At 55.0% G+C, this 54661-nt stretch carries 57 protein-coding genes, 1 tRNA gene, 1 other RNA gene, 2 pseudogenes and 1 other annotated feature (1 of these 62 cut by a window edge); of the genes and pseudogenes, 29 read left to right on the top strand and 32 right to left on the bottom strand.

Going from position 1 to position 54661, the window contains the following annotated elements; translation table 11 throughout:
- A protein-coding gene (amtB, locus tag GS12_RS09585) for an ammonium transporter AmtB (protein ID WP_407637856.1) crosses the window boundary here: on the top strand, positions 1-896 show its 3' portion. Its footprint begins 409 nt before the window's first position; the window shows 896 of its 1305 coding nt (coding positions 410-1305); its start codon lies beyond the left edge, outside the window; it ends in the stop codon at positions 894-896.
- Between the two features lie 48 nt (positions 897-944).
- On the opposite strand, the gene tesB is transcribed toward amtB, so the two are convergent.
- Positions 945-1805, bottom strand: coding sequence for an acyl-CoA thioesterase II (tesB, locus tag GS12_RS09580; protein WP_034946303.1), 861 nt, complete (start codon positions 1803-1805; stop codon positions 945-947).
- 209 nt (positions 1806-2014) lie between these two features.
- On the opposite strand from tesB, the gene GS12_RS09575 reads away from it, so the two are divergent.
- Positions 2015-2572: a YbaY family lipoprotein gene (locus GS12_RS09575; protein ID WP_034912803.1), complete on the top strand. Its 558-nt coding sequence runs from the start codon at positions 2015-2017 to the stop codon at positions 2570-2572.
- 26 nt (positions 2573-2598) lie between these two features.
- On the opposite strand, the gene GS12_RS09570 is transcribed toward GS12_RS09575, so the two are convergent.
- Positions 2599-2910: an MGMT family protein gene (locus GS12_RS09570; RefSeq protein ID WP_034946301.1), complete on the bottom strand. Its 312-nt coding sequence runs from the start codon at positions 2908-2910 to the stop codon at positions 2599-2601.
- 159 nt (positions 2911-3069) lie between these two features.
- On the opposite strand from GS12_RS09570, the gene ffs reads away from it, so the two are divergent.
- Positions 3070-3166, top strand: an RNA gene (ffs, locus tag GS12_RS23305) — signal recognition particle sRNA small type.
- A gap of 968 nt (positions 3167-4134) precedes the next feature.
- On the opposite strand, the gene GS12_RS09565 is transcribed toward ffs, so the two are convergent.
- The 3 genes from GS12_RS09565 to GS12_RS09555 all read right to left on the bottom strand — a co-directional run bounded on the left by GS12_RS09565 (position 4135) and on the right by GS12_RS09555 (position 5244).
- On the bottom strand, positions 4135-4353 hold the full coding sequence (locus tag GS12_RS09565) for an HHA domain-containing protein (protein WP_034912809.1): 219 nt from the start codon (positions 4351-4353) through the stop codon (positions 4135-4137).
- A gap of 26 nt (positions 4354-4379) precedes the next feature.
- Complete coding sequence (gene tomB / locus GS12_RS09560) at positions 4380-4757, bottom strand: Hha toxicity modulator TomB (RefSeq protein WP_034912812.1); 378 nt, start codon at positions 4755-4757, stop codon at positions 4380-4382.
- Between the two features lie 133 nt (positions 4758-4890).
- Complete coding sequence (locus tag GS12_RS09555; protein ID WP_034946299.1) at positions 4891-5244, bottom strand: hypothetical protein; 354 nt, start codon at positions 5242-5244, stop codon at positions 4891-4893.
- Between the two features lie 284 nt (positions 5245-5528).
- Between GS12_RS09555 and GS12_RS25125 the strand changes: the two genes are divergently transcribed.
- From GS12_RS25125 to GS12_RS09540, 4 genes are read left to right on the top strand one after another with little or no spacing between them, the layout of a single operon-like run.
- Positions 5529-5657, top strand: a complete 129-nt coding sequence (locus GS12_RS25125; protein WP_268747354.1) for a hypothetical protein — start codon at positions 5529-5531, stop codon at positions 5655-5657.
- Complete coding sequence (locus GS12_RS09550; protein ID WP_052118413.1) at positions 5657-6322, top strand: metal ABC transporter ATP-binding protein; 666 nt, start codon at positions 5657-5659, stop codon at positions 6320-6322. Before GS12_RS25125 ends, GS12_RS09550 begins: the two co-directional genes overlap by 1 nt.
- 2 nt (positions 6323-6324) lie before the next feature.
- Positions 6325-7188 (top strand): metal ABC transporter permease, encoded by an 864-nt coding sequence (locus GS12_RS09545; RefSeq protein ID WP_034946320.1) that lies wholly within the window; start codon positions 6325-6327, stop codon positions 7186-7188.
- A 2-nt stretch (positions 7189-7190) separates the two neighbouring features.
- On the top strand, positions 7191-8069 hold the full coding sequence (locus GS12_RS09540; protein WP_034946297.1) for a metal ABC transporter substrate-binding protein: 879 nt from the start codon (positions 7191-7193) through the stop codon (positions 8067-8069).
- Between the two features lie 35 nt (positions 8070-8104).
- On the opposite strand, the gene ykgO is transcribed toward GS12_RS09540, so the two are convergent.
- From ykgO to GS12_RS09520, 4 genes are all read right to left on the bottom strand, one after another.
- A complete protein-coding gene (gene ykgO, locus GS12_RS09535; RefSeq protein WP_034912820.1) occupies positions 8105-8245 on the bottom strand; it encodes a type B 50S ribosomal protein L36 in 141 nt (46 codons plus the stop codon).
- Positions 8245-8511, bottom strand: a complete 267-nt coding sequence (locus GS12_RS09530; protein WP_034912822.1) for a type B 50S ribosomal protein L31 — start codon at positions 8509-8511, stop codon at positions 8245-8247. The genes ykgO and GS12_RS09530 overlap by 1 nt, the downstream gene beginning before the upstream one ends.
- A gap of 137 nt (positions 8512-8648) precedes the next feature.
- Positions 8649-11798: a multidrug efflux RND transporter permease subunit AcrB gene (locus GS12_RS09525; RefSeq protein WP_034912825.1), complete on the bottom strand. Its 3150-nt coding sequence runs from the start codon at positions 11796-11798 to the stop codon at positions 8649-8651.
- 17 nt (positions 11799-11815) lie between these two features.
- On the bottom strand, positions 11816-13000 hold the full coding sequence (locus GS12_RS09520; protein ID WP_034912827.1) for an efflux RND transporter periplasmic adaptor subunit: 1185 nt from the start codon (positions 12998-13000) through the stop codon (positions 11816-11818).
- 140 nt (positions 13001-13140) lie between these two features.
- Here GS12_RS09520 and acrR point away from each other — a divergent pair, with 140 nt between their 5' ends.
- A complete protein-coding gene (acrR, locus tag GS12_RS09515) occupies positions 13141-13782 on the top strand; it encodes a multidrug efflux transporter transcriptional repressor AcrR (protein WP_034912830.1) in 642 nt (213 codons plus the stop codon).
- On the opposite strand, the gene rsmS is transcribed toward acrR, so the two are convergent.
- Positions 13773-13937, bottom strand: coding sequence for a pleiotropic regulatory protein RsmS (gene rsmS / locus GS12_RS23300; protein ID WP_072016870.1), 165 nt, complete (start codon positions 13935-13937; stop codon positions 13773-13775). The two genes, acrR and rsmS, sit on opposite strands and share 10 nt — an antisense overlap.
- Positions 13938-14000: 63 nt before the next feature.
- Positions 14001-14531 carry a primosomal replication protein PriC gene (priC, locus tag GS12_RS09510; protein ID WP_034912831.1) on the bottom strand — a complete coding sequence of 177 codons (531 nt, stop codon included), beginning with the start codon at positions 14529-14531 and terminating at the stop codon, positions 14001-14003.
- A 57-nt stretch (positions 14532-14588) separates the two neighbouring features.
- Here priC and GS12_RS09505 point away from each other — a divergent pair, with 57 nt between their 5' ends.
- The 6 genes from GS12_RS09505 to htpG all read left to right on the top strand — a co-directional run bounded on the left by GS12_RS09505 (position 14589) and on the right by htpG (position 20637).
- Positions 14589-14966: a DUF454 family protein gene (locus GS12_RS09505; RefSeq protein ID WP_034912834.1), complete on the top strand. Its 378-nt coding sequence runs from the start codon at positions 14589-14591 to the stop codon at positions 14964-14966.
- 156 nt (positions 14967-15122) lie between these two features.
- Complete coding sequence (gene apt / locus GS12_RS09500) at positions 15123-15674, top strand: adenine phosphoribosyltransferase (RefSeq protein ID WP_034946296.1); 552 nt, start codon at positions 15123-15125, stop codon at positions 15672-15674.
- A gap of 81 nt (positions 15675-15755) precedes the next feature.
- Positions 15756-17681, top strand: a complete 1926-nt coding sequence (gene dnaX / locus GS12_RS09495) for a DNA polymerase III subunit gamma/tau (protein ID WP_034946294.1) — start codon at positions 15756-15758, stop codon at positions 17679-17681.
- Positions 17023-17084: a sequence feature (DnaX frameshifting element), on the top strand. It overlaps the preceding gene by 62 nt.
- Before the next feature lie 51 nt (positions 17682-17732).
- The gene (locus GS12_RS09490; RefSeq protein ID WP_034912843.1) at positions 17733-18062 is read left to right on the top strand and encodes a YbaB/EbfC family nucleoid-associated protein; all 330 of its coding nucleotides are present in this window, start codon (positions 17733-17735) and stop codon (positions 18060-18062) included.
- A complete protein-coding gene (gene recR, locus GS12_RS09485) occupies positions 18062-18667 on the top strand; it encodes a recombination mediator RecR (RefSeq protein WP_034946293.1) in 606 nt (201 codons plus the stop codon). Before GS12_RS09490 ends, recR begins: the two co-directional genes overlap by 1 nt.
- Before the next feature lie 95 nt (positions 18668-18762).
- Positions 18763-20637 (top strand): molecular chaperone HtpG, encoded by a 1875-nt coding sequence (htpG, locus tag GS12_RS09480; protein WP_034946292.1) that lies wholly within the window; start codon positions 18763-18765, stop codon positions 20635-20637.
- A 44-nt stretch (positions 20638-20681) separates the two neighbouring features.
- Here the strand turns inward: htpG and GS12_RS09475 are convergent, their stop codons facing one another.
- A complete protein-coding gene (locus GS12_RS09475; protein WP_034946291.1) occupies positions 20682-21557 on the bottom strand; it encodes a LysR substrate-binding domain-containing protein in 876 nt (291 codons plus the stop codon).
- A 193-nt stretch (positions 21558-21750) separates the two neighbouring features.
- Between GS12_RS09475 and GS12_RS09470 the strand changes: the two genes are divergently transcribed.
- The 7 genes from GS12_RS09470 (at position 21751) to GS12_RS09440 (ending at position 27805) form a co-directional block, all read left to right on the top strand.
- Complete coding sequence (locus GS12_RS09470) at positions 21751-22458, top strand: hypothetical protein (protein ID WP_034946289.1); 708 nt, start codon at positions 21751-21753, stop codon at positions 22456-22458.
- 54 nt (positions 22459-22512) lie between these two features.
- A complete protein-coding gene (locus GS12_RS09465) occupies positions 22513-22911 on the top strand; it encodes an NUDIX hydrolase (protein ID WP_034946287.1) in 399 nt (132 codons plus the stop codon).
- Complete coding sequence (locus tag GS12_RS09460) at positions 22911-23786, top strand: DUF6024 family protein (RefSeq protein ID WP_034946285.1); 876 nt, start codon at positions 22911-22913, stop codon at positions 23784-23786. The genes GS12_RS09465 and GS12_RS09460 overlap by 1 nt, the downstream gene beginning before the upstream one ends.
- Complete coding sequence (locus GS12_RS09455; protein ID WP_034946283.1) at positions 23783-24685, top strand: DMT family transporter; 903 nt, start codon at positions 23783-23785, stop codon at positions 24683-24685. The genes GS12_RS09460 and GS12_RS09455 overlap by 4 nt, the downstream gene beginning before the upstream one ends.
- A 92-nt stretch (positions 24686-24777) precedes the next feature.
- Positions 24778-25422, top strand: a complete 645-nt coding sequence (adk, locus tag GS12_RS09450) for an adenylate kinase (protein ID WP_034912856.1) — start codon at positions 24778-24780, stop codon at positions 25420-25422.
- Positions 25423-25536: 114 nt separating this feature from the next.
- Positions 25537-26523, top strand: a complete 987-nt coding sequence (gene hemH, locus GS12_RS09445) for a ferrochelatase (protein WP_034946282.1) — start codon at positions 25537-25539, stop codon at positions 26521-26523.
- Complete coding sequence (locus GS12_RS09440; RefSeq protein ID WP_034946280.1) at positions 26501-27805, top strand: inosine/guanosine kinase; 1305 nt, start codon at positions 26501-26503, stop codon at positions 27803-27805. The genes hemH and GS12_RS09440 overlap by 23 nt, the downstream gene beginning before the upstream one ends.
- Before the next feature lie 35 nt (positions 27806-27840).
- On the opposite strand, the gene ybaL is transcribed toward GS12_RS09440, so the two are convergent.
- Positions 27841-29523 (bottom strand): YbaL family putative K(+) efflux transporter, encoded by a 1683-nt coding sequence (ybaL, locus tag GS12_RS09435; RefSeq protein WP_034946278.1) that lies wholly within the window; start codon positions 29521-29523, stop codon positions 27841-27843.
- Positions 29524-29990: 467 nt separating this feature from the next.
- Here ybaL and ushA point away from each other — a divergent pair, with 467 nt between their 5' ends.
- Positions 29991-31706 carry a bifunctional UDP-sugar hydrolase/5'-nucleotidase UshA gene (gene ushA / locus GS12_RS09430; protein ID WP_034946318.1) on the top strand — a complete coding sequence of 572 codons (1716 nt, stop codon included), beginning with the start codon at positions 29991-29993 and terminating at the stop codon, positions 31704-31706.
- Between the two features lie 37 nt (positions 31707-31743).
- Here the strand turns inward: ushA and GS12_RS09425 are convergent, their stop codons facing one another.
- A complete protein-coding gene (locus GS12_RS09425) occupies positions 31744-32181 on the bottom strand; it encodes a multidrug/biocide efflux PACE transporter (protein ID WP_034946276.1) in 438 nt (145 codons plus the stop codon).
- Positions 32182-32268: 87 nt separating this feature from the next.
- Between GS12_RS09425 and GS12_RS09420 the strand changes: the two genes are divergently transcribed.
- Positions 32269-33135 (top strand): LysR family transcriptional regulator, encoded by an 867-nt coding sequence (locus GS12_RS09420; protein ID WP_034946315.1) that lies wholly within the window; start codon positions 32269-32271, stop codon positions 33133-33135.
- Here the strand turns inward: GS12_RS09420 and ybaK are convergent.
- The 4 genes from ybaK to GS12_RS09395 form a co-directional block, all read right to left on the bottom strand.
- Positions 33132-33611, bottom strand: coding sequence for a Cys-tRNA(Pro)/Cys-tRNA(Cys) deacylase YbaK (gene ybaK / locus GS12_RS09415; protein ID WP_034912867.1), 480 nt, complete (start codon positions 33609-33611; stop codon positions 33132-33134). The genes GS12_RS09420 and ybaK overlap by 4 nt on opposite strands.
- A gap of 20 nt (positions 33612-33631) precedes the next feature.
- On the bottom strand, positions 33632-34426 hold the full coding sequence (locus GS12_RS09410; RefSeq protein WP_034946273.1) for a TraB/GumN family protein: 795 nt from the start codon (positions 34424-34426) through the stop codon (positions 33632-33634).
- An 85-nt stretch (positions 34427-34511) separates the two neighbouring features.
- Positions 34512-37013, bottom strand: coding sequence for a copper-exporting P-type ATPase CopA (gene copA / locus GS12_RS09405; protein WP_034946270.1), 2502 nt, complete (start codon positions 37011-37013; stop codon positions 34512-34514).
- Positions 37014-37213: 200 nt separating this feature from the next.
- Positions 37214-37510 carry a TM2 domain-containing protein gene (locus GS12_RS09395; RefSeq protein WP_034912872.1) on the bottom strand — a complete coding sequence of 99 codons (297 nt, stop codon included), beginning with the start codon at positions 37508-37510 and terminating at the stop codon, positions 37214-37216.
- 304 nt (positions 37511-37814) lie between these two features.
- On the opposite strand from GS12_RS09395, the pseudogene cueR reads away from it, so the two are divergent.
- Positions 37815-38204 (top strand): annotated as a pseudogene (cueR, locus tag GS12_RS09390) (Cu(I)-responsive transcriptional regulator); the annotation flags it as partial.
- 45 nt (positions 38205-38249) lie between these two features.
- Here the strand turns inward: cueR and GS12_RS09385 are convergent.
- From GS12_RS09385 to tesA, 5 genes are all read right to left on the bottom strand, one after another.
- Positions 38250-38702, bottom strand: coding sequence for an NfeD family protein (locus GS12_RS09385; RefSeq protein WP_034946264.1), 453 nt, complete (start codon positions 38700-38702; stop codon positions 38250-38252).
- Positions 38702-39616 (bottom strand): SPFH domain-containing protein, encoded by a 915-nt coding sequence (locus GS12_RS09380; RefSeq protein WP_034912878.1) that lies wholly within the window; start codon positions 39614-39616, stop codon positions 38702-38704. The genes GS12_RS09385 and GS12_RS09380 overlap by 1 nt, the downstream gene beginning before the upstream one ends.
- Positions 39617-39726: 110 nt before the next feature.
- Entirely contained in the window at positions 39727-40584 is an 858-nt protein-coding gene (locus tag GS12_RS09375) for a co-chaperone YbbN (RefSeq protein WP_034946262.1), read from the bottom strand.
- Positions 40585-40661: 77 nt separating this feature from the next.
- Entirely contained in the window at positions 40662-41435 is a 774-nt protein-coding gene (locus GS12_RS09370) for an SDR family oxidoreductase (RefSeq protein ID WP_034946260.1), read from the bottom strand.
- Positions 41436-41466: 31 nt separating this feature from the next.
- A complete protein-coding gene (tesA, locus tag GS12_RS09365) occupies positions 41467-42090 on the bottom strand; it encodes a multifunctional acyl-CoA thioesterase I/protease I/lysophospholipase L1 (RefSeq protein ID WP_034946310.1) in 624 nt (207 codons plus the stop codon).
- Between tesA and ybbA the strand changes: the two genes are divergently transcribed.
- The 3 genes from ybbA (at position 42061) to GS12_RS09350 (ending at position 46001) form a co-directional block, all read left to right on the top strand.
- Positions 42061-42747, top strand: a complete 687-nt coding sequence (ybbA, locus tag GS12_RS09360; protein ID WP_034946308.1) for a putative ABC transporter ATP-binding protein YbbA — start codon at positions 42061-42063, stop codon at positions 42745-42747. The genes tesA and ybbA overlap by 30 nt on opposite strands.
- Positions 42744-45161 (top strand): putative ABC transporter permease subunit YbbP, encoded by a 2418-nt coding sequence (gene ybbP, locus GS12_RS09355; RefSeq protein WP_034946257.1) that lies wholly within the window; start codon positions 42744-42746, stop codon positions 45159-45161. The genes ybbA and ybbP overlap by 4 nt, the downstream gene beginning before the upstream one ends.
- Before the next feature lie 180 nt (positions 45162-45341).
- The gene (locus GS12_RS09350; RefSeq protein ID WP_034912892.1) at positions 45342-46001 is read left to right on the top strand and encodes an acyl-homoserine-lactone synthase; all 660 of its coding nucleotides are present in this window, start codon (positions 45342-45344) and stop codon (positions 45999-46001) included.
- On the opposite strand, the gene GS12_RS09345 is transcribed toward GS12_RS09350, so the two are convergent.
- The 5 genes from GS12_RS09345 to ppiB form a co-directional block, all read right to left on the bottom strand.
- Positions 45963-46706, bottom strand: coding sequence for a helix-turn-helix transcriptional regulator (locus GS12_RS09345; protein ID WP_034912895.1), 744 nt, complete (start codon positions 46704-46706; stop codon positions 45963-45965). The genes GS12_RS09350 and GS12_RS09345 overlap by 39 nt on opposite strands.
- A 371-nt stretch (positions 46707-47077) precedes the next feature.
- A complete protein-coding gene (gene purK / locus GS12_RS09340) occupies positions 47078-48169 on the bottom strand; it encodes a 5-(carboxyamino)imidazole ribonucleotide synthase (RefSeq protein WP_034946254.1) in 1092 nt (363 codons plus the stop codon).
- Positions 48166-48675: a 5-(carboxyamino)imidazole ribonucleotide mutase gene (gene purE / locus GS12_RS09335; RefSeq protein WP_034946252.1), complete on the bottom strand. Its 510-nt coding sequence runs from the start codon at positions 48673-48675 to the stop codon at positions 48166-48168. The genes purK and purE overlap by 4 nt, the downstream gene beginning before the upstream one ends.
- A 155-nt stretch (positions 48676-48830) precedes the next feature.
- Positions 48831-49556 (bottom strand): UDP-2,3-diacylglucosamine diphosphatase, encoded by a 726-nt coding sequence (gene lpxH, locus GS12_RS09330; RefSeq protein WP_034946248.1) that lies wholly within the window; start codon positions 49554-49556, stop codon positions 48831-48833.
- The gene (ppiB, locus tag GS12_RS09325; RefSeq protein WP_034946245.1) at positions 49556-50050 is read right to left on the bottom strand and encodes a peptidylprolyl isomerase B; all 495 of its coding nucleotides are present in this window, start codon (positions 50048-50050) and stop codon (positions 49556-49558) included. The genes lpxH and ppiB overlap by 1 nt, the downstream gene beginning before the upstream one ends.
- Positions 50051-50271: 221 nt before the next feature.
- On the opposite strand from ppiB, the gene cysS reads away from it, so the two are divergent.
- Complete coding sequence (gene cysS / locus GS12_RS09320) at positions 50272-51657, top strand: cysteine--tRNA ligase (RefSeq protein WP_034946242.1); 1386 nt, start codon at positions 50272-50274, stop codon at positions 51655-51657.
- Between the two features lie 41 nt (positions 51658-51698).
- On the opposite strand, the gene ybcJ is transcribed toward cysS, so the two are convergent.
- Complete coding sequence (gene ybcJ, locus GS12_RS09315; RefSeq protein ID WP_034946239.1) at positions 51699-51911, bottom strand: ribosome-associated protein YbcJ; 213 nt, start codon at positions 51909-51911, stop codon at positions 51699-51701.
- Positions 51911-52777, bottom strand: a complete 867-nt coding sequence (gene folD, locus GS12_RS09310; protein WP_034912914.1) for a bifunctional methylenetetrahydrofolate dehydrogenase/methenyltetrahydrofolate cyclohydrolase FolD — start codon at positions 52775-52777, stop codon at positions 51911-51913. The genes ybcJ and folD overlap by 1 nt, the downstream gene beginning before the upstream one ends.
- Positions 52778-52961: 184 nt before the next feature.
- On the opposite strand from folD, the gene GS12_RS09305 reads away from it, so the two are divergent.
- Positions 52962-53038: transfer RNA gene (locus tag GS12_RS09305), tRNA-Arg, on the top strand.
- A 15-nt stretch (positions 53039-53053) separates the two neighbouring features.
- Here GS12_RS09305 and GS12_RS09300 read toward each other — a convergent pair.
- On the bottom strand, positions 53054-54217 hold the full coding sequence (locus tag GS12_RS09300) for a tyrosine-type recombinase/integrase (protein WP_034946236.1): 1164 nt from the start codon (positions 54215-54217) through the stop codon (positions 53054-53056).
- A 134-nt stretch (positions 54218-54351) separates the two neighbouring features.
- Positions 54352-54444, bottom strand: a pseudogene (locus tag GS12_RS24940) (helix-turn-helix domain-containing protein); the annotation flags it as partial.
- Positions 54445-54661 lie beyond the last annotated feature (217 nt).

Raw genomic sequence — 54661 nt, 5'->3', positions numbered from 1 at the left:
GTATTACCGTCGCACTGATTGTCGGCGCACTGGCTGAGCGCATTCGCTTTTCCGCACTGCTGATCTTCGTTGCTATCTGGTTCACCTTCTCCTATTTGCCGATTGCGCATATGGTCTGGTCAGGCGGTCTGCTGGCACAGGATGGCGCGCTGGACTTTGCGGGCGGCACGGTGGTGCACATTAACGCTGCGGTTGCCGGGTTGGTTGGCGCTTACCTGGTAGGTAAACGCGCAGGCTTTGGCAAAGAAGCGTTTAAGCCACACAACCTGCCGATGGTATTCACCGGCACGGCGATCCTCTATGTTGGTTGGTTTGGCTTCAACGCCGGTTCTGCCAGTGCGGCGAACGAAATCGCCGGCCTGGCGTTTATCAATACCGTTATGGCGACGGCGGGCGCGATGCTGAGCTGGACATTTGGCGAATGGGCGCTGCGCGGCAAACCTTCACTGTTGGGCGTCTGTTCCGGTGCCATTGCCGGACTGGTCGCCGTCACTCCGGCCTGTGGTTATGTGGGCGTGGGCGGCGCGCTGATTATCGGTATCGTTGGCGGTCTGGCGGGCTTCTGGGGCGTGACCACGCTGAAAAAATGGCTGCGCGTTGACGATCCCTGCGACGTCTTCGGCGTGCATGGCGTTTGTGGCGTTGTGGGATGTCTGCTGACCGGTGTTTTCGCTTCCTCCTCTCTGGGCGGAGTAGGTTATGCCGAAGGCGTGACGATGGGGCATCAGGTCTGGATCCAGCTGTTCAGCGTGGGCGTGACTATTGTCTGGACGGCGGTTGTGGCGTTTGTTGCTTTCAAAGTGGCGGACATGATGGTTGGCCTGCGTGTGCCTGAAGAGCAGGAGCGTGAAGGGCTTGACGTTAACAGCCACGGTGAAAGTGCCTATAACCAGTAATGGATTTGCTGTAAAAGTACAACGGCCTCGCGAGAGGCCGTTTTTGTATTAATGCCTGTCGCGCATTACGCCTTCCTGTACTGTCGAAGCCACCAATATGCCATTCTGGGTAAAAAACTCGCCGCGCACAAATCCTCTGGCGCCGGATGCTGACGTACTTTCCACGCTATAGAGCAGCCACTGATTTAAGTCGAAAGGCCGGTGGAACCACATCGAATGGTCGATGGTCGCCACCTGCATTCCCGGCTCAAGAAAACCTTTGCCGTGTGGCTGAAGCGCCACGGGCAGGAAGTTGAAATCGGACGCATAGCCCAGCAGGTACTGATGTATGCGTTTATCATCCGGTATCGGGCCGTTGGCTCTTATCCAGACATGCCTGACCGGCTCATCAGGATCGCCTTTTAACGGGTTATGAAACTTAACCGGCCGGATTTCGAACGGCTTCTCGGAGAGAAATTTCTCGCGTGCGCGTTCAGGAATGAAATGCGCCAGCTTTTTGGCGATCTCGCTTTCGCTGGGCAGATTGTCCGGGCCGGGCACTTCAGGCGCCGATTTCTGATGTTCAAGACCGCTTTCGGGCGCCTGAAAAGAGGCGGTCATATAAAAAATGGGATGGCCGTTCTGAATAGCGCTAACGCGTCTGGCGCTGAAGCTCTGTCCGTCGCGCAGGTTTTCAACGTCATAAACGATGGCTTTCTGGCTGTCGCCCGGACGCAGGAAATAGCTGTGGAATGAGTGAATAATGCGTTCCGCTGGCACGCTCTGTTTAGCGGCATACAGCGCCTGGCCTACCACCTGACCGCCAAAGACCTGACGCAGGCCGAGGTCCTCGCTCTGCCCGCGAAACAGCCCTTCCTCTAATTTTTCCAGATTAAGCAGATTAACAAGATTTTTAAGCGCCTGGCTCATCGCGGCTTCCTCAGTAGTCGTCTCGCCTTAAGTTTGCGAGATCCGACCAGTTATCGCAACGGTATGGAGGGAAATCTTGTTCAAACAGCGGGCGTGGATGGAAAAATCAATAACTTGTGCCAGAATGAACAGTAAAGACGTAGTGAAATTCTGTCTCATGCAGCCCGCTGAGGCAGCGATAATTGCATTGATCTGAAGGAGAATAATCAATGAAAGTCTGGCCAATGGTAACCGGCGCCGCTCTGGCAGTGGCGCTCTCAGGATGTGCTGATAAGAGCAGAGATGTGCCGACGGCAACGCTGGCATCGCAGGTCGCAGGGCAGCAGGCAACGATTCGTCAGCCCAATGTGAGCGGATCGATATTTATCAGACAGCGTATCGCTCTGCCGCCGGATGCCGTCCTGACCGTAACGCTCTCTGATGCCTCCGTTGCAGATGCGCCTTCAAGAGTGATTACGCAACGCGTGGTACGCACCGATGGTAAACAGGCGCCGTTTAACTTTATTCTGCCTTACAATCCTGCGGATATTAAACCCGACGCACGTATTTTGCTGAGCGCGGCGATCACCGTTAACAACAAAATGATGTTTATTACCGATGGCGTTAAGCCTGTTATTAATAACGGCGGCACGAAACAAGAGCTGACGCTGGTACCGGTTCCTTCCGTTGCGATGCAGACGCAAAGCGGCGCGGCGACCACCGTTCCTTCTACCTCGCCTACGCAGGTTTCCCCTTCCTCTGCGATACCTGCGCCAACCTCTCTGTAAGCCGATTTGCCGTCCCTTCGGGGCGGCTATCCTTCCCAGCGATAGCGGCTCAGCACGATTTTGCCTTCCCGGCTGACGTCAATCCCCTCATCGATGAGCGCATCGCGCTGGCGTTCAAGGTTATCGCCGGTAAGAGAAATCATGCCTGCACGATTAATCACGCGATGCCAGGGAAGCTTGCTGTCCTCCGGCAGACGTTTCAGCACGCCGCCAACCTGACGTGCGGCTCCGGGTGAACCCGCAAGACGCGCAATATCGCCGTAGGTGGCGACTTTTCCGCACGGAATAGCGGCAACGATTTGCCAGATGCGCTGGCGCAAGGAGTCTTCTTCATGCATGTAAATTTTCCCTGTCATCTCAATGCTTATTGGACAGAAAGAACTTACCTGAAAGGATCGTACAAGAAAAGAACGGTCATCCGGTGATGGGTTGCAATTACCATAGCGTTCAAAGATAATGCCCTCGCTCCATAACATGGAGCTAGCCAATGGGGGCCCGGTTGGTTCTCCCGCAATGCTAACTTGTGAACTCGGTCAGGTCCGGAAGGAAGCAGCCGCAGCAGGTGACGCGTGTGCCGGGATGTAGCTGGCAGGGCCCCCACCCAATTCTGCTGACGCCACAATGGCCGCCCAAATCACTACTATCGTACGGTTTCCCCGAAACGCTTAAATTCGATTTCCTCTGCACAGATGTTCAAAACGCGAATTGCGCTACATGACTTCACAATTTTCCAACGCCTTCCGCAGTCCATCCCTGCCCGATAATGCCTCTCTGCCTTACATGAAAAAAGCTGTAGTCAACCATGCTGATTATCCCTCGTTATCTTTTCCTGGCGCCACATAGTGATGATTCTGACAAGTTACGTAATGCACTTCAGAAAACATCAAAAAAATGATGTTTTTCACTGTCAGCTCCTGTTTCCTGACCAGCAAAATAGTTAGCGTCCACAATGGGATCAGTGACAGGCTTTAACCTGCTTTTAACAATCGTTTGCTAACGGTTCATTATAAAAAAGCGCAATCAAAAGGAATGTCTACACGCCTGTTCCGATTTATATGTGGCTTAAAAAATACCGAGGGCTATGGACGTGCAGGCACGTAAAAGAAGTACTGAGTTCATGGGATTCAGGCGTGTAATGAACCTTGCACAACACAGGTTTTTGAAGTCTGACGGCTTGCGAAACATTCGAAATAATGCAAAGAGGATTTTCCTGACGGGCTGAACAGGGCTGGAACGGATGTTAAAATTTGAGAACGCCTGATAATGTTATTCAGCTTTATTACGGGCAGCAGTCGGGTAAGTGACAGAGTTACAATAAAGCGCTAAGGCATCCTGTCACGCTATTCATGTGCAATACGCAATGAAAATTCCCTTTAGCGTGCATGTTTTATGATTCTCAGGTCACTTGCCCGAGCCATAATGTGGCAGGACATGTCAGATGGGCCGCCACCGTATAATACATTGAAATGAAAGATTTTACCGGAGGCGTTACCAGATAGCAGGAACCACACACTTCTTCTTCAGGCAGGCCCATTTTATCTTCCCTGACTCCACGCTTCCTGTTAGCGAACGTATTTCCAAACCGAGACGGGAACTTTGTCGTAAAGCTTATTCATTGTCAGTTCAGCCAAACGATGATCCGCCGCCGAATAAAATACTGCTAATTCATTTTCAGATAATTCATATTTATTTTTTTCAATAACACGCTCAAGCGTATCAATAGAACGGCACCGTCTCAGGCGCATCAGGTAGTCCGTCTTTGTCAGGCATTTATCTGTCATTGTTAAACCATAAAATTAAGAGGTTACTAAAACGAATGGCTGGTCTGGATCGTCGGCGCGCATTCTTTAGCAAAAATGTTAAACAGCCTTTTTACTGACTTTTGCCAGCGCTGTAAGTCTTGTACGTTAATACCGTAATTACTAAAAAGCATAAACGTATCATCCAGATATTCATCAACCTGGGTAATGAGCTCATCGTCTTCAGTATGTTTGATTTTGTAAACCATAGTAAAGGCAGCAATATGCTCAATCAGATCGTTAATCTGTAAATTAATTGCTGAAGTAGGATCGTTTACCCAGCCGTGATGACTATCGCCAATGGTGGCCAGGCTTTCATCATACAAGCTTTCACAAAGAAATTTCAACTGGGCGATATCATGCCTTTTTGGTGAGTATTCGTCCATCTTTTTCCCCTCCATAGCGATTGAAATATGCCGCCGATGCGGGCTATTCAGCAGGTGGTATGCCATGAAGCGATACGTATTATTATAGTATAAATCCGAATGGTTATTTACCGCCACTCAGAAAACAACATTATCATTGCGCTTTAGCAGAAGATTCAGGTTCATCGCCCGGAAACTCAAAAACAATCGCACCGGGAAATCGTTCAAAATTAACCTTATCGGTCATGGTTTCATCACTATCAATATCGAGGCAGGCATTGAAAACGCGCCAGGAGAAGCTATAGGTCATTTTATAACGCGCAGGCTGCATCTCTTCTATAGAAATAATGTTAATGCTTTCCGGCACATATTGGGCATTAGAAGAATAATAAAATATGGAATCTGTGAGTTCATCAACTATTTCAGGGATTATTAGCGCAACAACCTGTTTCAGATTTTCTCCATCCCCTTCATTCAGGTCTGGATTAATGGCGATTCTTTTGCGCATTTCTTCCTCGCAAAGTTCATTTCTTCTTATACAGATCATTGTCCCGCAACGCTAAAGATGCAAGTTAAGGATACGCTTTTTTTCTATCTCTATGATTTGTTTATCGTTAATTTTTTTCGTATTTTTTTCGGTAAATTTTTTACTTCTGCTGACTTCCACTATTTTTATCAAATGTTGACGGCATATAAATCTTGATGAGTAATGTTTAGATACATTTAGCCGTTCACAGGCAGCACAAAAACGCGTAAAGTATTGTTATGTTATAACGTACAAAAGCATCCACGATGATGAAAATTCTCCTCTCAGTGCATCCAGCTCACAGCCTGATGACGCTTCCGGCATGGTGTCGTCTGCTGCTGGCTTTCCTGCTCTCTCTGATTCTACTGGCCCTGACGTGGTGGGCGCTTAGCTGATGATCAGATTAAAAAACTTAACCGTTGGCTATCAGGGAGTAGCCGTTACGTCAGCGCTCAACGGCGAGTTTAAACACGGATCGATGACGGCACTGACCGGTGCCAACGGATCGGGGAAATCAACGTTAATCAAAACACTTGCCGGGTTGCAGAGACCGGTGTCGGGGGAGATCGCCTTTTCCGATCCGCTACCCTCCATCGCCTGGCTTCCGCAGCAGTCTGACATTGAAAAAAACTTTCCGGTAAGCGTGTTTGACGTCGTAGCCATGGGTTGCTGGCAACAGAGCGGCTGGTTTAAAGGAATTGGCCGCCAACAGCGGCAGGCCGTTATGCATGCGCTGGCGCAGGCAGGCGTGCAGCATCTCGCGCACGCCAGACCCGGAACGCTTTCCGGCGGTCAACTTCAGCGCGTTATGTTTGCGCGGCTTTTGATGCAGCAGGCTGAGTTGTTACTGCTGGATGAACCCTTTGCGGGTATTGACAGCGCGACCACCGGGCAGTTGCTGGCGCTGCTGGAGGTGCTGAATCGTGCCGGACGTACGCTGATTGTCGTGCTGCATGATATGTCGACCGTGGAAAAATATTTTCCTCAGACACTGCATCTGGAAGAGCGCCATGCCACAGCGTGCAACAGCACCTGCGGTCGCGTAACGGAGGCAGGCTGATGGTGACCGTATTGCATCCGTTTATTGAGTTTGGCTTCATGCGCCGCGCGCTGGTTGCCTGCGTGGCGCTGTCGATCAGCGCGACGCCGCTTGGCGTTTTCCTGTTGCTGCGCAGGATGAGTCTGGTGGGTGATGCGCTCTCGCACGCGGTGCTGCCAGGCGCCGCGATTGGCTATCTGATTTCAGGGCTTTCGCTGGTGGCGATGGGAACGGGCGGGGTGATTGCGGGCCTTTCGGTCGCACTTCTTTCCGGTGCCGTCAGCCGTTATACGCCGCTGCGGGAGGATGCCAGCTTTGCAGGGTTTTACCTGGGCTCGCTGGCGCTTGGCGTGACGCTGGTTTCACTGCGCGGCTCAAGTATTGACCTGTTGCATGTGCTCTTCGGCTCATTGCTGGCAGTTGATAATGCCTCTGTTTTGCTGGTAAGCGGCATCGCTGTTGTTTCCCTGATGGCGTTGGCGCTGATCTATCGTCCGCTGGTCATTGACGCTTTCGACCCTGGTTTCCTCCGTGCGCAGAACCGCTGGGCCGCGCCGCTGGTGCACGGCATTTTTCTGGTGCTGGTGGCGACCAACCTTGTGGCGGGCTTTCAGGTGCTTGGCACGCTGATGTGCGTCGGCCTGATGATGCTGCCTGCGGCAGCCTCGCGTTTCTGGAGCCACCGTTTATCAGGCACCCTCGCCGCCGCCATGAGTCTGGCGCTGCTGGCCAGTTTCAGCGGCCTGGTGGCTTCCTTTTATCTTTCGCTTCCGGCAGGACCGGCGGTGGTGTTATGCGCCGCCATCTTATTCTTTATCTCAATTCTGGTGGGGCCGTGTGGCGGGATCTTTCGTTCGCACGGCTTTTTATCCATTCGCAAGGAGTAAACATGAAAAAATTACCTGTTGTTCTGACGCTTGCCGCCGCCTTCAGCGCGCCGCTGGCGATGGCAAAAACCGTGGATACGGTTGCCAGCTTCTCCGTGCTTGCCGATATCGTGAAAGAAGTGGGCGGCCCGCATGTGAAAGTGAAAAGCCTCGTCGGACCGGACGGGGATCCACATGGTTTCGAGCCGACGCCGCAGGACAGCCAGTCGCTGGCAAACGCTGATGTGGTGTTTGTCAGCGGGCTTGGTCTTGAGGGCTGGATGGATCGTCTGGTTTCCGCGTCGGGTTATAAAGGAAAGGTGATCGTTGCCTCAGACGGCATTGAAACACGCACCATGGACGAAGAGGGGAAAACCGTCACCGACCCTCATGCATGGAACAGCATGAAGAACGGCGTGGTTTACGCCACCAATGTGATGAATGCACTCATCGCCGCCGATCCTGAGGATGCGGACGCTTTCCGTCAACAGGGCGCGGACTATATCGCAAAGCTGAAAAAGCTGGATAGCTGGGCACAAACAAGTTTCAGGGCCATTCCGCAGCAAAAGCGAAAAGTGCTGACCAGCCACGATGCATTCGGCTATTTTGGCCAGCGCTATGGCGTAACGTTTATGTCTCCGGTCGGGTTTTCAACCGAATCTGAAGCCAGCGCCGGCGAGGTGGCCGGACTGGTGACGCAGCTTAAAAAAGAGCATATTCATCGTTACTTTATTGAAAATCAGACCGATCCGCGTCTGGTCAAACAGATAGCGTCTTCCACCGGCGCACAGCCTGGCGGCGAGCTCTATCCCGAAGCACTCACAAAGCCGGGTGGCGAGGCCGACACCTACGTTGCAGCCTTCAGTCACAACGTTAATGCTATGATTAACAGCATGAAGTAAAAAGAAAGGCCGCTGATTAGCGGCCTTTTTGACAATCATCGCTTTTTCTTTCTTCCCTGAACCGCTTTGAAGCGGGGATTGCTTTTGCAAATCACATAGACACGGCCATGACGGCGAACCACTTTGCAATCCTTATGGCGTTTTTTGGCGGAGGCCAGTGAACTGAGAACCTGCATTATTGCTCCTTAGTCGATTGAGAGAAAAAACGGCCAAAGCGCTGATTGAAACGGTGCGCGCTGCCTTCTTTGGCAAACTCTTTCTGCTTGCCGGTGTAGTAGGGATGCGATGCAGACGAAACATCCAGCGCGACGTAGGGGAGAACTTCACCATTCAGTTCTACGGTGCGATCGGTCTTTATTGTGGAGCCAACGGTAAAGTACGTATTGGTGCTGGTGTCGTGGAACGCCACGGTACGGTAGGCCGGATGGATATCTTTTTTCATAAATACTCGCTCATATTTTGTATGTTATAACATAACAATAATTATGCGCGCGTCGTTTGAGCAATGCAACCGGGAGGGGAGAGAAAAGCACAGAGAAAGGATAAAAAAAAGAGGCCGCGATGGCGGCCTCTTGAGGGTTACTGTTCCCGTTGCTGCGGATGTCCGTGTTCAACTTCATCACGATGCTTGCTGAAGCGGCGGCGAACCACCACAAAGAACACCGGCACAAAGAAGATTGCCAGAATGGTTGCCGTTACCATCCCGCCCATTACGCCCGTACCCACTGCGTTTTGCGCGCCGGAGCCTGCGCCGGTACTGATAGTCAGCGGCAGAACGCCGAGAATAAAGGCCAGTGACGTCATCAGAATCGGGCGTAAACGCATACGCACCGCTTCCAGCGTCGATTCCACCAGCCCCTTGCCCTCTTTCTCCATCAGATCTTTGGCGAATTCCACGATCAGTATCGCGTTCTTCGCCGACAATCCAATGGTTGTCAACAGCCCTACCACGAAGTAGACATCGTTGCTGAGCCCGCGCAGCGTAGTGAAGATCAGCGCGCCAAATACGCCGAGTGGCACCACCAGCATTACCGCGAACGGAATGGACCAGCTCTCATACAGCGCGGCCAGGCAAAGGAAGACCACAATCAGCGAAATCGCATAAAGCGCCGGTGCCTGATTGCCGGAGAGCCGTTCCTGATAGGACATGCCCGTCCAGTCAAAGCCAATCCCTTGAGGTAGCTTAGATGCCAGCTGTTCCATCAAATCCATCGCTTCACCTGAGCTTCTGCCCGGCGTCGGCTGACCGAGGATCTCCATCGCGGGCAGGCCGTTATAGCGCTCAAGGCGCGGCGAGCCATACTGCCATTTTGCGGAGGCAAACGAGGAGAAAGGCACCATCGAGCCGTTTGACGCGCGGACATACCATTTGTTGATATCGTCCGGCATCATGCGGGAATCGGCTTCACCCATCACGTAGACTTTCTTCACGCGACCGCGATCGATAAAGTCGTTGACGTAGGAACCGCCCCAGGCCGCGCCCAGCGTGGTGTTGATATCGGAAATGGTGACGCCCAGCGCCTCGGCTTTTTCCTGGTCGATAGTCAGTTTATATTGTGGCGTGTCTTCCAGTCCGTTTGGACGCACGCCCACTAACGTATCGCCGTGTTCCGCGATCATGCCTAAAAGCTGGTTACGTGCCTGGGTGAGTTTATCGTGACCCAGGTTGCCCTGGTCGATCAGCTCAAAGTCAAAACCGGTTGCGTTACCCAGTTCGATAATCGCTGGCAGGTTAAACGGAATAACCATACCGTCTTTGATCGCGCCCAGCGCCTGCATGGCACGGCCTGCAATAGCCGGCACGCGGTTGTCGCTGCCGCTGCGCTCATCCCAGGGTTTCAGGCTGACGAAGGCGATACCGGTATTTTGACCGCGTCCGGCAAAACCAAAGCCGCCAACGGTAAACACCGAGTTCACGTTCGCTTTTTCTTTGGTCAGGAAGTAGTCAGAAACCTGTTCGAGCACTTTTTGCGTACGTTCCTGCGTTGCACCTGCCGGGAGCTGCGCTTGTGCCAGTAGCAGCCCCTGATCTTCTTCCGGCAGGAAGGAGGTGGGCAGCTTCAGGAACAGCCAGGCCATACCGACGACGATCAGCAAATAGATCACCAGGTAGCGGCCGGTACTGCGGATAATGTGGCCTACGCTGTCGGTATAGTGATGCGTGCTCTTATCGAACATGCGGTTAAACCAACCGAAGAAGCCGGTGGTTTTACCATGATCGCCTTTCTGGACTGGCTTCAGCATGGTGGCACACAGGGCTGGCGTCAAAATCAGCGCCACAATCACCGACAGCACCATCGCGGAAACGATAGTAATCGAGAACTGACGATAGATAACGCCCGTTGAACCGCCAAAGAACGCCATCGGCACGAACACGGCGGAGAGCACCAGCGCAATCCCTACCAGCGCGCCCTGAATCTGTTCCATCGACTTGCGGGTTGCCTCTTTTGGCGGCAGACCCTCTTCGGCCATCACGCGTTCAACGTTCTCCACCACGACGATGGCGTCATCCACCAACAGGCCGATGGCCAGCACCATCCCGAACATGGTCAGCGTGTTTATTGAATAGCCAAAGGCGTTGATGATGGCGAAGGTGCCGAGCAGAACAACCGGTACCGCGATAGTCGGGATCAGCGTGGCACGGAAGTTTTGCAGGAACAGATACATCACCAGGAACACCAGCACGATCGCTTCTATCAGCGTTTTTACCACTTCGTTGATAGAGATGGTGACGAACGGCGTGGTGTCATAAGGGAACACGGCCTTCATACCGGCTGGGAAGGTGGGGGCCATTTTCGCCAGTTCTGCTTTTACCGCCGCAGCGGTATCCAGCGCATTGGCGCCCGTGGCCAGCTTGATACCCAGTCCTGCGGCAGGCTGACCGTTGTAACGCGCCACAATTTCGTAGTTTTCACCGCCCAGCTCAATGCGCGCCACGTCGCGCAGGCGAACCTGCGAGCCGTCGCTGTTCACTTTCAGCAGGATCTTGCCGAACTCATCCGTAGAGGTGAGACGGGTTTGCGCAATAATCGACGCGTTAAGCTGTTGTCCTTTAACCGGCGGCGTACCGCCGAGCTGGCCGGCGGCAACCTGCGCGTTCTGATTATTAATCGCGGAAACCACGTCAACCGGCGTCAGTTGATAGTTGTTTAGCTTATGCGGATCCATCCAGATGCGCATCGCATACTGCGCGCCGAACAGCTGCGTGTCGCCCACGCCGGTGACGCGGCTCAGCGGATCCTTGATATTGGAGGCCACAAAATCGGCAATGTCATTTTGCGACATAGTACCGTTTTCGTTAACGAAGCCTGCAACCATCAGGAAGCTACTGGACGATTTCTGAACGCGAATGCCCTGTTGTTGCACTTCCTGCGGCAGCAAAGGCATCGCCAGTTGCAGTTTATTTTGAACCTGAACCTGCGCGATATCCGCATCCGTACCGGACTCAAACGACATGGTCAGCGTCAGCGTCCCGGAAGAGTCGCTGCTCGAACTCATGTACATGAATCCGTCGATGCCGTTCATGTTCTGCTCAATGACCTGCGTCACCGAATCCTGCAACGTTTTCGCATCCGCACCCGGATAGGTCGCCTGAATCTCAATTGCCGGCGGCGCAACATTGGGATATTGCTCAATCGGCAGCTTCAGGATCGACAGCACACCTGCCAGCATGATGATGATGGCGATAACCCACGCAAATATGGGGCGATCGATAAAGAACTTAGCCATGTATCAGCGGCTCCTGTTTAAGACTGCGGTTGTTCAGGCTTGGCCTTATTGGCTTCGTCTGCACTCACTTCCTGCGGTGTAACCTGCGCACCCGGTTTGGCACGCATAATGCCGGTTGTGATCACCTTCTCGCCTTCCTTCAAACCTGACGTCACCAGCCATTTATCGCCGATAGCCTGATCGGCCGTGAGCGTACGGGCCTCAACCTTATTGTCAGCGCCAACGACCATCGCGGTTGCCTGGCCGGTTGGCGTACGGGTTACCGCCTGCTGCGGCACCAGAAGCGCGTTCGGATTGATGCCTTCTTCCAGACGGGCGCGAACAAACATGCCCGGCAGCAGAGCGTGATCCGGGTTCGGGAACACGGCGCGCAGGGTGATAGAGCCGGTGGTTTCATCAACGGTCACGTCAGAGAACTCAAGCGTACCGCTCTGCGCATGCTCGCTACCGTCCTGAAGCAGCAGTTTAACCTGCGCTTTGCCGTCAACCTGTTGCAGCTTGCCGGATTTCAGCTCGTTGCGCAGACGCATAAAATCTTCACTGGACTGCGTCACGTCGACATAAATGGGATCGAGCTGTTGCACGGTGGCCAGCGCATCGGTCTGCGCGCTTTGCACAAGAGCGCCTTCGGTAACGGAGGATTTACCAATGCGGCCGCTGATCGGCGAGGTCACTTTGGTGTAGGCCAGATTAATACGGGCTGTTTCGACGTTAGCTTTCGCTCCCTGTGCTGCGGCAGCGGTCTGGCTCTGTGTGGCTATCGCCTGGTCGTAATCCTGCTGGCTGATATATTTGGTGCCGAGCAGCGGCTTATAGCGCTTCACGGTTACCGCAGCAATCTGGGCGTTGGCCTGCGCCTGCGCCAGATCGCCTTTCGCGCTGTCATACGCCGCCTGATAGGTGGCTGGATCAATCTGATAAAGGGACTGTCCCGCTTTGACGTCGCTGCCTTCAATGAAGTTACGTTTTAAAATAATGCCGGAAACCTGGGGGCGAACTTCAGCGATGCGGTACGAAGAGGTTCGTCCCGGTAAATCTGTTGTGATTTTAAGCGGGGCGCTTTTCAGGGTGACGACGCCAACTTCCGGCGCCTGTTGCTGACCACCCTTTGGCGCTTCTTTATTATCACATCCTGTCAGCGCTAAGCTGCCGGAAAGCATCAGAACGGCCGCCAGAGGCGTTAACCCTCTGTTCATGTTCATAAAGTACCCTCGAAAGTCCGATATCGATTGATTGACGGGTCACAAGTCTGAGAACCCATTAATGTGTTTAAATCAGGGATGTGCTATGGTACATACATTCGCAAATGTATGTAAGTCCACCATTTTGTAAAAATACACCTATGGCACGAAAAACTAAACAACAGGCGCTTGAGACGCGAAACCAGATACTTGACGCGGCAATTGAGCGATTTTCAGAATATGGTGTATCCCGTACTTCGCTGGCCGATATTGCCGCGGCGGCAGGCGTAACGCGTGGCGCGATTTACTGGCATTTTAAAAATAAAACCGATCTGCTTAACACCATCTGGGCGCAATCGGAATCCGGTCTGGAAGACGTAGAGCAAGAGTATCAGTCAAAATACCCCGCCGATCCACTATCCGTTATGCGCGCGATGCTGTTGCATGTGCTTGAGGCTGCTGAAAGAGATCCCAGAAGACGTGCGCTTATGGAGATCATTTACCATAAATGCGAATTTGTCGGCGAAATGACCACGTTACAGCAAATGCAGCAAACACTTTATCTGGAATGTTACGACAGGATTGAAGATATTTTATGTCAGTGCATGTCGGCCGGCCAGCTACCGCCAAATCTTGATACGCGTCGCGCGGCGGTAGTCATAAGAGGCTACATCAGCGGCCTGATGGAAAACTGGCTGTTCGCGCCGGATGGCTTTGCGCTTGCCTCTGAAGCGCCGCCGCTTGTTGATGTGCTCATCGACATGCTCAATTGCAGCCCGTCACTGCGTCGCGCTCAGGGCTGACGCCCGGCTTCCGGCGCGTCGCGTTTCTTCTCAAAATCTTTTTGCACAATTAACAGCGCCGCCAGCGCTGTCTCGGGCGCGATATCGTTCTCTTCCAGCAGCATAATTAAATCTACGGCCAGTTTCACTTCATCTGGTGCGTTTTCCAGCGACATCGTTGCCTCTTTTTCATCGTTATTTTTACGTTTACCGATCGGTGAGAATAGCGGATTACTGCGCTAGTTTTCCTGCTTCTCAATGGCACGCTCAATCCGTTTTAAGGCCTGCAAACAGCGCTGCAAACGTCCCTCAATGGCGGCGATTTCACGCTGTAGATTTTGTTGTTGCACCAGCGTATCGCACGATGCCAGCAGGCTTTCGCGGTCGGCTACCATCGCACGCAGGCGACGTTCATAATCCTGATGCTTTGCCAGCTTCTCATAGAAATTTTCACCGACCGGTCGGGCGCGCGCGTCTGCTTTACGCAGCTTTTGCGTCGCCAGTTCGCGCTGGAGCGCACCCATCTGTAGCACGACGCGTTCAGCCATCCACGCCACGCGCTCGGCGCGGCCGCCATTGACGCTGTGCCTGAGCTGCGCCAGACTTTGCCGTATCTCAGCCAGATAGTCACCTAAACGCAATGCGCGGCAGTGAAACAGCTGCTGGTCGAAGCGGGCTTCGGTCATTCGCGTATTCGCATGAGGCTCTACGGCCGTTGCCAGTTGGTTAAGCTGTGCGTCTAATTGCTGAAGCAGAAAGGCGCTTTTCATTTTTTCTCTCCGATCGGCGGTGTGATACTCTTTCGGTCATTCTGAGGAAATCAAACTGTGCAACGTATCATTCTACTGATTATTGGCTGGTTAGCGATGGGATTAGCCACGCTGGGCGTGGTTTTGCCGCTATTACCAACCACGCCCTTTTTGCTGGTGGCCGCCTGGTGCTTTGCCCGCTCTTCGCCACGGTTCCATCACTGGCTGCTCTACCGCTCCGTTTTTGGCCGCTATCTGCGGCACTGGCAGCAGCACCGGGCGCTGCCGCCGCGCACCAAAGGAAGAATGATCGTCGTTACCCTCGCCACCTTTGCCCTCTCGCTATGGCTGGTAAATATTCTCTGGGTGCGGCTGATGCTGATTTGTCTGCTGGCTGGCCTGATTATTTTTATGCTTCGACTGCCGGTGGTTGATGACGAGCAACAAAAGCCCTGATTTTTCGTTGTACGGTTGCAATTGACCGGCGCTTTGCATAGATTTGGTCGTTTTCATGCGCAGCTTCTCCTCTGTAATGCCATTTTGACCGGCGAAACTTTTTTCCGGGCAATGGAAGCTGCGTGAGTCAGATTTGTATTCACCAGGCACACTATTATGACCGCAACTGCGCAGCAGCTTGAATATTTGCAAGAAAGCATTAAAAGCATCCCGGATTACCCGAAACCGGGCATTCTTTTCCGTGACGTCACCAGCCTGCTGGAAGATCCGAAAGCGTTCGCGCTAAGCATCAGCCTGCTGGTTGAGCGCTATCGCCATGCCGGTATCACCAAGGTGGTTGGTACGGAAGCGCGCGGCTTTCTGTTTGGCGCGCCGGTTGCGCTTGGGCTGGGCGTAGGATTTGTGCCGGTGCGCAAACCGGGCAAGCTGCCGCGTAAAACCTTTGCCGAAACTTATCAGCTTGAGTACGGCAGCGACCAGCTTGAACTGCATTGCGATGCGATCAAGCCCGGCGACGTCGTGCTGGTTATTGACGATCTGCTCGCCACCGGCGGCACCATTGAGGCCACGGTGAAGCTGATTCGTCGCGCGGGCGGCGAAGTCAAAAACGCGGCGTTTATTATTAATTTATTCGATCTCAGCGGCGAAACGCGGCTGAAAGCGCTCGGCGTCGAAAGCTACAGCCTGGTGAACTTTCCCGGTCACTGATCCCGACACCGCAAGCCTCGCCGTCAGGGTGGGGCTGTGTTAGCATGGCTCTCCGGTTCACTCAACATATTCTGCGAATTAATGAGCTATCAGGTACTGGCCCGCAAGTGGCGTCCACAAGCGTTTAGTGATGTCGTCGGACAGGAGCACGTCCTGACCGCGCTGGCGAACGGCCTGTCGCTTGGCCGTATCCATCACGCCTATCTTTTTTCCGGCACGCGCGGCGTGGGTAAAACCACCATTGCCCGCCTGCTGGCGCGCGGCCTCAACTGCGAAACCGGTATCACCGCCACGCCCTGCGGCACCTGCGACAACTGCCGTGAAATTGAGCAGGGGCGCTTCGTCGATCTGATTGAAATTGACGCCGCCTCGCGCACCAGGGTTGAAGATACGCGCGAGCTGCTCGACAACGTGCAGTACGCACCCGCTCGCGGTCGTTTCAAAGTCTACCTGATTGATGAAGTCCACATGCTTTCCCGGCACAGCTTCAACGCGCTGTTGAAAACGCTGGAAGAGCCGCCCGCACACGTTAAATTCCTGCTCGCCACCACCGATCCGCAAAAGCTGCCGGTGACCATCCTGTCGCGCTGCCTTCAGTTTCACCTGAAAGCGCTGGATGTTGAACAAATTCGCGGGCAGCTGGACTATGTCCTGAAAGAAGAGCAGATCGCTTCGGAGCCGCGCGCGCTTCAACTGCTGGCACGCGCGGCGGACGGCAGCATGCGCGATGCTCTCAGCCTGACCGATCAGGCCATCGCCATCGGGCAGGGGCAGGTGACCACGGCGTCGGTCAGCGCGATGCTGGGCACGCTTGACGATGAGCAGCCGCTGGCGCTGATTGAAGCGCTGGTCGACGCGCAGGGCGAGCAGGTGATGTCGCTACTCAACCAGGCCGCTTCGCGCGGCGTTGAGTGGGAAGCGCTGTTGGTGGAAATGCTGCGGCTGCTGCACCGTATCGCGATGATACAGCTTCTGCCTGCGGCGCCGGGCGACGATCCTGCGCCGGTTGAACAGCGCCTGCGGGAACTGGCGCGCGTGCTGCCGCCTGCTGATGTACAACTTTATTATCAAATGCTGCTGACCGGCCGAAAAGAGCTGCCGCTGGCGCCGGATCGGCGCATGGGCGTTGAAATGACGCTGCTGCGCGCGCTGGCATTTCACCCGAAACAGATGATTGCCGAACCGGTCGCGCGACCGGTGATGACGCCACAGGCCGCGCCTGAGCCGGCGGTTCAACCCGAAGCCGCCGCACCGCCTGCTGCTGCCGCACCTGCACATACCGTTCAGCAGGCGACGCTGCCGGATGCCACCAGCCAGTTGCTTCAGGCGCGAACCCAGCTGATGCGGCAGAAGGGAGCAACCACGCCAAAAAAGGATGAACCGGCGGCGCACACTGCGCGGCCGGCAAGCTCGGCGCTGGAGCGGCTGGCCAATGTTACCGAACGCGGGCTCAGGCGACAGGCTGCCGCCGCGCAGGCCGAGCCGGTAAAAAAAGAGGCGTACCGCTGGAAAACGCAAAAAACAGAAGAGAGCAAACCTGCGCCGGTCGCCACGCCCAAACTGCTTCGCTCGGCGCTTGAGCACGATAAAACGCCGGAGCTGACGGCGAAGCTGGCCGAAGAATCCTTGCTTCGCGATCCCTGGGCGGCGGAAATCGCCGGGCTGGCGCTGCCGAAACTGGTGCAACAGCTGGCGCTTAACGCCTGGAAAGAGGTGACGGACAACGGCGTTTGCCTGCATCTGCGCACCAGCCAGCGCCATCTGAATTCGCCGTCGGCGCAGAAGACGCTTCAGGACGAAATGAGTAAGGCGGCGGGTCAGCCCGTCGCACTGAGCATTATTGAAGACGACAATCCGGACGTGGCAACGCCGCTGGAGTGGCGGCAGGCAATATATCAAGAGAAGCTGGCGCAGGCGCGCCAGTCGATTACAGCGGATAATCATATTCTGACGCTGCGTCGGTTGTTTGATGCGGACGTGGATGAAGAGAGTATTCGCCCCCTTTGAATCGCTGCTACAACGCTTCGGCGTCAACGCAGCCTGATGTGAGAGAAAACTATGTTTGGAAAAGGCGGATTGGGCAACCTGATGAAGCAGGCCCAGCAGATGCAGGACAAAATGGCGCAGGTTCAGGAAGAGATCGCCGCGCTGGAAGTGACCGGTGAATCGGGCGCGGGCATGGTAAAAGTGACCATTAATGGCGCACACAACTGCCGTCGCGTAGAGATCGACCCGAGCCTGATGGAAGACGACAAAGAGATGCTGGAAGATCTGGTCGCCGCCGCGTTCAATGATGCTGCGCGCCGCATTGCTGAAGAGCAGAAAGATAAAATGGCCGCCGTTTCCAACGGAATGCAGCTTCCACCCGGCTTCAAGATGCCGTTCTGATGCAAACCAGCCCGCTTCTGGAAAGCCTGATGGAGTCGCTGCGCTGTCTGCCGGGCGTTGGTCCGAAATCGGCGCAGCGCATGGCGTTTCAGCTGTTACAGCGTGACCGCAGCGGCGGTATGCGTCTGGCGCAGGCGCTGACGCGCGCGATGTCTGAGATCGGCCACTGCCGCGATTGCCGCACCTTCACGGAGCAGGAGGTGTGTACCATTTGCGCCAGCGCGCGCCGTCAGCAAACCGGGCTGATCTGCGTGGTGGAGAGCCCGGCCGATATTCACGCCATCGAGCAAACCGGGCAGTTTGCCGGCCGCTACTTTGTGCTGATGGGGCACCTCTCGCCGCTTGACGGCATCGGGCCCAACGATATCGGTCTGGATCGTCTGGAACAGCGCCTTGACAGCGAAGCCATTCAGGAAGTGATCCTTGCCACCAACCCAACGGTGGAAGGGGAAGCCACGGCGAACTATATCGCAGAACTGTGTGGCCAGTACGGCGTTGATGCCAGCCGGATCGCGCACGGCGTTCCGATGGGCGGCGAACTGGATATGGTCGACGGCACCACGCTGTCGCACTCGCTGGCAGGCCGTCAAAAGATCCGTTTTTAATGACTTAACGGCACGATTTGTCGTGCCGTCTTGAAATCCTTCATATTGCCCCCACCTCACTTCACAACACAGACCAATCGTTAGCTGAGGTAGCAATGACTATGAAAGGACAAGAGACGCGTGGCTTCCAGTCAGAGGTTAAACAGCTTCTGCACCTGATGATCCATTCCCTCTACTCAAATAAAGAAATTTTCCTGCGTGAACTGATCTCCAACGCCTCCGATGCCGCCGACAAGCTGCGCTTTCGCGCGCTCTCCACGCCGGATCTCTATGAAGGCGACGGCGACCTGCGGGTACGGGTTTCGGTCGATAAGGAAAAGCGCACGCTGACGCTGAGCGATAACGGCATCGGTATGACGCGTGACGAAGTCATTGAAAATCTGGGCACCATTGCCAAATCCGGTACCAAATCTTTCCTTGAAACGCTCGGCTCCGACCAGGCGAAAGACAGCCAGCTTATTGGCCAGTTCGGCGTCGGTTTTTATTCGGCGTTCATCGTGGCTGATAAGGTTTCCGTCCGCACGCGCGCGGCGGGCGCCAGCGCCGACGACGCGGTATTCTGGGAATCCGCCGGTGAAGGCGAGTATACCGTTGCCGATATTTCTAAAGCCGACCGCGGCACCGAGATCACCCTGCATCTGCGTGAAGGTGAAGACGAGTTTCTTGATGCATGGCGCGTGCGCAGCATCATCAGCAAATATTCCGACCATATCGCGCTGCCGGTAGAGATTGAAACCCACAATGAAGAAGACGACACCACCAGCTGGGAGAAGATCAACAAAGCCCAGGCGCTGTGGACGCGTAACAAATCTGACATCAGCGACGACGAATACAAAGAGTTTTATAAGCATGTATCGCACGATTTCGCCGATCCGCTGACATGGAGCCACAACCGCGTTGAAGGTAAGCAGGAGTACACCAGCCTGCTTTACATCCCGACGCAGGCGCCGTGGGATATGTGGAACCGCGATCACAAGCACGGCCTGAAACTCTATGTTCAGCGCGTGTTCATCATGGATGACGCCGAGCAGTTTATGCCGAACTACCTGCGCTTCGTGCGCGGCCTGATTGACTCCAGCGATCTGCCGCTCAACGTATCGCGCGAAATTTTGCAGGACAGCCGCATCACCCAGAACCTGCGTAACGCGCTGAGCAAACGCGCATTGCAGATGCTGGAGAAGGTGGCAAAAGATGATGAAGAGAAATATCAGCAGTTCTGGCAGCAGTTCGGTCTGGTACTGAAAGAAGGCCCGGCGGAAGACAGCGCCAATGGCGAAAGCATTGCCAGACTGCTGCGCTTCGCCACCACTAGCAGCGAAGGCGCTGCGCAAACCGTCTCGCTGGAAGATTACGTCAGCCGCATGGTGGAAGGGCAGGAGAAAATCTTCTACATCACCGCCGACAGCTATGCCGCCGCGAAAAGCAGCCCGCATCTGGAGCTGTTCCGCAAAAAAGGCATTGAGGTGCTGCTGCTCTCCGATCGCATCGACGAATGGATGATGAGCTACCTGACAGAATTTGACGGCAAAGCATTCCAGTCGGTCAGCAAGGCCGACGACGCGTTGAGCAAGCTGGCTGACGAAGAGAGCGACGAGCAGAAAGAAGCGGAAAAGGCGCTGGAACCGTTCGTGGAGCGCGTGAAAACGCTGCTGGGCGAGCGCGTGAAAGAGGTGCGCCTGACGCATCGCCTGACCGATACGCCTGCCATCGTCACCACCGACGCCAACGATATGGGCACGCAGATGGCGAAGCTGTTCGCGGCCGCTGGTCAGCCGGTGCCGGAAGTGAAATATCTGTTTGAAATCAATCCTGAACATGCCCTGGTAAAACGCGCGGCCGATACGCAGGACGACGCGCGCTTTGCGGAATGGGTGGAGCTGCTGCTGGATCAGGCGATGTTTGCCGAGCGCGGCACGCTTGAAGATCCCAATCAGTTTATTCGTCGTATGAATCAGCTGCTGCTGGGCTGATGCGTTAAACAGGCGGGACGACACCCTTCGTCCCGCTTTTCTTTTCAGCCGGTCATGGCCGCCTCTTCCAGCAGCCAGCGGCGAAACAGGTCAATCTCCGCTTCTTCTTTCCGTGATGCTTTCACCATCATCCATGTCGCTCTGTCTACTTCGGCAAAGCCTAACGGTGCAATCAGCGTGCCTTCCCTGATCTCTTTCTTAACCAGAATTTGCGGCGTCATAATAATACCGAGCCCGTTTCGCGCTGCCTGAATAGCCAGCGTCAGGTTATCAAAATGTTTGCCCGCCCAAAAATCGCCGCGCGCGCCAGTCTTTTTGGCCCACTCCGCCCAGGCGTGCAGTTTGGTATCGGCATGCAGCAGCGGCAGGGTGGAAAAATCGGTTGCATAGGTAAAACGGTTGCTGAACATCGGCGCGCAAACCGGGCCAATGTAATCCACGGTGATCAACGTGGCGGCGATATCTTCCTGCACCGGCTGCTCGTGACTGAGGATCAGCACATCCGACTGCTCACTGCGTATACGCTCAATGTCGCCATGTGTCTGAAACGTCAAAGCAATGTCTTTGTGTCGTTCGGAGAAGCGACCTATGCGCGGGATCAGCCACTGCGCCAGAAAGCTGGGCGCGCAGGAGATGGTCAGGCTGTTGGCGTTACGCGCGCGAATCTTCTCACAGGTGGTCTCAATATCGCGGAAAGCCTGCATACAGCACACCTTCAGCCGCTCACCGTCAGAGGTGAGCTGCACCCGCCCGTTAGCGCGTAAAAACAGCGGCTTGCCCAGCCACTCTTCCAACTGTTTGATCTGATGGCTGACCGCGCTGTGCGTGACGTTCAGCGAATGCGCAGCAAGACTGAAACTTTGGTGCAGCGCTGCCTGATGGAAATAGCGCAGGGCGCGCAGGGAAGGAAGGCCAGGCATAAGTATTCTCTGTGAGAAAAACTAACAGCCAGTGTCTGTTTATATCATTTCAAAGTCCAGCGTCTTTTCCCTAATCTGGTTACGAAGAGGGGAAGGCTCTTATCACGGTAATGGCGTTTTTCCCCTCCTGTTAGCCGCATTTCTCCTCAAATTGAACGCGTTTATGTTTAACAGTACCGTGAAGGAAAGGAAAATGACAAATCAGCACTCCCCAAAAACTCAGCTTGTAATGTTTACCGGCGGTCGCGACAGCACGCTTGCAGCATGTTATCTGATGTTACAGGGTATCCCGGTGCATCTGTGGTCAGGCAACAGCGGATGTTCTCTTCATCGCGGCATACTGGCGCACCGCGTTGAAGAACTGAAATCCCGATTCGGCGATCTGGTCGTCGATCACACGGTGGCGGATATCAGCGGCGCGTTTCGCTCAATCGCCATTGAACACCTTGAAAGCGATATTCTGAAGTACCGTAAAAACCTGGTTTTGCTGGGTGAAAAACTGGCTATTCATGCGCATCTGGTCGATTTTTGCCGCCGAAACGACATTAACACCATTAACGACGGTATCACCCACTACCAAATGGAATTTCCGGAGCAGCGTCAGGTTGCCAAGGCGTTTCTGGTCGAGATGATGGCGCAGTTCGATATCAATTATCAGTCGCCGATTTATGAATTCGCCCAGTCTGCGGATGACGTCAAATATCGCCTTCTGCAATTGGGGATCTCCACCAAGTCGCTGGAAGGTATCAGTATTTTTGCCGACAGTTTCTCCACGCCTTCGGATGAGGTGATCCTGGCTTATCTGAAAGACAAAACGCCGCTGGCGTTGAATCTGGTGCGTTTTCTGTCGGGCGAAACGCTTGCGGCGCCGGTAGGTAAAGCGGCCAGTGCCGCAGCCTGAAACCTCTCATGTGCAACGTAGCCGTTGGGCTACGTTTTCTCTTCGGAGCCTGATATGAAAATTATCGTGAAATGCGCGGCAATTATTATTCATCAGCGTTCGCTGCTGTTGACCCGTAAACGCGGCACCGGGATTTTTATCTCACCCGGCGGCAAACCGCGACCTGGCGAAGATCATCTGGCCTGTCTGAAGCGTGAGCTTAAAGAAGAGTTGGGCGTACAGATTAAAACGTTTCGCCCGTTTGGCCTCTTCCACGGCCGCGCGGAATTTGAAGCCATGCCGATTGAGAACCACGTCTACCATGTCGAGATCAGCGGCCAACCGCGCGCAGGCTCGGAGATCGAAGAGCTGGCATGGGTTAACTACCGCAAGCCGCCTTGCGAAATCGCGGTGGGATCGATATTCCGCGATAACGTGATGCCGCTGCTTTACCAACAGGAGTTGATCAACTGATGGACGCCTCTTCATTATCACCTCATTTACAAACCGCTCACGGCGAACATTTCTACAGGCAGGCGCGTATGCAGAGAGATGAACTACGGGAAGAGCTGTCCGGGCTTTATCAGCTTCAGGATTACGATATTTTCTTTGTGCAATCCGTTCGCGTTGGCCTGGTGATCCTCTCCCATCTGTTTCATAAACAGGAGACGACGCTTTGCCTGGCGAAACATGCGCACTATCAGCCGATAACCGCGCTCTTTAACCCGCCAACCTCGCACTGTACCGGGCCGGGCAGCGTGCCGATTATCACGCACGTGAACCCCTATACCGGCAGCGTAAACGCGCTGGATGACTGTCAGGGAAAGGGCGTCGTGGATGCGTCGCACAGCTTTGCCACCAATCTGCACGGCGAGCTTGTCGCCAACAGCTCAATCTTTGTCGCGCCGCTGCACAAGCACGCGTCGCTGACGGTTGGGCTGGCCATTATCGCCCTGCGCCCGGAGCATTTCAGCACCCTGATGCGCAGCGAGTTGCGCCTGTTTGAAGAGTCCACGGCGTCTTCGAAACCGCTCAGGGAAGCGCTCGACAACCTCCACAGTGACCACTGGCAGCCCTATAACGTGGCGCAGGTGAAGCCCGTGCGTTTAACGGACGTTGCGGGTATGGATTTCATCTCTATCAGCGAGCCTAATCTGCCGTTTAGCTGTTTTACGGTGCCGCCACTGAGCGAAGCGCTGCAACAGCGGGTAAAGGCTGCGGGCGCCAGCTACTTTCCTCACGCCAGAACGATAAGACTCTCCTGCTGGGCGCGCGGCGATGGTAAAAAGCCGGTGGACATGACCGCCACGATTGAAAAGGAAATCAGTAAGCTATGGGAGCAACAATGAAACGCACGTCATCGATCAACGGCAATGTTATTGGCATGCTGGGCGGTCTGATCCTCAGCCTTGATTCCGTGTTTATTCGCCTGATGAACATCGAAAACTCATGGACTATTGTGATGCTGCGCGGCTTATTTATGTGGGCTATTTGTCTGCTGGTCCGGACGTTGTGGCGCGGAAGCCGTTCTGCGATCGGTAAACCGTGGCTGACGCGCGATAATGCGTTGTCGACGCTGTTCTTCGCCGTGTCGTCGGCCTGCTTTGTTAATGCGCTGAATCGCGGCAACGTGGCGACGGTGTTGGTGATTATCTCCTCCACGCCGTTCATTTCTGCGGTGATTTCGCGCTTGTTTTTCAACATGAAAAGCGAGCGAAGCGTGATGATTGCCGCGCTGGCGGGAATAATTGGCGTGATCGTGGTGATGTCGGGCCGCGCCGCCGGGCAGGACGCGCTTGCTAACGTTTTCGCGCTGGCCACGGCGGTGTCGATGGCGCTGGCCTTTATCTTCACCTCGCGCGTCTCTGGCGGCACGATTGGTCTGCCGTCACTGGGCGGGCTGGTTGCCTCGCTGGTGATCCTGGTGTGGTCGGGAGACGACCTGCTACAAAATCTGAAAATGCTCTCGATGGCGCAGTATGGCTGGTCGCTGGCGGAAGGTATGCTGATCATGCCGCTGGCTATGGGGTTGATCGCGTTATCAACGCGTTTTGTCTCACCGGCTAACGCCGGACTGTTTTTGCTGCTGGAAACGGCGCTGGGGCCGCTATGGATGGCCATTTTCATGGATGAGATGCCTACAATACAGGCGGTTATCGGCGGGGCGATCATTATCGTCGCCGTGGTTTCGCAAACGCTCTACGCGCGCCGTCAGGTTTCGCTTTCGCGCTATGCGGATGCCGGATAACCGCCGCATTCCTTGTGGATAAAGGGCCATGATGGTATGTTCGTGGCCTCGACAAATTGAACATTTAAGCAATTCGCAAGGGGATTTACGCAATGCGTATTATTCTGCTCGGTGCACCGGGTGCAGGTAAGGGGACTCAGGCTCAGTTTATTATGGAGAAATACGGTATTCCGCAAATCTCCACGGGCGACATGCTGCGTGCTGCCGTTAAGGCCGGCAGCGATCTGGGTAAACAAGCCAAAGAGATCATGGATGCCGGTAAACTGGTGACCGACGAACTGGTGATTGCGCTGGTAAAAGAGCGTATTGCTCAGGACGACTGCCGCAACGGTTTTCTGCTGGACGGCTTTCCGCGCACCATTCCTCAGGCGGATGCGATGAAGGAAGCGGGCATTAAGGTTGATAACGTGCTGGAGTTCGACGTGCCGGACGCGCTGATCGTTGAGCGTATCGTGGGCCGTCGCGTCCATGCGCCATCGGGCCGCGTGTATCACGTCACCTTCAATCCACCGAAGGAAGAGGGTAAAGACGACGTCACCGGCGAAGCGCTGACCACGCGCAAAGACGATCAGGAAGAAACCGTGCGTAAGCGTCTGGTGGAATACCATGAAATGACTGCGCCGCTGATCAGCTACTACCGCAAAGAAGCCGATGCGGGCAACACGGCGTATCACAAAATCGACGGCACCCGCAACGTGTCCGAAGTCAGCGCCGAGCTGGCTAAAATCCTCGGTTAATCTTAACAGGGCCGGCAGTTGACCGGCCCTGTTACTGCAACAGGTTTTTCCCCCGCCATTTTCCGCTAGAATAGTTCTCGTTTTTTCCCTGCTTTTGCCGACTAAGGAATGATGATGAGGCAAGATACTCCCGGCGTGCTATTGGTTAACCTTGGCACACCTGAAGCGCCGACCACGCCTGCCGTGAAGCGCTACCTGAAACAGTTTCTTAGTGATAAACGCGTTGTCGATACGCCGCGCTGGCTGTGGTGGCCCATTCTGAACGGCGCGATCTTACCGATTCGTTCCCCGCGCGTGGCGAAGCTGTACGCCTCCGTCTGGATGGACGAAGGGTCGCCGCTGATGGTCTACAGTAAACGACAGCGTGACGCGCTGGCGGCAAAACTCGACATGCCGGTGGCGCTGGGAATGAGCTACGGTAAGCCGGGTCTGAAGAGCGCCATCGACGAACTGATGGCGCAGGGCGTCACCCGCCTTATTGTGCTGCCGCTTTATCCACAGTTTTCCTGCTCAACCGTCGGCGCCGTCTGGGATGGGATTACCGCTGTCTTTGCAGGCTATCGCAGCCTGCCGTCGGTGCATTTTATTCGCGATTATGCAGAGCATCCGACTTATATCGCTGCGCTGAAAGCGTCGGTTGAGCGCTCTTTCGCCACGCACGGCCGGCCCGATCTGCTGGTCATGTCGTTTCACGGCATTCCGCAACGTTTCGCTAACGAAGGTGACGACTACCCACAGCGCTGCTTTGACACCAGCGAAGCGCTGAAGGCGTCGCTGGGGCTGAACAGCGAGCAGGCGATGCTGACCTTCCAGTCGCGTTTTGGCCGTGAGCCCTGGCTGACGCCTTACACCGATGAAACCATGAAGTCGCTGCCGTCGAAAGGCATTAAACACGTACAGATTATGAGCCCTGGCTTTTCGGCCGACTGCCTGGAAACGCTGGAGGAGATCAGCGAGCAGAACCGCGAGTTCTTCCTGCATGCGGGCGGCACGAAATTTGAATATATTCCGGCGCTCAATGACGACGCGCTGCATATCGACATGATGGTCGACCTGGTAAACGATCAGAGAAAGCAGTATGAAATTTCCCGGCAAGCGTAAGTCAAAGCACTATTTTCCGGTCAGCGCGCGCGATCCGCTGCTCAAGCAGGCCCTGCCCGAAAGCGAAGTGGCGAACAGCTGGATTGTCGGCATCGATCAGACGCTGGTGGATATTGAAGCCAAAGTGGACGACGCGTTTATTGCCCGTTATGGACTCAGTCCGGGCCATTCGCTGGTGATTGAAGACGACGTGGCGGAAGCGCTTTACGCCGAACTGACGCGCGAGAAACTGATTACGCATCAGTTCGCGGGCGGTACCATTGGCAATACGCTGCACAACTACTCGGTGCTGGCGGACGATCGCTCCGTGCTGCTGGGCGTGATGTGCAGCAACGTGCAGATCGGTGGCTACGCCTACCGCTATCTCTGCAACACCTCCAGCCGTACCGATCTGAACTACCTTCAGGGCGTCGAGGGCGCGATAGGGCGCTGTTTTACGCTGATTGGCGAACAAGGCGAACGTACCTTTGCGATCAGTCCGGGAATGATGAACCAGCTCCGGCGTGAAAGCATTCCTGAAGAGGTGATTGCCGGCGCATCGGCGCTGGTACTGACTTCCTATCTGGTGCGCTGCAAGCCGGGCGAGCCGATGCCGGACGCCACTATGCAGGCCATCGCCTGGGCGAAAAAATACAACGTGCCGGTGGTGCTGACGCTCGGCACGAAATACGTGATCGGCGATAATCCGGGCTTCTGGCGCGAGTTTCTGCGCGAGCACGTCTCCGTTGTGGCAATGAACGAAGAGGAGGCGGAGGCGCTCACCGGCCTCAGCGATCCGCTTCAGGCGGCGAACCTTGCGCTGGACTGGGTGGATCTGGTGTTGTGCACCGCCGGGCCGAACGGCCTTTATATGGCGGGTTTCACCGAAGAAGAGGGGAAACGGAAAACGCAGCATCCGCTGTTGCCCGGCGCGATCCCGGAATTCAATCAGTATGAGTTCAGCCGCGCCATGCGCCATCAGGATTGTCAGCAGCCGCTGCGTATTTTCTCCCATATCGCGCCGTATATGGGCGGCCCGGAGAAAATTATGAATACCAATGGCGCAGGCGACGGTGCACTGGCGGCACTGCTCCACGATATCACCGCCAACAACTATCACCGCTCAAACGTGCCGAATTCGAGCAAGCATGGGCGTAACTATCTGACCTACTCATCGCTGGCGCAGGTGTGCAAGTACGCCAATCGCGTCAGCTATCAGGTGCTCAACCAGCATTCGCCGCGCCTGACGCGCGGCCTGCCGGAGCGGGAAGACAGCCTGGAAGAGTCTTACTGGGAAAGGTAACAGGAGAGTCCGTCCCCCGGCGGGGGACGGAACCGTCAGATGGGGCACTGCTGCGGATCGTACGTCGCATCCACCTTCATCAGCGTCAGCATACTGCTGGCAATTTCACGTTCGCCCATCACCACCCCGTTGGCGCCACGCTCGGTAATGTAGTCAACTTCATCGTCATAGTGCGCGCGGGCAATAATTTCGATGGTAGGGTATTTTTCGCGTGCGGCGATCACCACTTCACCGGCTTCATAGCCGTTCGGGATGGTCAGCAGCAGCCAGCGCGCGCAGTTCAGGCAGGCCAGCTCCATGATCTCTGGTCGTGCAGCGTTACCTAAAACCGCCTTAATGCCCTGTTCCCGCAGCGCCTCGACGCGGCTTCGGCTGTTCTCGACCACCACAATCGGCACGCCCTGCTCAAGCAGTTTCTTGCCCAACAGGCTGCCGACGCGCCCGTAACCTACCACCACAGCATGTCCGCAGATATCAACCGGGATCTGCTTCTCTTCTTCGATCGCCTCTTCCATTGTCTGCTCTTCAATGGTTTCGGTCTTATCAAGATAGCGCTGGAGCACGGCAAACAGAATGGGATTGAGCATAATCGAGAGGATCGCACCCGCCAGCACCAGGTTTCGTCCTTCATCAGGCAGCAGCTTCAGCGAGATCCCCAGCCCGGCAAGAATAAATGCGAATTCGCCGATCTGCGCCAGACTCACCGAAATAGTCAGCGCGGTGCGTTTTGAATGGCCAAACAGGCGCACCAGCAGCAGCGCGGCAAGAGATTTGCCGACAACAATAATGGCCAGTACGCCCATCACCGCCAGCGGCTCGTTTACCAGCACCATCGGGTCAAAAAGCATGCCCACCGACACGAAAAACAGCACGGCAAACGCATCGCGAAGCGGCAGCGTATCGTGCGCGGCGCGATGGCTCAGTTCAGATTCGTTCAGCACCATACCGGCAAAAAACGCGCCGAGCGCAAAGGAAACATCAAAAAATTCTACCGCGCCAAACGCAATGCCCAGCGCCAGAGCAAGCACGGCAAGGGTAAAGAGTTCACGGGAGCCGGTCGCGGCGCTGCGTGCCAGAATCCACGGCACGACGCGACGGCCCACCACCATCATCAGCACCATAAAGGCCGCCACCTTACCAATGGTGATCAGCAGATCGAACAGGATAAGACCCGGGCTGGCGTTGCCCTCTTCAAACATCCCGGCAATGGCGGGTAGCAGTACCAGCGCCAGTACCATCACCAGGTCTTCGACAATCAGCCAGCCAATGGCAATCTGTCCGCGCTGGCTGTCAATTAACTGGCGTTCTTCAAGAGCGCGCAGCAGCACCACCGTACTGGCGGTTGAAAGACACAGCCCAAACACCAGCCCGGTCAGCCAGGGCCAGCCCATCGCGGCCGACAGCCCCATTCCCAGCAGCGTCGCCACGGCGATCTGCGCAATTGCGCCGGGAATGGCAATCGTCTTTACCGCCATCAAATCCTTCAGGGAGAAGTGCAGGCCAACGCCAAACATCAGCAAAATCACGCCTAACTCAGCCAGTTCCGGCGCCAGGTTAGTATCAGCGACAAAGCCGGGGGTAAACGGGCCCGCCAGCACGCCGGCCATCAGATATCCCACCAGCGGCGATATCCTGAGACGGTTGGCGATCATGCCAAGGAGAAAGGCAAGAACCAGCCCTCCAACAATAGTGGTGATAAGCGGAGTGGTATGATGCATGCTTGTCTCCTTGTGTATGCAAATGTGTCTGATTGTAATTATTTAGTGTAAGGCATATTCGCCAGCGGCGCTTGACTTAAACGGCTAAAAAGTTAAAAAAACAATCAATGAACGAAGAAACGATCGGGAAAGGGATTTTTCGATCTTATCGCCAGGCAGGCTTGATGACGCCAGTGAAAGCCAGGGCACGAAGAGCAATTATCCACAGGGCGAACGGTAGATTTTCACAGCGGGCAGACAGTAAAACGGTAATTATGTCAGGTCAGGCCTTGTAAGGGAGGATTTGGTGCAAATGAAGCACTTAAAGCAGAAACAGCGAGGTCAAAAGCACTTCTTTTATGCTCTCGTCAGATAATCCTGCATCATAATCGCCGAAGTGTCACAATAAAATTCAGAGAATAGTGTTAAATTTCAGTCATGCTTTTCGCTCTGTCGTTTTATTAACAAGGAGATTTACCGTGTTTTTGATGAAAAAAATGTCGCTGGTTTTGGTGATTGCGCTCAGCGTTCCGGCGGCGGCACACGCGTGGGTAAAGGATCACGTTTACAAATTCACCGTGCTGCACACCAACGATCATCATGGCCGCTTCTGGAATAATGAACACGACGAGTATGGGCTGGCGGCACAAAAAACCATGATGGATCAGATCCGCTACGACGTGCAGGCGCACGGTGGGCAGGTGCTGATCCTCTCTGGCGGCGACATCAATACCGGCGTGCCGGAGTCCGATTTACAGGACGCCGAACCTGACTTTCGCGGCATGAATCTGATTGGCTATGATGCCATGGCGATTGGCAACCACGAGTTCGACAATCCGCTCACGGTGCTGCGTCAACAGCAAAAGTGGGCAAAGTTCCCGCTGCTTTCCGCCAATATCTATCAAAAAAGCACCGGAAAACGGCTGTTCCAGCCTTACGCGTTGTTTAACCGTATGGGACTCAAAATCGCCGTCATCGGCCTGACCACCGACGACACGGCCAAAATTGGCAACCCGGAATTCTTTACCGATATGGAATTCCGCAAACCCGCCGATGAAGCCAAATCCGTCGTCGAGGCGTTGCGGAAAAAAGAGAAGCCGGACGTCATCATCGCGGCCACCCATATGGGGCATTACGACAACGGCCAGCATGGCTCCAATGCGCCTGGCGATGTGGAAATGGCCCGCGCGCTGCCGGCAGGCTATCTGAATATGATTGTGGGAGGACACTCCCAGGATCCGGTCTGCATGGCGAAGCCAAACGTTAAGCAGGCTGACTATGTACCGGGCACGCCATGCCAGCCGGACCAGCAAAACGGCACCTGGATTGTGCAGGCGCATGAGTGGGGGAAATACATTGGCCGCGCCGATTTCACCTTCCTCAACGGCAAGTTGACGCTTGAACATTATGAACTTGTACCGATTAACCTGCGCCATAAGGTGAAAAACGCCGATGGCAGCAGCAGCTGGATTAACTACACGCAGGAGATCGCCAAAAATCCGGGGATGATGAAGCTGCTGACGCCGTTCCAGAAAAAAGGTGAAGCGCAACTGGGCGTGAAGATCGGCAGCGTTAACGGTTATCTGGAAGGCGATCGCAGCAAAGTGCGTTTCAAACAAACTAATCTGGCGCGCGTGCTGCTGGCTGCGCAAATGGCGCGAACCGACGCCGACTTTGCGGTAATGAGCGGCGGCGGCGTGCGCGACTCTATTGAGGCGGGCCCCATCACCTATAAGGACGTGCTCAAAGTGCAGCCGTTTGGCAACACCGTGGCCTATGCCGATATGAAAGGCAGCGAGGTGAAAAAGTATCTGGGCGTGGTGGCGAATATTAAGGTCGATTCAGGAGGCTATGCGCAATTCGCCAACGTCAGCCTGGTAGCCGATGGAACGGGCGTCAGCGCGGTGAAGATCAACGGTAAACCGCTTGAAGATGAAAAAACTTACCGCATGGCGACGCTCAGCTTCAACGCCACCGGTGGCGACGGCTATCCTGCCATTAATAAACTGCCTGGCTATGTGAACACCGGCTTTGTCGATGCTGAAGTGCTCAAGCAATATATTCAGAGCCACTCACCGCTGGATGCCAGTGCATTTGAGCCGAAAGGCGAAATTGTTTATCAGGAAAAATCGCAGCAGGGGGAAGAGAAGCCTGCACCGCACAAAAAATGGCATCTGCCAAAAATATTCACCGCGATGCGTTGATCTGATGAAACGGCCCTCCTGGAGAGGGCCGTTTGCTTTACTGCGTACGGCACATCTTATATTTAAGCCATCGCGCATGGAGCAGGTCGAAAAGCCAGTTATAAAAAACGGTATAAGGGAGATAGGCAAGGAAAAATGCGATCTCAATTAACAGCGCCTGCCCCAGTGAGATGCCGAGCATCGCGGCGGCAATCGGCAGGCCGATCAGGATAAATCCGCCCTCGAAGCCCAGCGCCTGTAGCACGCGCAGCGCAAGGCCGCGCGTAACTTTATCACGGGGGAAGAGTTTATCGAATCCGGCGTTATAAATAACGTTCCAGATCATCGCCACGGTGGAGAGCATGACGGCCAGTGAACCCATTTGAAAAAGCGGCTTATCCAGAGCCCAGGCCGCAGCAGGCGCCAGTAGCAAAATCGCCACGCTCTCGTAGCCAACGGCGTGAATAACGCGCGTTTTAATATTCCAGGTACGCATAATTTCTCCTGATAAGTCAGGCCTGCCATTCTCTGCCACTTTTTTGCTAAGATGAAACGAATATCCATCGATAAAAGCGATATGTTCATGCGTTACTCTCCTGAATCTCTGGAAGCCTTTGTTCAAACTGTCGAAAGCGGTTCTTTTTCCGCTGCGGCACGCGCGCTGCGTAAAAGCCAGTCCACCATCAGCGCGGCGGTGGCAAATCTGGAGGCCGACCTGGGCTTTACGCTGTTTGATCGCCAGGGGCGCTATCCGCTGCTCACGGAAAACGGCAAACGCGCGCTGGCGCAGGTACGTGAAATTCTGTCGGCCAGCGTGCAGCTTGATACGCTGGCCGTACGTCTGGCGGGTGAGGTGGAACCCTGCCTGAGCATGGTGGTATCCGATTTCTGGCAGACGGTTTATCACGAGCGGCTGTTGACGCGCTTTGCTGAGCGCTACCCGGATATCGAGTTTGAATGCATGATCGCTGAAGATGCCGACGCCATTGATATTCTCCAGTCGGGCAGGGCGCACCTGGCGGTGATTGGCGCGCAGCCGTTTTACCCCGGCGATATTGCGACCGCGCGGCTTCAGGTAGATGCGGAAATGGCGATCTGGTTGCATCAGGCGCATCCGCTGGCACAGCAGGAGAGCATCAGTGAAGCGGCACTGAAAACGGTGCGCCAGCTCTGCCTGAATACGTGGGTTGAGCAAGATCGACGACAAACCGGTAAGATCTGGTCTGCGCCCTCCTACCTGCTGCTGCTGGAGATGGCCGAACAGGGGTTTGGCTGGAGCATACTGCCGCGATGGATGGTTACCCGCTTCGGGCACCACGTGCTGCGCGAACTACCGCTGCAAGGCTGGCCGCAGCACATTGCGCTTGACGCGGCCTGGTCCCGCCGCACGCCGCCCGGCCCGGCGGGTCGCTGGATGATCGATCATCTGCTGGCCCAGCAGCCGGTTTAATCGCGGCGGGAGATGTCGGCGAAAAGGGCGCTCAACTGACGGGCCAGATCCTGCGGCGACAGTTCAATATCCAGGCCGCGTTTGCCGCCGGAAACAAAAATAGTGGCGAAGGCCTTCGCGGGCGCATCAATCACGGTGGGTAAACGCTTTTTCTGCCCCAGCGGACTGATACCGCCCAGCAAATAGCCGGTGGTGCGCTGGGCAATCTGCGGATCGGCCATTTCCACTTTTTTTTCGCCAAATGCTTTGGCAACCTTTTTTAAATCCAGCTGGCCGGCGACCGGCGTGACCGCCACGGCCAGCGTTTTATTGTCCCCGTTCAGGGCAACCAGCAGGGTTTTATAAACCTGTTCGGCGTTGAGGTTCAATTTTCGCACCGCCTCATCGCCAAAATTTGCTTCGTTTGCGTCATGTTCGTACGCGTGAAGCTGAAAGGGAATACTGTTTTTTTCAAGGAGTTTTACCGCTGGCGTCATCGTGAAGATCCTTACGCTGTTTACCCGTTATTTTTCAGTAATTCAGGCAGATTGCCGTCGCCATAAAGGTGTAGCGCGCCGACGGCCACGACATAGTTTCCCGCGGGCAGCGCTGGTAACATTTCACTCCAGCGCTGATTACGCTGAAGCATCAGCACGTCGTTAAGCGCATTATTAAAGGTGCTGGGTAACATGGCAGTGCCGCGAGGCGGCCTTTCCAGCCACCAGCTCATCATGGTTTGTAGCAGCCGCGCATTGGTGTCCCAGTGCTCCAGCGTATCGCGCAGCAGCGACAAACCGTTATCGGGCAGCGCCTGAAGCAGCGCCAGCTGCGCTGCCGGGCCTTCAAGTTCAATCACCGCCTTCTGCTGCGCGCGGGCGGCGTTAAGGAGTTGCATATCAATGCCGTATTCTGTCCGCAGACCAAGGCGCTGCGCCTGCTGCGCCTGAAGCATCAATGCAATCTGCCAGCCGGAAAGCGTATCGATCGCTTCAGGCGCAATCGCCACCGTTTCGCACAGGCGTTCAAGGCGACACAACTCCTCCGCTGTTAAGCGCGTGCGGAGCGGCGGGCAAATTTCACTTTCGCCAAAGGGAGAAGCGCCGGAGGTAATATCGGCTTCCACGATCAGCGCGTCAGCGCGGGCAAGACGTGCCTGAAGGGCGGCGGGCAAGGGCATCATGCCCTGCGTACCCATATGGATGCTGCCGACCAGATGAAACTCGCTGTCGCCGACGCTTATATCCTGCGCCGGATAAGCATAGCGTGGCTGTCCGCGCCAGAAGGCTTTGAGGATGCGTAATATTTTTCCCATAGTGTCCGTCTCCAGCCTGTTATTCAGCCATGCTAACGGTTTAAGTGGCTGAGTAACAGGAGAAAACGGCTCTGGCTGCGGGCGCTTACGGCTTAAAGCGTATCAGGCGATTGGCGTTGCTCACCACGGTAATTGAAGAGAGCGCCATCGCCGCGCCTGCCACTACCGGGCTGAGCAGCGTGCCGGTGAAGGGATAGAGCACGCCAGCGGCGAGCGGAATGCCGATAACGTTATAAATAAAAGCGCCTGCCAGATTCTGTTTCATATTGCGCAGCGTCGCTTTGGCGATCGCCAGCGCATCCACCACCGCGTTGAGATCGTGGCGCATCAGCGTCATCGCAGCGGTTTCTATCGCCACGTCGCTGCCGCTGCTCATCGCAATACCCACATCCGCCTGCGCCAGCGCGGGCGCATCGTTGATGCCATCGCCGATCATCGCCACCTGCCTGCCTTGCTGCTGAAGACGCTTGATCGCGTCCGCTTTTTCCTCCGGCAGAACACCCGCAATAACGTCATTCAGTCCGGCCTCGCGGGCAATTGCTCCGGCGGTTAATTCGTTATCGCCGGTCAGCATCACCAGTTGATATCCCTGCTCTCGCAAACGCGCCAGCGCGGTCACGCTCTCCTTGCGTAACGGATCGCGGACAGAAAACATCGCGACAACCTTGCCGTCAGCGGCCAGCAGCACGGGCGTTATGCCCTGACCGGCCTGTTCTGCCAGACGGTCATCCAGCGCTGAAGTGGCGATCTGCTGCCGGACCATCAGGGCACGACTGCCCAGCAAAATCGCAACGCCGTCTACATTACCGCTGACACCCAGCCCGCGTATTGTACGAAATTGCTCAGTATCCGGCAGCGCGGCTTGACCTGCACGCGCCAGGATCGCCTGCGCCAGTGGATGATGTGAGCCCTGTTCAAGCGCGGCCGCCCAGCGTAACGCCTGTTCCTCGCTGACGTTGTTAAACAGGGTAATATCAACCACCTGCGGCTCACCTGCAGTCAGCGTGCCGGTTTTATCGAACACCAGCGTTGAGAGCGTACTGGCCCGCTGAAGCGCATCGGCATCGCGTACCAGTACGCCAAATTCCGCTGCGCGCCCCACGCCAGCAATAATCGACATCGGCGTTGCCAGGCCCAGCGCGCAGGGGCAGGCAATTATCAGCACGGTCGTGGCGATAACCAGCGTGTACACGGCCTGCGGCGCAGGGCCGAAGACATACCAGACTGCCGCGCTGAGCAGCGCGATAGCGACCACGGCGGGCACAAACACCGCCGAAATGCGGTCTGCAAGCTGACCGATTTCTGGCTTACTGCTTTGCGCTTCGCGTACGCGGTTAATAATGCGCGACAGCGTGGTGTTTTTCCCGACGGCCTGCGCGATGAAAAGCACGCTGCCGTCCTGGATCACCGTGCCTGCGTGAAGGTGATCGCCCGGCGTTTTTTGTTGCGGCATGGCTTCACCGGTCAGCATGGCCTCGTCGAGAAGGGCTTCGCCCTGACCGATCACACCATCAACCGGCACGCGGTCGCCGGTACGCAGGCGCAGCGTCATGCCGGGCACCACCTCGCTCAGGCTGCACTGTTTTTCGCCCGCATCACTGACGACAAGCGTAGTGGGCGGCGTCAGATCCAGCAGGCGTTCCAGCGCCTGAGACGAGCGCTGGCGCGCGCGCTGCTCCAGCATGTGACCCAGGTTGATCAACCCGATAATCATTACGCTGGCTTCGTAATAAAGATGTCGCGCCTCAAGTGGGAAAACCGCCGGCCAGAGGTTAACAATAATGGAATAGAGCCAGGCCGCGCCAGTACCAAGCGCCACCAGCGTATCCATAGTCGCCGTACCGTTGCGCAGGCTTCTGGCCGCGCTGCGATAAAAATGACCGCCTGCGACAATCATAATGAAAAACGTGAGGACCCCCACGGCAAGCCAGCCGCTGCGGTTGGTTTCTGTCAGCATCATATTGTCGCCGATCATCCCCCACAGCATAAGCGGGATGCCAGCTGCCAGCGCCAGCGCAGCCTGCCAGCGAAACCGACGCGTTGCCTGCATGGCCTTTTTTTGCTGTTTTTCACGACGCCTGGCATCATCTTCGATGATTTCAGCAGCATAACCGGCTTTTTTAACTGCTTCCGTCAGCGCATGCGGCGAAGTATCTCCCATCACCAGCGCGCTTCGCTCGGCAAGATTGACGCGCGCCTGACGCACGCCCGATACCTGTTGCAGCGCATGCTGCACCCGGCTGACGCAGCTGGCGCAGCTCATGCCTTCAATCAGTAAATGGAAGCTTTCGCTCTCCTGCGCCGGAAGCTGTTGAGTGGCCGCTGTCAGCGCTTCCGGCTGAGGTAGTGAGTCTGCCAGCGGTTCAGGCTTTGGGTGAGAAGGATGCTGAAGAAGAGTGGCATGATAGCCAGCCGCTTCGACGGTGGCGATCAGCTCTTCTGTGCTGGCGCTGCCGTTAACGGTGGCTTCGGTCAGGGTGATTTCGGCGTTCTGAACGTCGTCGCGCTGTTCCAGCGCCTCTTTTACGCGCCTGATGCAGTGCCCGCAGGACAGGCCATCAAGCGTAAGCAGCGTCGTCTGTGACATGATAAGGACTCCCGATCCCGGGGTAACCCGGGAAGTATTTTACAGTAGTGATACAGAATAAACCTTCCATCAAGGGGAAGGTCAATATTTTATCCCGTATCGCTGCTGTAAAATCGGCGTCCCCTATAATAATTATTATTAACTTTTTTGAAATTAAGTCCCGCAATATCGCGAGACTCATTAACGCTCCCGGGGTTTTCTTAACCAAACTTGCGGGCGAAATCTTCTTCGGAAGTGCAGAGGTAGATAATGAATTCGACAAAAGCAATCAGAGCCGGGATAAACGTCCAGAAGAAGAGAAGATAGAGTATGCCCTGGCCCGTTTTACCCAGATAAAATTTATGCGCACCTAAACCGCCAAAGAAGAAAGCCAACAGTGTTGCGGTTAATTTACTCTTTGTGCCCGCTGTTTTTTGTGGCGCTCCACAGCCGGGGCAGGCTGCCGCATCTTTATGTATCTCTTTTCCACAGCCGCGGCAGAAAGCCATATTGCTCATAAAAAACTCCTGTATGAAATACTTACCGTTTTTAATTTCCCAGAAATGTATTTTATAATGAAGTCGCAATCTCGGTAAATAAAAACAGGCCGGTAATTTATTTTTTAATTAATGCAAGGTTGCATGGTGTAATTGGTTTTTTAACTTGTTGAGTTTTGATTTTTTTTGCGTTTGGAAGGGTGAAGATAGTCGTTAATAACATGTCAGGAATGCGTTAATTATTATATAATGCCATTAAGGCAGACTCGTGGTTTGAGTGAGTGTTGTTTACGGGGTGTAAAATGCGCAAGTGCAGGAGAGTGGAATGAACATCAGCGACGTCGCCCGAAAAACCGGCCTGACCAGCAAAGCTATTCGTTTTTACGAAGAAAAAGGGCTGGTTACCGCACCGCTACGCAGTGAAAACGGCTATCGGAGCTATACCGCCAGGCACCTTGAGGAGCTGACTTTATTGCGTCAGGCACGCCAGGTCGGCTTCAACCTCGAAGAGTGTCGCGAACTTATCGCGCTGTTTAATAATCCCCGGCGACACAGCGCGGACGTAAAAGCGCGCACGCTGGATAAAGTCGCGGAAATCGAAAACCATATTCGCGAGCTTAGTGAAATGCGCGAACGGCTGCTGATGCTGGCGGAGAGCTGCCCTGGCGACGACAGCGCCGATTGTCCGATTATCAACAATCTGGCTGGCTGCTGCCGCGCCGGACATGCAGGCGGAGTACAGGCAGTCACTGCTCCTCGTTCAGCCGTTGCGTCTGATGATTTGGAGAGTGATCCCTTCCACCCCGACCACGGTAACGGGCGTTCCCGCCGGTAAGTTCTCTGCGGCCTGAACGCGCCAGTCGCTGTCGCCGATGCGCACCCGGCCAAAACCGTCAACCAGTGTTTCATCCAGCGTCAGTTGCTGTCCGATAAGCTGGCTGCCGCGCTGATTAAGCATGGACTGCGGTTGCCTGCCAGCGCGGCCCTTAAGCCAGCGATACCACCAGAGCGCGGACAAAACCGTTAACAGTGCGAAGCTGAGGCCTTGCCACTCCCACGGCAGCGGCACCAGCCAGACCAGCAGGCTCACCAGTATTGCCGCGATGCCGCTCCACAAAAGGTAACCGCTGGCACCCAGCATTTCTGCCGCCAGCAATGCGCCGCCGAGCGTCAGCCACAGCCGCCAGGGATTGGCTAACAGGTCGCTCAACATTAGCGGCTCCGCTCTTTACCGGACTGGTTCAGCAACTCAGCAATACCGGCAATGGAGCCCATCAGGCCACTGGCCTCAAGCGGCAGCATCACCATTTTGCTGTTGTTTGCCGTACCGATTTTCTTCAGCGCCTCAGTATAGTTTTGCGCCACAAAGTAGTTAATGGCCTGAATGTCACCGGCGGCAATTGCCTCAGAAACCATTCTGGTTGCGGCGGCTTCGGCTTCCGCGCTTCGCTCACGGGCTTCTGCCTGAAGAAACGCCGACTGACGTTCGCCTTCTGCTTTCAGGATCTGCGATTGCTTTTCGCCCTCTGCACGCAGGATTGCTGCCTGACGCACGCCTTCTGCTTCCAGGATGTCAGCACGCTTGGTTCGTTCGGCTTTCATCTGCGCATTCATTGAGGCGATCAGCTCGGCGGGCGGGCGCACGTCGCGAATTTCAATACGGGTAATTTTCACCCCCCATGGATTGGTGGCCTCGTCGACGATACGCAGCAGGCGCGAATTAATGTTATCGCGCTGCGACAGCATTTCATCCAGCTCCATTGAACCGAGTACGGTACGCATATTGGTCATCGTCAGATTGATGATCGCCAGCTCAAGGTTGCTGACTTCATAGGCGGCGCGAGCGGCGTCCACGGCCTGAATAAAACAGACGGCGTCGATGGTGACGCTGGCGTTGTCCTTAGAGATGATCTCCTGCGAGGGAATATCAACCACGCGCTCCATCATATTGATTTTGCGGCCCACGCGATCCATAAACGGCACAACAAGATTCAGGCCAGGCTGGAGGGTGGTGGTATAGCGGCCAAAGCGCTCCACCGTCCACTGAAAGCCCTGAGGAACAATTTTTATGCCTGACCAGACGACGATCAGGGCCAGAACGATAATAACCGGTATCACAGCGAGCATAAATTAACCTCCCAATTGTTAAAAGCCTTGGGCCAACTCATTTGGCCCCTGTCACTTGTCTTTAGCGCGACGATCTGCTCGCTGGCGATATTGAGCGAACCGGGGAAGCGCTAATAAAGCAGCGAGTAGAGCTGCCGACGATATTTTGCAGCGAGCGCATCACCGGTGCCAAGCGCGGCAAGGATCTCCTGCAACATTTTACGTGCATCGCCGTTTGCCGCAGCAAGATCTTTTTTCAGGTGACTGAACAGCAGCTCAAGCGCCTCTTCGTTTCGTCCAACCTGATGGAGTTGCAGCGCCAGCTGCGTGGCAAGCTGCGCGTTTTCCGGCTCCGCCGCGCTCTGCTGTTGAAGCTGCTGGATTTCAGGCGTATCCGCGGCCTGCTTTAACAGATCGATCTGCGCAATCAGCCCCTGGTAACGCGTATCTTTATCCTGTAACGGCACCTCGGCCAGCACGGTTTCGGCTTCGTCACTGCGATTCAGGGCAATAAGCGCTTCTGCCAGAAGAAAGCCCATTTCGCTGTTTTTGTTGCTGAGCGTCCAGGCATCCTTCAGTAGCGGCAGGGCATCCAGTACCTTGCCTTCCTGCATCAGTTTCATGCCCTCCTGCGCCTTCAGCTCTTCCTCTTTCGGCAGAACCTTATGTAAAAGCGCGCGAATGGCCTCTTCTGGCTGCGGCCCCTGGAAACCATCGACAGGCTGACCGTTCTGGAAAAGATAGACGGTGGGGATTGAACGCAGGCCGAACTGTTGGGCAACGGCCGGTTGCGCGTCGCAGTCCAGCTCGGCAAGCACGAACTGTCCGGCATACTCCTGCGCCAGGCGTTCAAGTACCGGCGTCAGCTCCTGACAGTGCTGGCTGCGTGCAGACCAGAAATAGAACAGGACCGGCACCTGCATGGACTGCTCAAGCGTCTCGTGCAGGTTGGTTTCATCAATAGTAATAATGGCAGCTTGTGGTGACATGCATTCGTCTCGCAATCAGAGTTTGTTACTTTATGGGGGCGCCACGGCGCGCTTCAAGTCTTTTTGCCGCTGTGTGGCTATTTCCCGCGCAAAATGCGATCCAGCATCCAGCCCGGAAGCAAACGGCGTAATATCGACATCGTATGGGCGACGAGGGTTACGGGATAGCGCAATCGCGGATGTTTACTCTCTAAAGCATGGCGTAATTTCGGCAAAACTGCCTCAGGCGGCAGAGTGAAACGTGCGGCGATGCCGGGATTCTTCACTGGCTTATCCTGCTCGCCCTGGCTAACGTTATCGGTGAAACGGGTTTTAATCGGGCCCGGCTCAATCAGACTGACCCGCACGCCGCTGCCGTGCAGTTCCATACGCAACGCGTCAGACCAGGCCTCAAGCGCGTATTTGCTGGCGGCGTACATGCCGCGACCGGGTGTGGAAATCAGCCCCAGCACCGAGCTGGTGTTGATAATTCGAGCCTGTGGGCTGGCTTTAAGGGCGGGAAGCAGCAGCATAGTGAGCTGGTGTGCGCCAAAAACGTTGGTGGCAAACTGCCGTTCCATCTGCTCGCGTGACAGCGTCGCCAGCGGGCCATAAACGCCATAGCCGCCGTTATTGAACAGCGCGTAGAGGCGGTTATCGCACTGCCGGAGGATCGCTGCGGCGCCACGCGCCACGCTGGCGCTGTCGTTTAAATCCAGCTCGATGCCGGTAAAGCCCAGCGCATTCATGCGTTGAACATCTTCCTGTTTTCGACAGGCGGCCAGGACGCGATAGCCGCGACGCAGCAGATCGTTGGCGGCGACCAGGCCAATTCCGCTCGAACAGCCGGTAATGACAATATTTTTTTGCATAACTTTACCTGTGAATCCGTCAGTTAACGGGTCACTCATGCTTAACTAGAGGAGCCAGTTCTTTTGCCATGACGTCGGCAATGAACGGTTGCGCATCAGGATTCGGATGAATGCCATCCTGCTGCATCCACTCCGGTTTTTGATAGACCTGCTCCATGAAAAAGGGCAGCAGCGGGATCGAAAAAGTTTTTGCCAGCCTTGGGTACATGGCGCTGAACGATTCCGTATAGCGGCGGCCATAGTTCACCGGTAAACGCACCTGCATCAGCAGCGGCTGCGCGTTCGCAGCCTTAACCTGGGTAATGATTGCGCTGAGATCTTTCTCAATGCTTTGCGGCGGGAAGCCGCGCAGGCCGTCGTTGCCGCCCAGTTCGATCAGCACCCAACGAGGCTGATGCTGCTTCAGCAGCGCGGGAAGACGCGCCAGCCCCTGCGTCGCCGTATCGCCGCTAATGCTGCCATTGACGATGACCGGCGATTTTTGCCATTTATCATTCAGTAATGCCGGCCACGCCACGTTTGCGGACATGCGATACCCCGCGCTCAGGCTGTCGCCCAGCACCAGCAGCGTCTCAGCCGCCGCCGCACGCACTGTAAACAGAGCCAATAATAACAGGAAAGGAAAATGCCAGCGGAAAACAGTATTGAAGTTCATCGTCTTAGTAAATCCGTCGGTCAGGGTGATCATCAGCTTTCCATCCTTACCGGAGTTGAGCTGGTTGTCAAACCTGCTGAAACTATTGCGCTAATTGGCGAATCGGGGTCGGGAAAATCGACCTTGCTGGGTATTCTTGCCGGACTGGATGACGGGAGCGAAGGCGAGGTCTTTTTGCTCGGTTCACCGCTGCATCAGATGGATGAAGAACAGCGTGCGAATTTACGGGCGCAAAGCGTAGGATTTGTTTTTCAGTCTTTTATGCTGGTGCCAACGCTTAATGCGTTGGAAAACGTACAGCTCCCCGCGTTGCTGCGCGGCGAGAGTGACAAGCAGAGCCGCGACCAGGCAAAAGCGCTGCTGTCGCAGCTTGGTCTGGCAGAGCGTTTAACGCATTTACCTTCTCAGCTTTCGGGGGGTGAGCAGCAGCGCGTAGCGCTGGCGCGCGCCTTCAGCGGCCGGCCTGCACTACTGTTTGCCGATGAGCCGACCGGCAATCTTGACCGCAAAACCGGCGATCGCATAGCCGATCTGCTGTTCTCCCTCAACAGAGACTTCGCCACCACACTGATCCTGGTGACGCATGACGAGCAGTTGGCCGCGCGTTGCGACCGGCGGCTGCGGGTGCGTGACGGCAAGCTATGGGAGGAAGCATGATCTGGCGGTGGTTCTGGCGGGAGTGGCGATCGCCGTCACTGCTGATTGTCTGGCTGGCGCTGACGCTGGCGGTTGCCTGCGTGCTGGCGTTAGGGTCGCTCAGTGACCGCATGGAAAAAGGGCTGACGCAGCAGGGCCGCGACTATATGGCGGGCGACCGCACGTTACAAAGCTCGCGTGAGGTTCCGCAGGCATGGCTGGATGAAGCGCGGCAATCGGGACTGACCGTAGCCAGACAGCTCACCTTTATGACCATGACCTTCGCAGGCGATACGCCGCAGCTGGCCTCGGTTAAAGCCGTAGACGACCTCTATCCGATGTTTGGTGAGCTGAGTACGGCGCCAGCGGGCCTGAAACCCAAAGCCGGAACGGTACTGGCGGCGCCGAGGCTGCTGGCGCTGCTCAATCTTAAATCAGGCGGAAACCTTGACGTAGGCGACACTACGCTGCGTATCGCGGGCGAGGTTATTCAGGAGCCTGACGCCGGTTTTAATCCCTTTCAGACCGCGCCGCGGCTGCTGATGAACCTTGCCGACGTGGAAAAAACCGGTGCAATTCAGCCCGGCAGCCGCCTGACATGGCGCTATAAGTTTACCGGGACACCCGAACAGCTCGGCCGCTACGATAGTTTTATCGCCTCGAATATTAAACCGGATCAGCGTTGGATAAGCATTGAGAACTCAGAGGACGCGCTGGGCAAATCCATGCAGCGCGCCAGCCAGTTCCTGCTGCTGTCGGCGTTGCTGACGTTGATGCTGGCCATTGCGGCGGTGGCGGTGGCCATGAATCACTACTGCCGCAGCCGTTATGATTTGGTTGCGGTGCTGAAAACGCTGGGCGCCAACCGCGCCGCGCTGCGAAAGCTGATTGTCGGACAGTGGCTGGCCGTGCTGCTGCTGGCAGCCACTTTTGGCAGCCTGTGCGGTAAGGGATTCGAAATTGTGCTGCTGCATATGCTGAGGCCCGTCCTGCCCGGCGAGCTTCCGCCCGCCAGCGGCTGGCCATGGTTATGGGCGAGCGGTTCGCTGTTTATTATTTCGCTGCTGGTGGGGTTGCGTCCTTATAAACTGCTGCTTGCCACACAGCCGCTGCGCGTGCTGCGGCGGGACGCGGTCGCTAACGTCTGGCCGTTGAAGGTCTGTCTTCCGGTAATGGCGCTGGTGATTGTCGCTCTGCTGGCAATCCTGGTCGGCGGCAGCAAAATGCTGTGGGCGCTGATAGCGGGCATCGTACTGCTTTCGCTTCTGCTGGGCGGTTTGGGTTGGGGCGGGCTACTCATTTTGCGGCGGCTGGTGGTGCGCAACATGGCGTTTCGTCTGGCGGTAAATCGTCTGCTGCGCCAGCCGTGGATCACGCTCAGCCAGCTTGCGACTTTCTCTCTGTCCTTTATGCTGCTGGCGCTGCTGCTGGTGATGCGTGGCGATCTGCTCGATCGTTGGCAACAGCAGCTTCCGCCGGAGAGCCCGAACTACTTTCTGCTTAATCTGACGCGCGAACAGGTGCCGCAGGTCAAAACTTTCCTTGAAAAGCATCAGGTTGAGCCGCAACCCTTTTACCCGATTGCGCGCGTACGTTTAACTGAAATCAATCAACGGAAGGCCGATCCGTCGCTGGATAATGCGCTTCAACGCGAATTGAACCTCACCTGGCAGGCGCAGAGGCCGGAGCATAATCCGTTAACCGCAGGGCGCTGGCCGCCGAAACAGGGCGAGGTTTCGATGGAGGAAGCACTGGCTGACAGGCTGGGCGTGAAGCTGGGTGACACGTTGACCTTTACCGGTGATACGCAAACCTTTACTGCCAAAATCAGCAGCTTGCGTAAAGTGGACTGGGAAAGCCTGCGGCCTAACTTCTTCTTTATTTTCCCTCCCGGCGCGCTGGATGCGCAGCCGCAGACCTGGCTTACCAGCTTCCGGCTTGATGGCAACACGGCGCTGCTGGCCCAGCTTAATCGCGCTTTCCCGACGCTCAGCCTGCTTGATATTGGCAGCCTGTTGAAGCAAACGGGTCAGGTGATGGCGCAGGTCAGCCAGGCGCTGGAGGTAATGGTAGTGCTGGTGACCGCCTGCGGCATACTGCTGTTGCTGGCGCAAATTCAGGTGGGAATGCGTCAGCGCAGGCAGGAGCTGGTGGTCTACCGCACGCTGGGCGCAGGGAAGAAACTGCTGCGCGGCACCCTCTGGTGGGAGTTTATTCTGTTGGGCGGCGTAGCCGGCCTGGCCGCTGCCGCCGGCGCAGAAGCGGCGCTGTGGGGGTTGCAGCGTAAAGTTTTCGATTTCCCCTGGCAGCCTGATTTTGTGTTATGGCTGGCGTTGCCGTTAACCGGCGCAATACTGCTGTCGCTGTGCGGCGGCTGGCTGGGCGGGCGGCTGATCAAAGGCAAAGCGCTGTTCCGTAGCTATAACGCATCATAAATGTCGGGCCGTAACGGCCCGTTTTTTATGACTGCTAGCGGTTGAAACAAAAGTAAAACTTAAGTTTTCTGCTTCCAAAAAGCGTTTTCAAATTTACTCAAAGATAACTATCTGATACATTTTTTCCCACAGGGGAATCACGACCCAGTGATGATAAAATTGAGAATGGAATAAATTGAAATGCTTGAATTATTTGATGTAAATCATGGTTTATTATCTGAAGCAAGATCAAAAGAGCTATTTACATTAAGGAAGAAGGTGTTCAAGGATCGTCTCAACTGGATCGTTAACAGTGAAAATAACATGGAATATGACGAATATGATAATTATCGTACAAATTATATTCTCGGGTTATACAACAATCTGTCCGTGTGCGGTGTAAGGTTCATTGAATTGCAGTTTAATAATATGATCCTTGGAACCTTCAAAAGCTATTTCAAAAAAATAGAACTGCCTGAAGGGAATTATGTTGAAGCCAGTCGTCTTTTTATTGATAAAGGAAGGATTAAGTCGCTTGCTTTACAGCATCAGCCGGTTAGCGCGCTGCTTTTTTTGTCAATGATAAATTACGCGCGCCATTTTGGTTATGAGGGCATTTACGCTATTGTCAGCCATCCGATGTATATTATTTTTAAACGCTCCGGCTGGGCGGTTTCAGAAGTTGAAGAGGGTCTTTCGGAGAAAGATCAAAAGATTCACCTTATCTTTATGCCGGTTGATGATGCCAACCAGCGTACGCTGATTGAGCTGGTTAAAGCCAGAGCATTACCGTGCAGCGCGAAACTTGATGGCTGGCCGCTCTCATTTCCCATCAAGAGGGACGGGTCTGATCAGCTGTAGCTCAATGCCAAGCCGTATCGCGTGTTTTGCATTGGTAACGCCCAGCTTTTTAACGGCGTTACCAACGTGAAATTTCACGGTGGTCAGCTTGATGCCAAGAATTATCGCAATCTCCTGATAGGATTTGCCCAGGCTCGCCCAGTAAATAATTTCATTTTCACGTTTAGAGAAGATTTCTCTGGCATTCATCTCTTCAAAATCTTTTTTACTGGTTTGTTCCTGATAGTGTTTCGTCAGTTTTTCATGCGTGGTGATTAATATCATCTGAAGACGATCTTTCTGGCTTTTAATCGTTTCTTCTGCATTATCATCGCAGTCTTTATCCAGCATAATTGAAAGCACGGCAAGATTATTATTATTATCATGCACGACAAAAGTATAACCATTGATAATGCCGTGATTTCTTGCCATATCAAAAAGTTTGGGCACTTTAACGCCCTGGTTAAGCTGGAGGTTTTCATCCCATGAAAACGGCGTTAACCGATAAAGCGCAGTAATCAAAACAGGGTCGATAAACTGAAAGTTGTTCTCAACGTAAACCTTAAACCACTCTTTTCTGTTTGAAATAATAGAAAAATCAGCAGGATTACGCTTATTCATAATGGCGTAGGCATATTTGATGTTCGGATAGGTCGCCAGTTCGCTTTCAAGATCCTCCTTTATCGCTGCATTGATTGCATTATCGGCAAAAAATGATTTCAACACGGTACTGCCTCCCTGAAAGGTGAATGCTTTCCTGAACGATTAACAACTTTATCATAACTTTCAAAATTCATCTAACAGCATAGGGAAACTTATGTAACCTGATGGCGTGATGAAAATGGCAAGCTTACGACACACCCGCGCTGGAAAGGGGCGGACAGGGAGGAGAGGTGAGTGAGAGGGGAAAAACAGAGGGAGCAGACTGGCTGCTCCCTCTTATTGTTAAGATAAACTGACGTGGTGTCTGTTTAAATGATTTCCCTGGTAGTTGGCAATTAAAAACTTAACGTTATAATTATAAAAGGTATTTGTCTTTCTTGTTGCAGATACAATACGGTGTTCTGACGCCCGAAGATAGCCATACTTAAGTATAGTTATGCACTTTTATTTATCATTTCGTCTTGCAGACGCGCCTGCGCCCATTGCAAACCATGGTGATATTCCGCTGGCAACGTGGTTGCCAGCGCGTCCAGCGTCCGGGTAATGGCGTCTGCCGACGGATCGCAAAGATTCAGGTGACCGACCTTACGTCCGGGGCGAACTTCTTTTTCATACCAGTGAAGGTTGACCAGCGGCTGTGCCAGCCACTGCAAATTCACCGCCGTGCCGATTAAGTTGATCATCACCGCAGGGGAACTCACTACAGGTTTGGGCATCGGCAGATCAAGGATGGCACGCAGGTGCAGTTCAAACTGGCTAATCGACGCGCCATTTTGCGTCCAGTGTCCACTATTGTGTACGCGCGGCGCCAGTTCATTGATCAGCAATCCTTCCGGGACGATGAAACACTCCATCGCCATCACGCCAACGTAATTAAGCTCATGCATAATGGCTGACAGCATCTTTTCGGCCTGACGCTGACGTGCGCTGTCCGGCTCCGGCAACGCTACGCTGGTACGCAGGATGCCATCCTGGTGCAGGTTATGCGTCAGCGGATAGAAGACGGTACGGCCGTCATGCGCGCGCGCGCCAACCAGCGAAACCTCACCAGAGAAATGAATTCCCTGTTCAACGATACATTCGCCGTAGCAGTCGGCGGGAAGCGTTTCGGTTTCATTGGCGCGCAGACGCCACTGGCCCCGGCCGTCGTAGCCGCCGGTGCGGCGTTTAACGATAGCCAGTTCACCGAGGGAGGCGAAAACCTGCGGCCACTGGCTCGTATTTTCCAACAATTGCCATGGCGCGGTGGCGAGACCCAGCCGATCGAGAAGCTGCTTCTGCGTCAGGCGATCGGCGAGAAGAGGAAAAATATCGCGATTAACGAAGGCAGGGTGGCTCGCCAGCTCGCGCGTCAGAGCGGTTTCGGGCCAGCGCTCGATCTCCGCTGTTATCACGCTTTGTTGGATCGGCAGCGCCTGCGGCTCGGCATCCAGCCCAACAGGGTAAACGGCGATACCCAGCGGCTCGCCCGCCTGACGCAGCATGCGCCCCAGTTGACCGTTACCTAATACGCAAACCGGCTTCATGCTTCCTCCTGCGGATTCGGATTATTCAGCACGTCATCAGTTTGCGCCTGTCGCCAGCCTGCCAGGCGTGACGCCAGCTCGGTATCGTGCAGCGCCAGAATCTGGGCGGCCAGCAGTGCCGCATTGGCCGCGCCCGCTTTGCCTATCGCCAGCGTGCCGACGGGGATGCCGCGCGGCATCTGGACGATCGAGTAAAGGCTGTCAACGCCGCTGAGCACCGCGCTCTGCACCGGAACGCCAAGCACCGGTACCAGCGTTTTTGCCGCCAGCATGCCCGGCAAATGTGCCGCGCCGCCCGCACCGGCGATAATCACCTGAAAACCGTTTTTTTCGGCATCCTCAGCGAAGGTGAAGAGCTTGTCCGGCGTGCGGTGTGCGGAAACCACCTCGCAGTGAAAAGGCACGGCCAGGCTGCTGAGGATTTCCGCGGCGAATTGCATGGTTGCCCAGTCACTTTTGGAACCCATAACGATAGCAATTCGGGCCGGGGCGGCAGTAGATGACATGCGGATCTGACTCCTGTGATTACAAAAACGTTGTCGGAACATCCTTTTTAATAAAAATGGATGTCGGCCAGGAAGGGCAAAGAGAATAGCATGACCAGGCAGCAAGGAAAACGGTTGCGCAGCGGTAATTACGGCAAAAAAGCGTGTTTATATTGTCAGAAAGGAAAGGTGATGAGCGTCGCTCCGGTGGCGTCAAGGCGGACCATTGAGCCTTCCTCATGCCATGCGCCAAGCACCAGCCTCTCGGCGCGCTGGCCGTCGATATCAAATTGATGAACCGCAGGACGATGCGTATGACCGTGGATCAAACAGTGAACGCGCTGACGCGACATGGCCTGGTACACCGCGTTATCATTTACGTCCATAATCGTCAGCGATTTGCCGCTGTTCGCCTGCCTGCTGTCCGCACGCATACGCGCAGCAATCTTCTGGCGAAGTGAAAGGGGCAGGGCGAGAAACAGTTTTTGCAGCCAGCGCTGATGAACGCGACGGCGAAACTGCTGATAGGCTTCATCATCGGTACAAAGCGTGTCGCCGTGCATAATCAACACGCGCTGGCCATACAGCTCCAGCACCTGCTCTTCCGGCAGCAGCGTCATGCCAGCGGCAGCGGCAAAGCGATTGCCGAGGAGAAAATCGCGGTTACCGTGAATAAAATAGCAGGGAACGCCGTGCTGGTGCAGATCGTTCAGGGCGGCAGCAACCTGCGCATGAAGCGGGGTGGGATCGTCGTCGCCAATCCACGCTTCGAACAGATCGCCGAGAATATAAAGTGCATCGGCGTGTAGGGCATCACGGCGCAAAAAAGCAAGAAAACCGGCAGTGATTGCCGGTTCTGTCGTACTCAGATGCAGATCCGCGATGAACAGCGTGTGGGGCATTATTCGCTGACGGTCACTTTCTGAATAATAACGTCTTCTTTTGGCACGTCCTGATGCATACCGCTGCGGCCGGTAGAAACGGCTTTGATTTTCTCAACCACGTCCATGCCATCGACCACTTCAGCGAATACGCAGTAGCCCCAGCCTTGCAGACTTTCGTCACGGAAGTTCAGAAAATCATTATCCGCAACGTTAATAAAGAACTGCGCGGTCGCCGAGTGAGGAGCCTGGGTGCGGGCCATCGCCAGCGTGCCTTTGGTGTTTTTCAGACCGTTATTCGCTTCGTTACGAATCTCTTCTTTCGTTGCTTTCTGATTCATGCCGGGTTCGAAACCGCCGCCCTGAACCATAAAACCGTTGATCACACGGTGGAAAATGGTGTTGTCGTAGAAGCCTTCACGGCAGTAATCCAGGAAATTTTTAACGGTTGCTGGCGCTTTGTCGTCAAAGGTTTTGATGACGATATCGCCATGATTAGTCTGGAAAGTGACCATGTTCTCATCCTGTAAAGGTTGAAATGTTTATCGGTAAGCTGGCGTCGGGAGTCCACCGCTTTTAACAAGCCGCTTTTATATCACAAATTCTGATGACGAGTTAGTCCTGGCGCATAAACGACCACCGCGCCGGCCTTGCTTTGCGTGGCGCTTACGTTAAGAATACGGCAGAATAAAGGCTTATGGCCGTATCCCGCACACGTATAAAACGGAATGTCTCAATGCTTAAGATTTTCAACACCCTGAGTCGTCAAAAAGAGGAATTTAAACCTATTCATGCTGGTGAAATCGGCATGTACGTGTGCGGCATCACCGTTTATGACCTCTGTCACATTGGTCACGGCAGAACCTTCGTTGCTTTTGATGTCGTTGCGCGCTATCTGCGTTATCGCGGCTATACGCTGAAATATGTCCGCAATATTACCGATATTGACGACAAAATAATTAAACGCGCGCATGAAAACGGTGAGTCTATTGAGGCGCTGACCCAGCGTACCATCGCCGACATGCATGCTGACTTTGCCGCGCTGAACATTTTGCCTCCGGATCGGGAGCCGCGCGCGACGCATCATATTCCCGAAATTATTGAAATCGTCGAAAAACTCATTTCACGCAACCATGCTTATGTTGCCAGTAACGGCGATGTGATGTTTGCTGTCGACAGCGATCCCGAATACGGCAAGCTGTCGCGACAGGATCTTGAGCAGCTTCAGGCTGGCGCGCGCGTGGACGTGGTGGAAAACGTCAAGCGCAACCCGATGGATTTTGTGCTGTGGAAAATGTCAAAAGAGGGCGAGCCAGGCTGGCCGTCGCCGTGGGGCGTAGGGCGTCCTGGCTGGCATATTGAGTGTTCGGCCATGAACTGCAAGCAGTTGGGTGAGCACTTCGATATTCATGGCGGCGGTTCTGACCTGATGTTTCCGCATCATGAAAATGAGATCGCCCAGTCCAGCTGCGCGCACGACGGCCCGTACGTCAACTACTGGATGCACTCTGGTATGGTGATGATCGATCGGGAAAAGATGTCTAAATCGCTGAATAACTTTTTCACCGTTCGCGACGTGCTGGCGCATTACGATGCGGAAACGGTGCGCTATTTTCTGATGTCAGGTCACTATCGCAGCCAGTTGAATTACGGCGAAGACAACCTGAAGCAGGCGCGCGCCGCGCTGGAGCGCCTCTATATCGCTATCCGCAACACCGACGCTACCGCAGAGGCATCGGGGTTTGAGGCGTTTGAGACGCGTTTTTGCGAGGCAATGGACGACGATTTCAACACGCCTGAAGCCTATTCTGTGCTGTTTGATATGGCGCGGGAAATCAACCGCCTGAAGGCTGACGATATGACGGCGGCCAACGCGCTGGCGGCGACGCTGCGTAAACTGGCTGGCGTACTTGGCCTGCTGGAGCAGGATCCGGAACAATTCCTGCAAAGCGGCGCCCAGAGCGATGACGACGTGGCGGAAATTGAAGCGCTGGTGCAGATGCGTATTACGTCGCGCAAGGAGAAAAACTGGGCGCAGGCTGATATTGCGCGCGATAAGTTGAACGCGCTGGGGATTGTACTTGAGGATGGCCCGCAGGGAACAAGCTGGCGACGTAAATAAGATTTACCGCCTGCGCATACTCAGCGCAGGCGGTATCAGAGTCAGGCGACGATTTTTATACTGTTGCCATCAAATACAACGGTCTGCCCGATAACGATTTTACAGCGTTTACGGGTTTCCACCGTGCCGTCCACCGTGACCTGCCCTTCAGCGATCAGCGATTTTGCCATTGCGCCGCTCTCCACCCAGCCTTCCAGCTTAAGCAGATCGCAGAGATCGACGTGAGGATGTTTACCTAAAGAAAACGTTGCCATTAGCCTGTCGCTCCATCATGAAATTCTTCACATGCCTGTAAGGTATTTTGTATCAGCGTGGCGACCGTCATCGGGCCAACGCCGCCGGGAACCGGCGTGATATAAGCGGCGCGAGACGACGCCTCTTCGAAATTCACATCGCCCACCACTTTGCCGCTGTCGAGGCGATTGATGCCAACGTCAATGACGATTGCGCCCGGCTTTATCCACTCGCCGGGTATAAAGCCGGGTTTACCAACGGCGACGATCAGCAGATCGGCATGCTCAACGTGATGACGCAGATCCTTAGTGAAGCGGTGAGTGACGGTGGTAGTGCAGCCTGCCAGCAGCAGTTCCATGCTCATTGGTCGACCCACGATATTGGAGGCGCCCACCACGACCGCGTTCAAACCGTAGGTATCGATATGGTAACGCTCCAGCAGCGTGACGATGCCGCGCGGCGTACAGGGGCGCAGCATGGGCGCACGCTGGCACAGGCGACCGACGTTATAGGGATGGAAACCATCCACATCTTTAGACGGGGCGATGCGTTCCAGAACCTTGACGTTGTCGATGCCCGCCGGCAGCGGTAACTGCACCAGAATGCCGTCGATCTCGCCGTCGCCGTTCAGCTTATCAATAAGCTGAAGAAGTTCGGCCTCGCTGGTGGTAGCGGGAAGATCGTAAGAGCGTGAGATAAAACCCACTTCTTCGCAGGCACGGCGTTTGCTGCCAACATAAATTTGCGATGCCGGATTTTCCCCGACCAGCACCACTGCCAGACCGGGAGCGCGTTTACCGGCGCTCAGACGCTGCTGTACCTTCGCAGCTACTTCCTGCCGTACCTGCTGCGCAATCGTTTTACCGTCAATAATTTTTGCTGCCATCTCAGAGGGGATCCATCTGGTTGAGTGAGTATGGGGGAACAGGGCGCTATTTTGTCAGAAGCGGGCGCTGCTGTCAGGCAGAGATTGCCGGCAGACTGCTCACCCGTTAAGCAACGGAGCGGACATCGGAGTAAAATCGTTGACTCGACTGGCTCGCACCGTATAATTCGACGCAGTTCACTATGCGCCCTTAGCTCAGTTGGATAGAGCACCGGCCTTCTAAGCCGTAGGTCACAGGTTCGAATCCTGTAGGGCGTACCATTAAAAATCAACGAGTTACTTCTTTCCTCCTGCTTCGATTTTTTCCACATGGGACAGATTTGGGACACGACTGTTAAAAATCGCGTCGATCTGCCGTGCGTGCTCGGTTAAATGGTTGGGTGCCAGATGCGCATAACGCTGAACCATTTCAATGCTCTCCCAGCCACCCATTTCCTGAAGCGCTGACAGTGGAACACCAGCCTGAATCAACCAACTCGCCCAGGTGTGTCGCAGGTCGTGAAAACGAAAGTCCTCAATGCCTGCGCGTTTCAATGCTGCCCGCCAGGCGGTATTCGAATCGACACGCATTTTTCTGACCGCTGCTGTAGCCGTGCCGTCATTTCGCTTTACTGCTTCAGTGTGAACAAATACCCAGTTGTGATGCCTGCCGATCTGCCTTTTCAAAACTTCGCAAGCGGTGTCATTCAGGGCAACGCCAATTGCTCTGCCTGACTTGCTTTCCTCCGGGTAAATCCATGCCACTTTTCGCTGCATGTCAATCTGCTGCCACTTCATGTCAACAATATTGGAGCGGCGCAGGCCTGTCGCCAGCGCGAACTCTACGGTAGACTTAAGTGGTTCAGGGCATTCCTCAATCAGTCGCTGAGCTTCAGCGGGTTCGAGCCAACGCACCCGCTTATTTCTCTCCTGCGGCACCTTAATGACTGGCGACTTTTCAATCCATTTCCAGTCACGCTCTGCGGCCCGCATCATGGCCTTCATCAGCGCCAGGTGCTTTGCTTTCGTCGATGTGGAAACCGGCTCAGGCCTGTAGGCTCCCATATCAATCCCTTTCTTCAACATCCCTGCCGCGCGCTGCCGCCAGCGTTCTTCTGCCTTCCTGTTTGTCATCCTGCTGACAGCCGAATATATCTTCGCTTCGGTAATGTCCTTCAGCAGCATCCCTTCAAAATGCAGCAGCCAGAATCCGATCCGGCCCTTATCTGCATCGAGCGATTTTTTATGCGCTTTTTCTTCCAGCCAGCGAAGGCAGGCTTCTTCAAAGGTCACGTCCGGGAAATCACCCAGACGATCTATTCGCCACAACTCAGCCTTTCGGCGGTCGTGCAGTTCCTGTGCCTGCTTTCTGTCCTCTGTGCCAAGAGACTCTTTAATTCGCTTGCCGCCCGGCGTCGTGTAACTCCCGTACCAGACGGAGCCCCTGCGGAAGATCGACATGTTGATTTCTCCTCATGTGCATCTGCCGCGCTCACGGCGACAGTGTGCAACGGATTATTGAGGGCGGCAATACACGCCTGCCGGGTAACGAGGTAAGGTGATTTGGTTTTGCTCGGATCTTTGCGCGTCGCGGTGAGTCGCCCGGTACGAATCCAGTTGCTGGCGGTTGGGCGGGAAATACCGAGAAACGCGCAGGCCTCATCGAGCGTAAGTGAGTACGCTTCCATAACTGACCTCTTAGTCTGGCGGGATGCCGGGGTGGGTGGGGTGCTTAGTCCCAGCAAAGAACGGAGGCAAAATAAGCTCCACGGCATGGAGTATCACGAGGATAATTCCAGCGGGAATATCCATCCGGCCCGCCAAGCGGTGATGTTTTGAACCAGGATTGGTAATAACGGGCCTTAGACCAATCCTCCTCGTCTTCCGGTTCAATATCTCCTTGGT

The sequence above is a fragment of the Erwinia oleae genome, from assembly GCF_000770305.1.
In the GTDB taxonomy this organism is placed as follows: Bacteria; Pseudomonadota; Gammaproteobacteria; order Enterobacterales; family Enterobacteriaceae; genus Erwinia; species Erwinia oleae.
The sequence above is the reverse complement of the archived record's forward strand: the minus strand, read 5'-3'. Positions and strand labels throughout refer to the sequence as shown.

What these genes read in the sequence shown, in the direction of transcription:
- rsmS (WP_072016870.1), bottom strand. Translation starts at nt 13,937, where the DNA reads ATGTCGCTGGAAAACGCACCAGATGAAGTGAAACTGGCCGTAGATTTA.
- GS12_RS09525 (WP_034912825.1), bottom strand. Translation starts at nt 11,798, where the DNA reads ATGGCTAAGTTCTTTATCGATCGCCCCATATTTGCGTGGGTTATCGCC.
- GS12_RS09565 (WP_034912809.1), bottom strand. Translation starts at nt 4,353, where the DNA reads ATGACAGATAAATGCCTGACAAAGACGGACTACCTGATGCGCCTGAGA.
- GS12_RS09385 (WP_034946264.1), bottom strand. Translation starts at nt 38,702, where the DNA reads ATGTTGAGCGACCTGTTAGCCAATCCCTGGCGGCTGTGGCTGACGCTC.
- ykgO (WP_034912820.1), bottom strand. Translation starts at nt 8,245, where the DNA reads ATGCAGGTTCTCAGTTCACTGGCCTCCGCCAAAAAACGCCATAAGGAT.
- GS12_RS09555 (WP_034946299.1), bottom strand. Translation starts at nt 5,244, where the DNA reads ATGCGCAAAAGAATCGCCATTAATCCAGACCTGAATGAAGGGGATGGA.
- GS12_RS09490 (WP_034912843.1), top strand. Translation starts at nt 17,733, where the DNA reads ATGTTTGGAAAAGGCGGATTGGGCAACCTGATGAAGCAGGCCCAGCAG.
- tesB (WP_034946303.1), bottom strand. Translation starts at nt 1,805, where the DNA reads ATGAGCCAGGCGCTTAAAAATCTTGTTAATCTGCTTAATCTGGAAAAA.
- acrR (WP_034912830.1), top strand. Translation starts at nt 13,141, where the DNA reads ATGGCACGAAAAACTAAACAACAGGCGCTTGAGACGCGAAACCAGATA.
- folD (WP_034912914.1), bottom strand. Translation starts at nt 52,777, where the DNA reads ATGGCAGCAAAAATTATTGACGGTAAAACGATTGCGCAGCAGGTACGG.
- GS12_RS09440 (WP_034946280.1), top strand. Translation starts at nt 26,501, where the DNA reads ATGAAATTTCCCGGCAAGCGTAAGTCAAAGCACTATTTTCCGGTCAGC.
- ppiB (WP_034946245.1), bottom strand. Translation starts at nt 50,050, where the DNA reads ATGGTCACTTTCCAGACTAATCATGGCGATATCGTCATCAAAACCTTT.
- GS12_RS09530 (WP_034912822.1), bottom strand. Translation starts at nt 8,511, where the DNA reads ATGAAAAAAGATATCCATCCGGCCTACCGTACCGTGGCGTTCCACGAC.
- GS12_RS09300 (WP_034946236.1), bottom strand. Translation starts at nt 54,217, where the DNA reads ATGTCGATCTTCCGCAGGGGCTCCGTCTGGTACGGGAGTTACACGACG.
- GS12_RS09375 (WP_034946262.1), bottom strand. Translation starts at nt 40,584, where the DNA reads ATGTCACCACAAGCTGCCATTATTACTATTGATGAAACCAACCTGCAC.
- purE (WP_034946252.1), bottom strand. Translation starts at nt 48,675, where the DNA reads ATGTCATCTACTGCCGCCCCGGCCCGAATTGCTATCGTTATGGGTTCC.
- lpxH (WP_034946248.1), bottom strand. Translation starts at nt 49,556, where the DNA reads ATGCCCCACACGCTGTTCATCGCGGATCTGCATCTGAGTACGACAGAA.
- GS12_RS09370 (WP_034946260.1), bottom strand. Translation starts at nt 41,435, where the DNA reads ATGCAAAAAAATATTGTCATTACCGGCTGTTCGAGCGGAATTGGCCTG.
- copA (WP_034946270.1), bottom strand. Translation starts at nt 37,013, where the DNA reads ATGTCACAGACGACGCTGCTTACGCTTGATGGCCTGTCCTGCGGGCAC.
- GS12_RS25125 (WP_268747354.1), top strand. Translation starts at nt 5,529, where the DNA reads ATGATGAAAATTCTCCTCTCAGTGCATCCAGCTCACAGCCTGATGACG.
- htpG (WP_034946292.1), top strand. Translation starts at nt 18,763, where the DNA reads ATGACTATGAAAGGACAAGAGACGCGTGGCTTCCAGTCAGAGGTTAAA.
- priC (WP_034912831.1), bottom strand. Translation starts at nt 14,531, where the DNA reads ATGAAAAGCGCCTTTCTGCTTCAGCAATTAGACGCACAGCTTAACCAA.
- cysS (WP_034946242.1), top strand. Translation starts at nt 50,272, where the DNA reads ATGCTTAAGATTTTCAACACCCTGAGTCGTCAAAAAGAGGAATTTAAA.
- ybbP (WP_034946257.1), top strand. Translation starts at nt 42,744, where the DNA reads ATGATCTGGCGGTGGTTCTGGCGGGAGTGGCGATCGCCGTCACTGCTG.
- ushA (WP_034946318.1), top strand. Translation starts at nt 29,991, where the DNA reads ATGAAAAAAATGTCGCTGGTTTTGGTGATTGCGCTCAGCGTTCCGGCG.
- GS12_RS09425 (WP_034946276.1), bottom strand. Translation starts at nt 32,181, where the DNA reads ATGCGTACCTGGAATATTAAAACGCGCGTTATTCACGCCGTTGGCTAC.
- GS12_RS09465 (WP_034946287.1), top strand. Translation starts at nt 22,513, where the DNA reads ATGAAAATTATCGTGAAATGCGCGGCAATTATTATTCATCAGCGTTCG.
- tomB (WP_034912812.1), bottom strand. Translation starts at nt 4,757, where the DNA reads ATGGACGAATACTCACCAAAAAGGCATGATATCGCCCAGTTGAAATTT.
- GS12_RS09455 (WP_034946283.1), top strand. Translation starts at nt 23,783, where the DNA reads ATGAAACGCACGTCATCGATCAACGGCAATGTTATTGGCATGCTGGGC.
- ybaK (WP_034912867.1), bottom strand. Translation starts at nt 33,611, where the DNA reads ATGACGCCAGCGGTAAAACTCCTTGAAAAAAACAGTATTCCCTTTCAG.
- ybaL (WP_034946278.1), bottom strand. Translation starts at nt 29,523, where the DNA reads ATGCATCATACCACTCCGCTTATCACCACTATTGTTGGAGGGCTGGTT.
- GS12_RS09420 (WP_034946315.1), top strand. Translation starts at nt 32,269, where the DNA reads ATGCGTTACTCTCCTGAATCTCTGGAAGCCTTTGTTCAAACTGTCGAA.
- hemH (WP_034946282.1), top strand. Translation starts at nt 25,537, where the DNA reads ATGAGGCAAGATACTCCCGGCGTGCTATTGGTTAACCTTGGCACACCT.
- GS12_RS09540 (WP_034946297.1), top strand. Translation starts at nt 7,191, where the DNA reads ATGAAAAAATTACCTGTTGTTCTGACGCTTGCCGCCGCCTTCAGCGCG.
- GS12_RS09550 (WP_052118413.1), top strand. Translation starts at nt 5,657, where the DNA reads ATGATCAGATTAAAAAACTTAACCGTTGGCTATCAGGGAGTAGCCGTT.
- apt (WP_034946296.1), top strand. Translation starts at nt 15,123, where the DNA reads ATGACCGCAACTGCGCAGCAGCTTGAATATTTGCAAGAAAGCATTAAA.
- dnaX (WP_034946294.1), top strand. Translation starts at nt 15,756, where the DNA reads ATGAGCTATCAGGTACTGGCCCGCAAGTGGCGTCCACAAGCGTTTAGT.
- GS12_RS09475 (WP_034946291.1), bottom strand. Translation starts at nt 21,557, where the DNA reads ATGCCTGGCCTTCCTTCCCTGCGCGCCCTGCGCTATTTCCATCAGGCA.
- ybcJ (WP_034946239.1), bottom strand. Translation starts at nt 51,911, where the DNA reads ATGGCAACGTTTTCTTTAGGTAAACATCCTCACGTCGATCTCTGCGAT.
- tesA (WP_034946310.1), bottom strand. Translation starts at nt 42,090, where the DNA reads ATGAACTTCAATACTGTTTTCCGCTGGCATTTTCCTTTCCTGTTATTA.
- ybbA (WP_034946308.1), top strand. Translation starts at nt 42,061, where the DNA reads ATGCCAGCGGAAAACAGTATTGAAGTTCATCGTCTTAGTAAATCCGTC.
- GS12_RS09350 (WP_034912892.1), top strand. Translation starts at nt 45,342, where the DNA reads ATGCTTGAATTATTTGATGTAAATCATGGTTTATTATCTGAAGCAAGA.
- GS12_RS09380 (WP_034912878.1), bottom strand. Translation starts at nt 39,616, where the DNA reads ATGCTCGCTGTGATACCGGTTATTATCGTTCTGGCCCTGATCGTCGTC.
- GS12_RS09460 (WP_034946285.1), top strand. Translation starts at nt 22,911, where the DNA reads ATGGACGCCTCTTCATTATCACCTCATTTACAAACCGCTCACGGCGAA.
- recR (WP_034946293.1), top strand. Translation starts at nt 18,062, where the DNA reads ATGCAAACCAGCCCGCTTCTGGAAAGCCTGATGGAGTCGCTGCGCTGT.
- GS12_RS09520 (WP_034912827.1), bottom strand. Translation starts at nt 13,000, where the DNA reads ATGAACATGAACAGAGGGTTAACGCCTCTGGCGGCCGTTCTGATGCTT.
- GS12_RS09395 (WP_034912872.1), bottom strand. Translation starts at nt 37,510, where the DNA reads ATGAGCAATATGGCTTTCTGCCGCGGCTGTGGAAAAGAGATACATAAA.
- adk (WP_034912856.1), top strand. Translation starts at nt 24,778, where the DNA reads ATGCGTATTATTCTGCTCGGTGCACCGGGTGCAGGTAAGGGGACTCAG.
- purK (WP_034946254.1), bottom strand. Translation starts at nt 48,169, where the DNA reads ATGAAGCCGGTTTGCGTATTAGGTAACGGTCAACTGGGGCGCATGCTG.
- GS12_RS09575 (WP_034912803.1), top strand. Translation starts at nt 2,015, where the DNA reads ATGAAAGTCTGGCCAATGGTAACCGGCGCCGCTCTGGCAGTGGCGCTC.
- GS12_RS09410 (WP_034946273.1), bottom strand. Translation starts at nt 34,426, where the DNA reads ATGGGAAAAATATTACGCATCCTCAAAGCCTTCTGGCGCGGACAGCCA.
- GS12_RS09570 (WP_034946301.1), bottom strand. Translation starts at nt 2,910, where the DNA reads ATGCATGAAGAAGACTCCTTGCGCCAGCGCATCTGGCAAATCGTTGCC.
- GS12_RS09470 (WP_034946289.1), top strand. Translation starts at nt 21,751, where the DNA reads ATGACAAATCAGCACTCCCCAAAAACTCAGCTTGTAATGTTTACCGGC.